The sequence below is a fragment of the Nostoc sp. DedQUE08 genome (assembly GCF_034530895.1).
Lineage (GTDB): Bacteria > Cyanobacteriota > Cyanobacteriia > Cyanobacteriales > Nostocaceae > Nostoc.
This window is the reverse complement of record NZ_JAVRCD010000024.1, coordinates 1-57671: the sequence shown is the minus strand read 5'-3', so window position 1 is coordinate 57671 and position 57671 is coordinate 1. Positions and strand designations below refer to the sequence as shown.

At 41.6% G+C, this 57671-nt stretch carries 49 protein-coding genes (1 of these 49 running past the window's edge); 31 read left to right on the top strand and 18 right to left on the bottom strand.

Annotated features, from left to right (window positions below):
• From RMY64_RS17520 to RMY64_RS17510, 3 genes are all read left to right on the top strand, one after another.
• On the top strand, positions 1-239 hold the final stretch of the coding sequence (locus RMY64_RS17520; protein WP_322691712.1) for a retropepsin-like aspartic protease. It extends 325 nt beyond the left edge of the window; 239 of the gene's 564 nt are visible here — the last part of the coding sequence; its start codon lies off the left edge, out of view; it ends in the stop codon at positions 237-239.
• A gap of 137 nt (positions 240-376) precedes the next feature.
• Positions 377-1741 (top strand): tRNA (N6-isopentenyl adenosine(37)-C2)-methylthiotransferase MiaB, encoded by a 1365-nt coding sequence (gene miaB / locus RMY64_RS17515; RefSeq protein ID WP_322700718.1) that lies wholly within the window; start codon positions 377-379, stop codon positions 1739-1741.
• Between the two features lie 29 nt (positions 1742-1770).
• Positions 1771-2391 carry a hypothetical protein gene (locus RMY64_RS17510; protein ID WP_322700717.1) on the top strand — a complete coding sequence of 207 codons (621 nt, stop codon included), beginning with the start codon at positions 1771-1773 and terminating at the stop codon, positions 2389-2391.
• A gap of 227 nt (positions 2392-2618) precedes the next feature.
• On the opposite strand, the gene RMY64_RS17505 is transcribed toward RMY64_RS17510, so the two are convergent.
• Positions 2619-3596: a bestrophin family protein gene (locus RMY64_RS17505; RefSeq protein ID WP_322673734.1), complete on the bottom strand. Its 978-nt coding sequence runs from the start codon at positions 3594-3596 to the stop codon at positions 2619-2621.
• A 701-nt stretch (positions 3597-4297) separates the two neighbouring features.
• On the opposite strand from RMY64_RS17505, the gene RMY64_RS17500 reads away from it, so the two are divergent.
• Entirely contained in the window at positions 4298-4483 is a 186-nt protein-coding gene (locus RMY64_RS17500) for a hypothetical protein (protein WP_322673735.1), read from the top strand.
• A 32-nt stretch (positions 4484-4515) separates the two neighbouring features.
• Here RMY64_RS17500 and RMY64_RS17495 read toward each other — a convergent pair whose 3' ends face one another.
• The 3 genes from RMY64_RS17495 to mnmG form a co-directional block, all read right to left on the bottom strand.
• Positions 4516-5865 (bottom strand): hypothetical protein, encoded by a 1350-nt coding sequence (locus tag RMY64_RS17495; RefSeq protein ID WP_322673736.1) that lies wholly within the window; start codon positions 5863-5865, stop codon positions 4516-4518.
• Entirely contained in the window at positions 5835-6017 is a 183-nt protein-coding gene (locus RMY64_RS17490) for a hypothetical protein (RefSeq protein WP_322673737.1), read from the bottom strand. The genes RMY64_RS17495 and RMY64_RS17490 overlap by 31 nt, the downstream gene beginning before the upstream one ends.
• 421 nt (positions 6018-6438) lie before the next feature.
• A complete protein-coding gene (mnmG, locus tag RMY64_RS17485; RefSeq protein ID WP_322700738.1) occupies positions 6439-8361 on the bottom strand; it encodes a tRNA uridine-5-carboxymethylaminomethyl(34) synthesis enzyme MnmG in 1923 nt (640 codons plus the stop codon).
• Between the two features lie 383 nt (positions 8362-8744).
• On the opposite strand from mnmG, the gene RMY64_RS17480 reads away from it, so the two are divergent.
• Positions 8745-9617: a D-alanyl-D-alanine carboxypeptidase family protein gene (locus RMY64_RS17480; RefSeq protein WP_322700716.1), complete on the top strand. Its 873-nt coding sequence runs from the start codon at positions 8745-8747 to the stop codon at positions 9615-9617.
• Positions 9618-9680: 63 nt separating this feature from the next.
• Complete coding sequence (locus tag RMY64_RS17475; RefSeq protein WP_322700715.1) at positions 9681-11201, top strand: NYN domain-containing protein; 1521 nt, start codon at positions 9681-9683, stop codon at positions 11199-11201.
• Between the two features lie 96 nt (positions 11202-11297).
• Here RMY64_RS17475 and RMY64_RS17470 read toward each other — a convergent pair whose 3' ends face one another.
• Both RMY64_RS17470 and RMY64_RS17465 read right to left on the bottom strand, forming a co-directional pair.
• Positions 11298-12287: a water stress protein WSP1 gene (locus RMY64_RS17470; RefSeq protein ID WP_322700714.1), complete on the bottom strand. Its 990-nt coding sequence runs from the start codon at positions 12285-12287 to the stop codon at positions 11298-11300.
• Between the two features lie 867 nt (positions 12288-13154).
• Positions 13155-13517: a hypothetical protein gene (locus tag RMY64_RS17465; RefSeq protein ID WP_322685097.1), complete on the bottom strand. Its 363-nt coding sequence runs from the start codon at positions 13515-13517 to the stop codon at positions 13155-13157.
• Positions 13518-13773: 256 nt separating this feature from the next.
• On the opposite strand from RMY64_RS17465, the gene RMY64_RS17460 reads away from it, so the two are divergent.
• Both RMY64_RS17460 and RMY64_RS17455 read left to right on the top strand, forming a co-directional pair.
• Positions 13774-14820, top strand: a complete 1047-nt coding sequence (locus tag RMY64_RS17460) for a DMT family transporter (protein WP_322700713.1) — start codon at positions 13774-13776, stop codon at positions 14818-14820.
• 312 nt (positions 14821-15132) lie between these two features.
• Positions 15133-15825 (top strand): DUF2996 domain-containing protein, encoded by a 693-nt coding sequence (locus tag RMY64_RS17455; RefSeq protein WP_322673742.1) that lies wholly within the window; start codon positions 15133-15135, stop codon positions 15823-15825.
• Positions 15826-15933: 108 nt separating this feature from the next.
• Here RMY64_RS17455 and RMY64_RS17450 read toward each other — a convergent pair whose 3' ends face one another.
• On the bottom strand, positions 15934-16431 hold the full coding sequence (locus RMY64_RS17450; protein ID WP_322700712.1) for a TM2 domain-containing protein: 498 nt from the start codon (positions 16429-16431) through the stop codon (positions 15934-15936).
• A gap of 696 nt (positions 16432-17127) precedes the next feature.
• Between RMY64_RS17450 and acsF the strand changes: the two genes are divergently transcribed.
• A complete protein-coding gene (gene acsF / locus RMY64_RS17445) occupies positions 17128-18204 on the top strand; it encodes a magnesium-protoporphyrin IX monomethyl ester (oxidative) cyclase (protein ID WP_322700711.1) in 1077 nt (358 codons plus the stop codon).
• 79 nt (positions 18205-18283) lie between these two features.
• On the opposite strand, the gene RMY64_RS17440 is transcribed toward acsF, so the two are convergent.
• Positions 18284-18730, bottom strand: coding sequence for a hypothetical protein (locus tag RMY64_RS17440; protein WP_322700710.1), 447 nt, complete (start codon positions 18728-18730; stop codon positions 18284-18286).
• A gap of 181 nt (positions 18731-18911) precedes the next feature.
• Between RMY64_RS17440 and RMY64_RS17435 the strand changes: the two genes are divergently transcribed.
• Both RMY64_RS17435 and RMY64_RS17430 read left to right on the top strand, forming a co-directional pair.
• Complete coding sequence (locus tag RMY64_RS17435) at positions 18912-19154, top strand: hypothetical protein (RefSeq protein ID WP_322700709.1); 243 nt, start codon at positions 18912-18914, stop codon at positions 19152-19154.
• Positions 19155-19975: 821 nt separating this feature from the next.
• Positions 19976-20488 (top strand): hypothetical protein, encoded by a 513-nt coding sequence (locus RMY64_RS17430; RefSeq protein ID WP_322685102.1) that lies wholly within the window; start codon positions 19976-19978, stop codon positions 20486-20488.
• A 115-nt stretch (positions 20489-20603) separates the two neighbouring features.
• Here RMY64_RS17430 and RMY64_RS17425 read toward each other — a convergent pair whose 3' ends face one another.
• On the bottom strand, positions 20604-21185 hold the full coding sequence (locus RMY64_RS17425) for a thioredoxin family protein (protein WP_322700708.1): 582 nt from the start codon (positions 21183-21185) through the stop codon (positions 20604-20606).
• Positions 21186-21330: 145 nt separating this feature from the next.
• The gene (locus RMY64_RS17420; RefSeq protein ID WP_094348273.1) at positions 21331-21546 is read right to left on the bottom strand and encodes a chlorophyll a/b-binding protein; all 216 of its coding nucleotides are present in this window, start codon (positions 21544-21546) and stop codon (positions 21331-21333) included.
• A gap of 186 nt (positions 21547-21732) precedes the next feature.
• Here RMY64_RS17420 and thyX point away from each other — a divergent pair, with 186 nt between their 5' ends.
• From thyX to RMY64_RS17400, 4 genes are all read left to right on the top strand, one after another.
• A complete protein-coding gene (gene thyX, locus RMY64_RS17415) occupies positions 21733-22455 on the top strand; it encodes an FAD-dependent thymidylate synthase (protein ID WP_322685104.1) in 723 nt (240 codons plus the stop codon).
• Between the two features lie 34 nt (positions 22456-22489).
• On the top strand, positions 22490-23395 hold the full coding sequence (locus tag RMY64_RS17410) for an Rpn family recombination-promoting nuclease/putative transposase (protein WP_322700707.1): 906 nt from the start codon (positions 22490-22492) through the stop codon (positions 23393-23395).
• A 101-nt stretch (positions 23396-23496) separates the two neighbouring features.
• Positions 23497-23901, top strand: a complete 405-nt coding sequence (locus RMY64_RS17405) for a XisH family protein (protein WP_322700706.1) — start codon at positions 23497-23499, stop codon at positions 23899-23901.
• Positions 23889-24224, top strand: a complete 336-nt coding sequence (locus RMY64_RS17400) for a XisI protein (protein WP_289798521.1) — start codon at positions 23889-23891, stop codon at positions 24222-24224. The genes RMY64_RS17405 and RMY64_RS17400 overlap by 13 nt, the downstream gene beginning before the upstream one ends.
• Positions 24225-24323: 99 nt before the next feature.
• Here RMY64_RS17400 and dcd read toward each other — a convergent pair whose 3' ends face one another.
• The gene (gene dcd / locus RMY64_RS17395) at positions 24324-24893 is read right to left on the bottom strand and encodes a dCTP deaminase (protein ID WP_322689834.1); all 570 of its coding nucleotides are present in this window, start codon (positions 24891-24893) and stop codon (positions 24324-24326) included.
• A gap of 86 nt (positions 24894-24979) precedes the next feature.
• Positions 24980-25516, bottom strand: a complete 537-nt coding sequence (locus tag RMY64_RS17390; protein ID WP_322700705.1) for a P-loop NTPase family protein — start codon at positions 25514-25516, stop codon at positions 24980-24982.
• 344 nt (positions 25517-25860) lie between these two features.
• Between RMY64_RS17390 and RMY64_RS17385 the strand changes: the two genes are divergently transcribed.
• The 8 genes from RMY64_RS17385 to rnhA all read left to right on the top strand — a co-directional run bounded on the left by RMY64_RS17385 (position 25861) and on the right by rnhA (position 32160).
• Complete coding sequence (locus tag RMY64_RS17385; RefSeq protein ID WP_289798524.1) at positions 25861-26484, top strand: adenylate kinase family protein; 624 nt, start codon at positions 25861-25863, stop codon at positions 26482-26484.
• A 210-nt stretch (positions 26485-26694) separates the two neighbouring features.
• Positions 26695-27438, top strand: a complete 744-nt coding sequence (gene rph, locus RMY64_RS17380) for a ribonuclease PH (RefSeq protein WP_322700704.1) — start codon at positions 26695-26697, stop codon at positions 27436-27438.
• 273 nt (positions 27439-27711) lie between these two features.
• Entirely contained in the window at positions 27712-28434 is a 723-nt protein-coding gene (pgl, locus tag RMY64_RS17375) for a 6-phosphogluconolactonase (protein WP_322673751.1), read from the top strand.
• Between the two features lie 285 nt (positions 28435-28719).
• Positions 28720-29601 carry an FHA domain-containing protein gene (locus RMY64_RS17370; protein ID WP_322700703.1) on the top strand — a complete coding sequence of 294 codons (882 nt, stop codon included), beginning with the start codon at positions 28720-28722 and terminating at the stop codon, positions 29599-29601.
• A gap of 78 nt (positions 29602-29679) precedes the next feature.
• Entirely contained in the window at positions 29680-29811 is a 132-nt protein-coding gene (locus RMY64_RS17365) for a hypothetical protein (protein WP_322673753.1), read from the top strand.
• Between the two features lie 133 nt (positions 29812-29944).
• Entirely contained in the window at positions 29945-30688 is a 744-nt protein-coding gene (locus RMY64_RS17360) for a M50 family metallopeptidase (protein ID WP_322685113.1), read from the top strand.
• A gap of 192 nt (positions 30689-30880) precedes the next feature.
• A complete protein-coding gene (locus RMY64_RS17355; protein ID WP_322673755.1) occupies positions 30881-31135 on the top strand; it encodes a hypothetical protein in 255 nt (84 codons plus the stop codon).
• Between the two features lie 116 nt (positions 31136-31251).
• Positions 31252-32160 (top strand): ribonuclease HI, encoded by a 909-nt coding sequence (gene rnhA, locus RMY64_RS17350; protein ID WP_322700702.1) that lies wholly within the window; start codon positions 31252-31254, stop codon positions 32158-32160.
• A 166-nt stretch (positions 32161-32326) separates the two neighbouring features.
• Here the strand turns inward: rnhA and cruG are convergent, their stop codons facing one another.
• Both cruG and cruF read right to left on the bottom strand, forming a co-directional pair.
• On the bottom strand, positions 32327-33523 hold the full coding sequence (cruG, locus tag RMY64_RS17345) for a 2'-O-glycosyltransferase CruG (RefSeq protein WP_322700701.1): 1197 nt from the start codon (positions 33521-33523) through the stop codon (positions 32327-32329).
• 307 nt (positions 33524-33830) lie between these two features.
• Complete coding sequence (cruF, locus tag RMY64_RS17340) at positions 33831-34739, bottom strand: gamma-carotene 1'-hydroxylase CruF (protein WP_322700700.1); 909 nt, start codon at positions 34737-34739, stop codon at positions 33831-33833.
• 384 nt (positions 34740-35123) lie between these two features.
• Here cruF and RMY64_RS17335 point away from each other — a divergent pair, with 384 nt between their 5' ends.
• Complete coding sequence (locus RMY64_RS17335) at positions 35124-35570, top strand: hypothetical protein (RefSeq protein ID WP_322673759.1); 447 nt, start codon at positions 35124-35126, stop codon at positions 35568-35570.
• Positions 35571-35720: 150 nt separating this feature from the next.
• Here RMY64_RS17335 and RMY64_RS17330 read toward each other — a convergent pair whose 3' ends face one another.
• Positions 35721-36494 (bottom strand): MlaE family lipid ABC transporter permease subunit, encoded by a 774-nt coding sequence (locus RMY64_RS17330; protein ID WP_322682612.1) that lies wholly within the window; start codon positions 36492-36494, stop codon positions 35721-35723.
• A gap of 241 nt (positions 36495-36735) precedes the next feature.
• Here RMY64_RS17330 and RMY64_RS17325 point away from each other — a divergent pair, with 241 nt between their 5' ends.
• On the top strand, positions 36736-37059 hold the full coding sequence (locus RMY64_RS17325; RefSeq protein ID WP_322700699.1) for a hypothetical protein: 324 nt from the start codon (positions 36736-36738) through the stop codon (positions 37057-37059).
• A 648-nt stretch (positions 37060-37707) separates the two neighbouring features.
• The gene (locus RMY64_RS17320) at positions 37708-39135 is read left to right on the top strand and encodes a hypothetical protein (protein WP_322700698.1); all 1428 of its coding nucleotides are present in this window, start codon (positions 37708-37710) and stop codon (positions 39133-39135) included.
• A gap of 429 nt (positions 39136-39564) precedes the next feature.
• Here RMY64_RS17320 and RMY64_RS17315 read toward each other — a convergent pair whose 3' ends face one another.
• On the bottom strand, positions 39565-40713 hold the full coding sequence (locus RMY64_RS17315; RefSeq protein ID WP_322673762.1) for an alanine--glyoxylate aminotransferase family protein: 1149 nt from the start codon (positions 40711-40713) through the stop codon (positions 39565-39567).
• A 402-nt stretch (positions 40714-41115) separates the two neighbouring features.
• On the opposite strand from RMY64_RS17315, the gene RMY64_RS17310 reads away from it, so the two are divergent.
• The 5 genes from RMY64_RS17310 to RMY64_RS17290 all read left to right on the top strand — a co-directional run bounded on the left by RMY64_RS17310 (position 41116) and on the right by RMY64_RS17290 (position 51244).
• Complete coding sequence (locus tag RMY64_RS17310; protein ID WP_322700697.1) at positions 41116-48363, top strand: putative Ig domain-containing protein; 7248 nt, start codon at positions 41116-41118, stop codon at positions 48361-48363.
• A 293-nt stretch (positions 48364-48656) separates the two neighbouring features.
• Entirely contained in the window at positions 48657-49046 is a 390-nt protein-coding gene (locus tag RMY64_RS17305) for a DUF1499 domain-containing protein (protein ID WP_322682617.1), read from the top strand.
• A gap of 270 nt (positions 49047-49316) precedes the next feature.
• Positions 49317-49982 (top strand): DUF1345 domain-containing protein, encoded by a 666-nt coding sequence (locus tag RMY64_RS17300; RefSeq protein ID WP_322700696.1) that lies wholly within the window; start codon positions 49317-49319, stop codon positions 49980-49982.
• A gap of 115 nt (positions 49983-50097) precedes the next feature.
• On the top strand, positions 50098-50343 hold the full coding sequence (locus RMY64_RS17295) for a ChaB family protein (RefSeq protein WP_322700695.1): 246 nt from the start codon (positions 50098-50100) through the stop codon (positions 50341-50343).
• A gap of 334 nt (positions 50344-50677) precedes the next feature.
• Positions 50678-51244, top strand: a complete 567-nt coding sequence (locus RMY64_RS17290) for a GNAT family N-acetyltransferase (protein WP_322700694.1) — start codon at positions 50678-50680, stop codon at positions 51242-51244.
• Positions 51245-51262: 18 nt separating this feature from the next.
• Here the strand turns inward: RMY64_RS17290 and RMY64_RS17285 are convergent, their stop codons facing one another.
• Both RMY64_RS17285 and RMY64_RS17280 read right to left on the bottom strand, forming a co-directional pair.
• Positions 51263-51745 carry a cupin domain-containing protein gene (locus RMY64_RS17285; RefSeq protein WP_322700693.1) on the bottom strand — a complete coding sequence of 161 codons (483 nt, stop codon included), beginning with the start codon at positions 51743-51745 and terminating at the stop codon, positions 51263-51265.
• Between the two features lie 561 nt (positions 51746-52306).
• Positions 52307-57349: a PAS domain S-box protein gene (locus RMY64_RS17280; RefSeq protein WP_322700692.1), complete on the bottom strand. Its 5043-nt coding sequence runs from the start codon at positions 57347-57349 to the stop codon at positions 52307-52309.
• Positions 57350-57671: the final 322 nt, after the last annotated feature.

Sequence of the window (57671 nt, the reverse complement as noted above, 5' to 3'; positions counted from 1 at the left end):
ATATGGCGAATACACTTAACCTCCAGGCTACAGGTACAATGCAAGCCCAAATTGCTGATGGTAGTGAAGTAAAATTCTCAACCAGTAAGGTAAAATCTATTGCAGTAGGTGGAGTTACAGCCAATAATCTTCAAGTAGCGATCGCACCAAAAGCAAGCATCGGGCTACTAGGGCACGATTTCTTTGGCAACTATGATATTAAAATTCTGGAAACAGAAGTTGAATTTCATCACCGCTAATGCTTGCAGCTTGTAACTTTTTGAGGTTTTTGTATTTAAATTTAAGTCAAGGTACTCAGCATTCCTGAAGCCGGTTAAGAGCGTTATAGAATAGAAATAAACCTGACATACATTACGCTGATTCAGCATAATTGCCCATGACCACTTCTAAACGCCAATACCACATTACTACTTTCGGTTGTCAGATGAATAAAGCTGACTCAGAGCGCATGGCTGGCGTTTTGGAAGACATGGGCTTTGAATGGTGTGAAGATCCGAATCATGCAGATGTGATTCTCTATAATACCTGCACTATTCGCGATAATGCTGAACAAAAGGTATATTCCTACCTCGGCAGACAAGCAAAGCGTAAACACGAGCAACCTGATTTAACCCTCATTGTCGCTGGTTGTGTTGCCCAGCAAGAAGGAGAAGCGCTGTTGCGGCGAGTCCCAGAATTAGACTTGGTAATGGGGCCACAACACGCCAACCGCCTGAAAGATTTGCTGGAGTCAGTATTTGAAGGCAACCAAGTTGTCGCAACCGAAGCAGTTCACATTATTGAAGATATCACCCAGCCGCGACGAGATAGTACAGTGACCGCTTGGGTAAATGTGATTTACGGCTGTAACGAACGCTGCACTTATTGCGTAGTTCCCAATGTGCGCGGTGTCGAACAATCTCGCACGCCGTCAGCTATCCGGTCTGAAATGGCAGAATTAGGACGGCAAGGTTACAAAGAAATTACTCTACTCGGTCAAAATATTGATGCTTACGGCAGAGATTTACCTGGAGTCACACCAGAAGGTCGGCATCTGCACAACTTTACAGATTTGCTTTATTACGTACATGATGTGCCGGGAATTGAAAGGTTAAGATTTGCTACTAGCCATCCCCGTTATTTTACTGAGAGATTAATTCAGGCTTGTGCTGAGTTACCCAAGGTGTGCGAACACTTCCACATTCCCTTTCAATCTGGGGATAACGAACTTTTAAAGGCGATGGCGCGGGGTTATACCCATGAGAAATATCGCCGGATTATCGATACCATTCGGCGGTATATGCCAGATGCCTCGATTAGTGCCGATGTAATTGTCGGTTTTCCTGGGGAAACAGAAGCACAGTTTGAAAATACCCTGAAACTGGTGGAAGATATTGGCTTTGATATGTTGAATACAGCAGCATATTCGCCGCGTCCGGGGACACCAGCCGCTTTGTGGGACAATCAACTGAGTGAAGAAATTAAAAGCGATCGCCTGCAACGGCTCAATCATCTGGGAAACTTAAAAGTAGCAGAGCGATCGCAACGTTACTTTGGACGCATTGAAGAAGTTTTAGTAGAAGACCAAAATCCTAAAGATCCAACCCAGGTAATGGGACGCACTGGCGGTAATCGTTTGACCTTTTTTAGCGGCAACATCAAAGAACTCAAAGGGCAGTTAGTAAAGGTAAAAATTACCGAAGTTCGACCTTTTAGCTTAACCGGCGAACCAGTTGAAGTGAGGCAAACTGTTTTGCACTAAGAAGTATTTGAAGATTATACCCCTGACTTATGATGAAGTTACCGCAAACGATTCCAGTTCTTCTTTTTGGGGCTAGCTTGGCTGTAATTTCCCCTCAACATTGTGCTGCTTTCACCGTTCAAGAAATAGCTATTCTTGCTCAAGCATCAAGGGATTTGCCAATGGTCAAATCGGCTGGACTGTCCCCCGATATGGATGTGCCTTGGTCGAAAGCCGTAAGAATTGTTGACCCTTTTGAAGGGGAGTTGGTTGGAGTTTTCGACCGCAATTCTTTAGGTGGCTATTTGTACCGTGGGGGTTCAACGCAAGTTATTAGTTTGTGGACACCTTCCAGCATTCGAGTACTCGTAACAGTAAATTCGGGTCAAGCAATGTCTTCTTTCTACACCGCAGGTCGTGTGTATCCCAGACCTGACTATCTTAGATTTGTCACGACTAAAAAAGTCGATAAGCTTTTGCTTAAGGTCAGAGAAAAAGTTTTTCAATTAGACGGTTCAAATGGCACATTTGCTATCAGTCAAGAACTAGCCACTGCTTTGAAAAATGCTCCAGATGAGAATTTAGATATCAGACTAGTCTTGGAAGGAGGTCAAACTGTTGATAGCGAAATTGGTAAAGGGACGGTAAAAGCTTGGCGAAGCATTTATTAAACTATTATGAACCTATCCCACTATTCTAAAAATCCCTACTTCTTTTCGTAAAATGTGCTTGAAAACCTTGATTTTTCGTTTTCAGTTCTCAATTAACTTAAGCTTTGTAGCACAAATATTATTAGTGGGATAGGTTCATATTTTTCAACCAAGTATTTTCTATGTTTAATAAAGGAAAAACCTCTCCGTTCTCATCAAAACTTGACTGATAAAACTTATTTATGGATTTAATAAGAACGAACATTGTTAGAAGTAAGCCTGATTAATTCTTCAACATTGTTTGAGATTGTATTGCAAATAGTATTTAAAGGTAAGTCATTAGGATCAAAGCCAAAAGGTTCTTCAATTTCTGAACCAATTTGTTCAATACTTAATAATGTAAAACTGACAAAAGCCATTACTATCCCAGTCCACCAATTTAAAAAGCTCACAATTTCCAAAGGTAATATAAGACAAAAAATTAATAACAGTTGTCTTAATTTAATAGTATATATCAAAGGCAATGGCGTTTTTAAAATACGTTCGCAACCGCCTAAAATATCTACTAACTCATTTACACAATTATGTAAAGTAGTTAGTTGATAGACATTTAGGCAATTTCGGTCATGCTGATACTGCAAGTAATCTCCTATCCAATAAGCAATTTGTAGTGGAGGATGATCGCTATCTTGGAGGTATAAATATTGTTTTTCAGACATTAATGATGCCAACTGAGTGTCTAAAGGCCCCGATCTAAGATGTAACTTCATTGCAACTGCAAAAGCAGTCACTAACCGAAGCATTGCTTCTTTTTCTAATTTATCTTGTGGTGTCTTCTCTTTAACTATTATCGCAATTCCACGAGTTAAGTTACGCGATGTATTAACTAAAGCTCCCCATAGTTGACGACCTTCCCAAAATCTATCATGGGCTGTATTCGTCCGAAAGACTAATAGTAATGTAAAGCCAATATTAAAGCTTAAAACAGCATTGGTAAGAATATTGCTAGAATCTGAAAATGCTATTGGTAATCCTAAATGAGCTAAAAATGATATGAAAGTACCATATATAGTACAAAAAATTACCCAAGGAAGAATAATAGAGATAATTGACCTTTCAAGGCGAAGAGTTACTTGAAGCCAGTTCAGCTTTTCGCCTTTGTAAAGATGATACTTTTCTCTTAAAGAGTTTTTAGAATTATTTTGAAAATAGTTAGGTTGTTTCATGTTGTTAAGGTTTGAGGATTACATCAATTAGCAAACTAACTTTTTTAGCTAAATATATCTTGCTTAAGGAAGATGTATACACGATGTAGGTTTTCATATAGTCACCGTAATGGAACTATAATAAACATAAATTATAGTAGTTTTAACATTGAAATTTATTTCTGTGAACTATCTTTAGGTAGGGAAATTCAATACTGTCTTCCAATTTTTCACCACAAACCTGATTTTCTGCTTATATTGATTAAAGGTTGTGGTATTTCGCTGCTTTATGAGATAATTAGACAAAATTTTCAGCTATTTATAATAAATATTTAATTTTTCTTACCGACAGAGCGATGTCTACGACAGACTACGCCTAAACATCTTGGGTTAATAGCAGTGTAGCGAATGTGTAACTCTTAAGCTATCAAAGGAAATAAACCCAATTAAATTTGATATTAAGCCAGGAAGTTACCCAATTTTAGATGTCCATTTTGAGGAAAACCATTATTGGGTGAAGAGTTATGCAAATCCTTTTTAAAAGGACAAAACTATATGATTACTAGATGATTTAGTTGAAACTTATTTTAATAAAGATTTATCAACAGTATTTACACAACTTGGCATTGAAAGTATCAAAGTTACTGAAATCAATCGGCAAATTCTCAAAAAATTAATCTTCGCTCAATAGTTACTAGAGTCTGTTGGAGGTAAAAGCGATCTTGCTATCAATAAAGCTGATAATATTAAAACTATTAAGGCGCGATCGCATTAGTCAGGCTACATATCAGCAGGCAATCCTAACAGTGCAGATAGAGACAGAGGAATATTTGACGCGATCGAATTATTTCAATCAATTATTGCAGGTCGCAGTACTGTTAATGGTAATAGATGAGTTTAATCTTTAAACTCCCCTCAATCAGATAGTGAGTTAAAAAATTTATAGTTTCTGTCCTGCATAAATCGATCGTACTTCGCCGTTACGTCGGACGACTGCTTCGCCATTACTGACATCTACTAGTGTCCAACCGCTGGAGCCGATACTTTCACCCATATTGATGCGGCGAGTCACGCCATCAATTTTAAACAAAGCGGCAGATTTGTTGCCCAACTCTAGCAATCCCTCTAAGGTATTACTCGGAGCAACTGCGATCGCCGTTGCCGGATATACTTGTTCTTGGGTAATAGTTGGTTCTGACTCTGGTGCCAGTGCAGCACGCAATGGAACTACTGGTAATGCAGGCAGAGGTTTGGGTGTTTGGCGCACGGTAATGGGTGCAGTTTTGGCTGCCACCGGTTTTAGTTCGGCTCGTACAGCCGCAGCTAACATATTGACAGTTACAGGCTTGGCAGCTTGTCGCACTGTATTCAGGGCAGTTTTGACAACATTAGGTTGAGATACCCGTAACGCGCTGGCAACTTGTGGTAAAAGTGTGGGAGTCCCCGGAATGGCTGGAAGGGCGTAGCGCATTGGTGACGGCGCTTGATAAACGGGGACATAGATGCGCTCAACAACGCTTCCAGAACGATTAGGGGCTGGTGGTGTATTATTAGCTAGAAGTGGAAGTGCTGGTAGATTACCAGTTGCTTGCTGGCGACCAAAGGCTATTTGGTTAGTATTTGCCTGACTGGAGAATCCTGGATTGAAAGATTTTTGATTGCTTTTTGCTCCTTGCTTATCTATAACAGCCAGCGATTGGAGCATATAGTCAACTAACTCTGCCTCAATTTCTGTTTTTACGGGCAACCGTGACTGCGATTGCGGCAATAGAAGCGCTGACTCAGGCAATTTGTTATTTAAAAGATATACGACTCCAGACTGCACCAAGTAGATCGTACTAGCGATCGCCACGCCTAAAGTTGTTCCGACAATCAGCAGTTTGCCCAAAACCGAACTAGTTTTTTGACGCTTTCTACTAACTGGTTTAACAGTAGAGGTGTCAAATACAACGGTACTCAATTGCTTGTGCCGATCTTGAGCAACTGACTGTACTCCTTGGTTCAGAGTAATCTGTGGTATCATAACTGTTTGCAGAGGCACGTATTCTGGAGGCGATTGGCGTTGAGCTTGGGCGGAAACTCCAGCAACAGAGTGGCTCGATCTGTTCTGACTACTGTGCCTAACAGTTTGAGAAGGCAGATTACCACTAGCATCCAGAATGTAGTCGATATCGGCAAAGAGTTCATCCATTAAGCCATCAGCATAGTTTTCTATCGACCAAGGCTCGTTGGTGATTAAGTCTTCTGATGGTTCTGGTACTATGAGACGGGTGCTGGCTTCTTGTAACATAGACGTTCTGGGTTGTTGCTTGGACGAGGAAACGCCACTTCTACTGACTTGAAAGTGCTGAGTGCTGAGTGCTGAGTGCTGAGTAAAAATACCAGTTCCCAGTTTCCAGTCCCCAGTCCCTCTTTCATACTTGGTGGTGAAACTTGTTTCATTGAGACTGCCTGAAAATTATGATTATCAGAGGAGGCAGTAGGTTGAGGGCAGTTATTACTGAAGTAAATAAGTATGAATAAAAACTTCAGATTTGGGTAATTACCCTGTTTAAAAAGAAGAATTGTATTGAGATGTATCGGGCGATAAACAAACAGAGGAGCCGCTTTGCCTCCGGTCTTTCGCCAATCCTATGCAGTTGTGCGTGGGTTACTCCTGCGTGGTTGTTGAGCGTAGTCGAAACACTGCCTCCTGAATAATGAAACATCCAATCCCCCATCTAATTGAGATAAGTTGATTGAGTGTTGGTATTAAACTCAACTTGCATCTGGGGATTGTTGATGATGCCACTACTAATCTTTATGTCATCTATCATACCAATCTCTCTCCCTACTACTATACTCAGTCTTTATCAAGCTTGTGTTAAGCTAACGCTGGAAACTCTGACTGGCTCTTGCTTCTACGCAATTCTAGATATAATAATAAGGCGTTAATATCCGCTGGGTTTACACCACCTATACGTGCAGCTTGACCAAGGGTAAGTGGTTTTATGTGAGTCAGCTTTTCCCGTGCCTCTTTAGAAAGAGTATCAATTGTTGTGTAGTCTAAATCCCCAGGTAACTGGCGGTGCGCTTGGCGGGCAATTTGGTCAATTTGATTTTGTTGCCTTGCGAGATAGCCAGAATACTTGATGTCAATTTCTGCGCCTTCTTTCTCGGCCCGGTTGAGGTTGGGGTTTCCCAGTCCGAACCTGTCGAGATCGACGTAATGTAATCCTGGACGCCGCAACAAGTCGTTGAGGGTAATCGAACCTTTAATTGCTTGTTGGGTATCAGATGCGATCGCTATTCCAATTTCATCATGTTCTTTAACTCGTGTGGCTTGCAGTCTTTGTTTTTCTGTGGTGATATTACCCTGTTTTTGGGTAAACATATCCCAGCGGCGATCGTCAATTAAACCAATCTCCCTTCCCAAGGGTGTCAGACGTTGGTCGGCATTGTCAGAACGCAATAGCAATCGGTACTCTGACCTACTTGTAAGCATCCGGTAAGGTTCCCGTAGGTCTTTTGTACACAGGTCATCAACTAGCGTCCCAATGTAACTTTGCTCGCGGGCAAAGACAATCATTTCTTGAGAGCGAACGAATCGAGCGGCATTAATTCCCGCCACCAGCCCTTGAGCAGCAGCTTCTTCATAACCTGTGGTGCCGTTAATTTGCCCAGCACAAAACAGTCCGGCAATCTTTTTGGTCATTAGTGTGGGGTAACACTGAGTTGCTGGTAAATAGTCATATTCCACTGCATAAGCGGGACGCAGCATCACACATTTTTCCAAACCGGGGAGAGTCCGCAACATTTGCAGTTGCAAATTTTCTGGCAACCCTGTAGAAAACCCTTGGATATACAGTTCGGGTATATCCCTTCCTTCTGGTTCAATAAAGATTTGGTGGCTTTCTTTATCGGCAAACCGGACAATCTTATCTTCGATACTGGGACAATAGCGCGGCCCTTTGGCTTCCACCCAACCACCATAAACTGGCGACAGGTGCAAATTTTCTTGAATCAGGCGATGGGTTTCGGCGGTTGTGCGGGTGATGTAGCAAGGCATCTGTTCTCGTTCTATCCACACATCTGGGTCAAAGCTAAACCAGCGCACATCTTCATCTCCTGGCTGGATGAGCATTTTACTATAATCTACCGATCGCTTATCTACCCGCGCCGGAGTTCCAGTTTTAAGTCTGCCGGTTTCAAATCCCAGGCGATTTAGGGTTTGTGTCAATCCTTCAGCCGCAAATTCCCCAGCACGTCCGGCTGGCATTGATTTGTTACCAACCCAAATTTTGCCTCCCAGGAAGGTGCCGGTTGTCAAGATGACTGCTTTACATTGGAACCCGACACCAAAATATGTTTCAACGCCGATGACTTCATCATTAGCGCCCAGCACCAAATCTGTTGCCATACTTTCGCGGATTGTCAAGTTTTCTTGATTCTCAACAACATTTTTCATCACTGCTGCATATTCGCGCTTGTCTGTCTGGGCGCGTAATGCCCAAACAGCAGGCCCCCGTGAAGAGTTGAGGATACGTTTTTGCAAGTAGGTGCGGTCTGCTACTTTACCAATTTCCCCGCCGAGTGCATCTACCTCATGAGTCAACTGAGATTTAGCCGGGCCACCTACTGCTGGGTTACAAGGTTGCCAAGCGATTTTATCCAAGTTGAGCGTCAATAGCAGGGTACGACAACCGAGGCGTGCAGAGGCGAGAGCTGCTTCGCAACCGGAGTGACCTGCACCGACGACTATGACATCAAAAGCGTCTTGGAATTCAACGGAATTGTGCATGGTCATACTTACAGGATCGGCAAGCTTAGAGTTCTTTTCAATTTTAACTGTTCCAGTGGTTTCATGGATGTAACTTTCTGATAAAAAAGTTATCAAACTTACTAGTACTCAATTAAAAGCAAGGTTCCATTTTTTAAGTTTAGTAATAAGTGAAAAATCTCATCTTTTTAAAATTTGTGACAATATTCCGGTTTTTCGTTCGCAGTTATTGTTCAGAGCGTTAACCCAGCACAAATTAATTTACAACTGGTATATATTAGATGTTTTATCGAATTTGAATTTAACGATAGTTCAGTGTCGATAAACTATCTGCGACTTTAATTCATCAATAATCAATATCGCCAAAAAAAGTATTAACTTTATTCTCGATCGCTAATTAATTATTTAGAATGAAACTTACACTCAGAAATCAAAGGAATATTACTAGATTTATTAGAAAGACAAGTTTCATCAGTATCGTTATATTGATGATTTTTGTATTAGTCGCTAGCAATGAGATTACCCACCACAAAGTTGCTATAACTGCTCAACCATTACAAGAATGCTTGATTAATAATTCGTTACCTTGTATAGACACCTCTAAAAATACAAGCTCGCAACCATTTACTCCCGATCCCAAATTAGATGATAAACAGCGTTTTTTATCTGCGATCGCTAGAAAATTACCTACAATTCCTCAGCTTGGTACTTATGAATATACTTTGCTACGAAGCTATGGTGCAGTATTCGTAAATCCCGATATTGGAATTAAACTACCGCCAAAAAATATCTTTGTTAATGAACAAGAAACCCAAGAGTTTCAAGCTACTTTAACAATGGGTCATGTTGATGGCACTAACGACTGTTATTTACAAAAATCGGCGGCTGATGCTTTAAATAAAGCGCGAGTACAACAACAAATTCCGCTAAAATCTGGTTATGGCTCTGGTGATTGCACTCGCACTTTCAACACGAATTTAAGATTTTGGCACAAGTATGCTAACGATCGAGTTTTAGCAAAAGTTCAACAAGGTAAAGAAACAAAAATTCTCGGTTTAGTTGCACCTCCGGGAACTTCACAACATCTCTGGGGATTAGCCATTGATTTACGCGTAGGTAGTAAAGAGCAAAGAAAAGCTCTTAATCAAAATGGTTGGTTTCAAACTGTAGAAAACGATGTTCCACATTGGACTTATGTGGGTTTATCTGAAGATAATTTATCTTTGTATGGTTTTAAAAAACAAGCTATTAGAGGCATTACTTATTGGATTACGCCGCTTTAATTGTTCAATAGCATGAAAACTTGGGAATACTAAACTTAAATGTGTATTGTCAGGGATTTAGCTATGCCAAATGAAGCTGCTAACCAGGAGCAAGACTTTCTAATTGATTTATTGAGAGCAACTTATCAAAATCAGGAAGTATATCCAATTCTGCAACATAACTTAAGTAAACTCAACGAGGATTTAGCTTTAAAGTTGCGAAAATGGGTAAGCGATCGCTTTGCTAAAGAACCTGCCATTGCTATTAATTTAGCTAGAGTCATTATCAAACTGAGTACCATTATTCAAGAGTTTGAACAAGGGAACATTGCTAGTAATTTAGAAATTGCGATCGCAGGTTATGAAACAGTTTTACAAGTGTGTAGCCGTGAAGCTTTTCCCAAAGAATGTGATATCGTTCAACAAGCTTTAGTAATAGCTTATCAGCAACGCCAGTATATTCTCTCCAGAACCATTGGGGAACTTCGGGAGCAGACTGTCCAAACCCAGAGTCAGATTAATACATTAACTGAGCAGTTACAAGAAGAATTACAACAAGCAAAATTACAAGTTAATGACTTAACAACAACAATTACGGAGTTAAAACAGGAAACGAGTAGTTCAGAGTCAGCGCCAGAAATAACATCTTTAATTGCTGAGTTAAAAGAGTTAAAGCAGCGTCAGATTCGTGTAGAGCAGTTTACTTCCACGGCTCATACTTCACCTAATATTGGGCAGTTCAATACAGCTATTTTTTATGATATTGAAAATTTAACAATGGGTAGAAGCAACCCTAATCTAAATTTTTCTCTGAAACAAATTCAAACAAATCTAGAAAATACTAACTTAGTTAATAAAATTGCTATCCAATGTGCTTATGCCGACTGGAGTGATTCTCGATTAAGACTACTCAAGAATGAAATTCAAGAACTTGGTATCGAAGCAATTCAAATTTTTGATTACAGCCATAAACGGAATGCAGCAGATATGCAACTAGCCATTGATGTTATGGAATTAGCCCAGAGTCGTCCTACGTTGCAAGTTTTCGTTATTGTATCAGGCGATGGTGCATTTGCCGCTTTAGCTAAAAAGCTCCATGAGTATGGAAAAACTGTAATTGGATGTGCTTACGAAGGACAAATTAATCGTATTCTCAAGTCTGTTTGCGATCGCTTTATACCTATACCTGCTCCCCAGGTAAAAATAGAGGATATTCCAACTAATGAAGTAATTAGCGAGAGTTCATTAAATGATGATGATATTTTAGTAGTAACGAAGAAAGCTTTAGAGGAATTGAAGCAGAATATTGAGCAATTAAGTCAGTTGAAACAAGGTGGTATTCCTATATCTCAAATTCACAAAATATTGAGAGAGAAAATTCCAGCCTTTGACCAAAAAAGAGAAAAGCATGTTGAAAAACTGACAACTTTTTTGAAAAAAATTATTGAAGGAACAAATATTTGTTTATCGATTGAGAACAATAAATTAATTTTGAGAGAAACGTTAACTATAGGCTCTAATGGCTCATCAAATAAAACTTTGAATAGTGATAGCTCTTATTTAATGACTAAAGTGCTTACTACAAACTCAGTTAATCAGTCATAATCCCGCTTGGCACTTTTTTATCCTTAGCTCCGTTCTTCAACTCTTGCAAAAGTACTTTTTACAAGAGTTGAAGAAAGAGTATGCTATTGACGACTGTTATTCATTAACAATCGTAAAGCCTTCATAATCAACGACTCCGCTCACAGCATTTGGTAAATTAACGTTACCAAGTAAGGTGGCGGTTGCAAAGCCAGCGCCATTAGTACCTGTGGCACTACCTAAACCTAGACCTGATGCAGCAAGTTCATCTTGGTAGCCTGTGATCTCATAGACAGCGCCAGTTTCCAGCCAACCCAGCAATCTTTGAGAACCGAAGTTAGTAAATGACAACCCAGAATCTGCGTTGACATTCAGAGCTTGTCCTGAAGGAGTTCTTAGAGTAATCGGTGCAGATAGTTCACCAGTGAGTAGATCGACTTTGTAAAGCTGGTTTCCATCTCCATCATTAGTCCTGAAATCGCTAGCAAGAGCGCGAGTTCTACCAGGATTGAGATTGTCGATAGCTAATCCATCGGCAAATTTTCCAGGATTGGTAGGTTGAGTTCCTTGTCTTTGTGCAGTAGTAGTAGGTGCGCCAAAGCCGTCTACAAGGCTAACAGTTCCAGGGGTAGCTGTAGTAATTTTATAAAGAGAGCTTCCTACTGGCCCATTTGCGGGATTCGGATTCCCTGAAATGTTGTACAGAACAATTGGTTGAGCAGCTACTGAATAGTCACGTCCAAAGTCAGCACCTGACTCAAATCCAAAACGACGTAGGTCAGATGGTGTACGGGTTGCTGAGGTCGTGGCTGGAGCAAAAGGCTGATCTACATTATTAACGACAGTAACAGTTGGATCGATTGGTGTTGTAGCACCAGTAACGCGTGCTTCGTTAACCGCACCTACCCTTCCGGTACGAGGGTTAGTTCCCAAACCTTCTAAATCGGCGGTAGTAGCAGTAGCTGGAAGATTGACTGTACCTACTCTTGTAGGAGTAATAGAACCTCCAGGCCCAGAAGGGATCGAAAAGCGGTAAACGTCAAGCTGCTTGCCATTACTAGCGTTGCCGTCGCGGTCTTCTCCAATGGTATAGCCGTAAAGAGCCATGAGAATTTTCCCCTTATTCAAACTGTAAAACGTTTGGGAACACTCCAAATATGCAAACTGCTATCTGACTAAAAGCCAGTACGATACAAACAAAGCTAACTTTCCCAGGCTGAAAATTTAGATTAGTCTGCGTTATCTTACTTTGCTTATATAGCCGAGAAGTTTGCAAAACTGAAATAATACTAAATTTTTGACTGTAAACAGGTTAGGACAACTTAACTCAAGATTGTTGTAATTACTATTTGCTCAATCTGTAAAAGTAGGAAGTGTGAGAACTTTATGTCGGAGGTATAAATCTCAAAACTACATTTATTTACACACACTTACACACATTTTTTTGGAACACATTATTTCCAAATTTAATTACAATTAATCAAAAGTTAAGTATCTTTAATTTGCGATTTAAAGTCAAAAACTTAGGTTATAACCTTTATTTGAAGTTCTCTTAGTAACAGTATATTTGACTAATGTTAAGAAAATTTTTTCTAATCATTAAGGTTTAATAGCACCTTGGTTAAGATTTAGTAGTTGCTGAGTAGTTTCACTCGACAATCTGCTTTTTAGATGGGAGCATCTCAAATGCGCAAGTTTATTTTTATACGGAATTTTGGCTGAGAACAATAATAAATAATAGTTTAAAGGCAATACAAAAAATAAAGTTTCATGTTTTACCTTTTCCCTTTATCCTGATTATTCCAAAAACCTCATATTTTTTTGCCAGAACTAAATCAAACTTTTGCTAAAGCGCGAACGCATAGCATAAAGCCGGAGACGTTTCCACTACTCCGGACTTTTCTTCATATATTGCAACCTAGATACAATTCAATTGCTGCTCTAGTTTCAGTTACCCTGAAAGTGGATTTATTATTATTTCACTTCGCTGGGTTCAAATTTAGTTACCTTACCTTTCTTAATCGCTACAATCACATCGTAATGCGAACAGTAAGCGAATGTGACATCATTAGCTTTGTTATAAAGGTTAACTACATGACCTGCACCACCTACCTGGATACCGATTGGTTCCAAGTCACCAAAAAAGAAACGACGTAGTTGATCGCCACTACCAATTTGACCCTTACTTTTAGTAAGCAAATCTAATTTTTGTGCTACAGACATTTCTTCGGCTGCTGATGCTTGCACTAATGACGGATCGATCGCCTTTAATGGTACGTCCCAAACTGTGAAAAAACCAACCAAGGCTACACTTGTAAGTAAGGGTGCGAGTTTCATTTATTACTTCTCTTCTTTGTTTTATCCTGAACATCCCAAGCATCTCAGGTGGCAGTGAGAGCTTATTGAAACTAAGCCACTATTTTCATGAATTTATCCTTTGAGAAAATTTAGTCAATTCTCAGCATTTTCTCAGCTAATCATGGCTGCTCAAAGTCACAGGAGAATTTAAGTATTTTCTCAACAAAACCTCATTTTGAAGTGCGTAAGGATAACTTAATATGATGAGCAATGCTTTCATTGCAGTGATGTTATTGTGACTAGAGCCAAAAGACTACATCGCCAAATCCATAGAATTTCGGGACAAACATATCTCTGGCTAGCAATGCTAATTTTTGGAGCATCTAGTGCTGTTACTCGGAAGCTAACAGAAATTGGCGTTCAACATTTGATCGGCAACCGCAATCCGATTTCTTTATGTAATGTTTTATTCGTGGGAAACCTTTGCGCTTTGATACTTCTGATCCTAATCTATGGGCGGCAGTGGAACAAAGCTAATTTGAAACAACTCTCAAGGAAAGATTGGGTCAGTCTAACAGCAGTAGCTATTTTATCAGGAGCGTTAGCCCCTGGCTTAATTTTCCAGGCATTGGCACTCACAGGGGTGAACAATGTCATCTTGGTGGGACGTTTGGAACCGCCTCTAACTTTGGCTTTATCAGTCTGGTTATTGAAAGAACGAGTAAATATTTGGGAATTTATTGGTGCGATCGCAGCTTTTGTTGGCGTTATCCTAACTATTATCCTTCAACCTCCAACAGAAACCATGATAAACATGGGAGGTTTCAGTTTAGGTATAGGGGAACTTTTAGCCGCAGCTGCATCTGTGGCCATAGCCGCTTCTACGATTATTAGCAAGAAACACCTTTCGCAGATTCCTTTGGGAATCTATAGCATCTTTCGGACTGCACTAGGAACTGTAATCTTTTTCTTTATTGCTTTAGTCCTCTATGGCAAGGATCATTTCGCTGATGTTCTCTCACCATTCTTGTGGCAGTGGATGTTTCTCTATGGCGGGTTGATTGTGGTGGTAGGCCAGTCTTTTTGGGTTAAAGGCTTGAAAACTTCCACTGTATCTACAGCTTCCTTAATTAGCTCATTTGGCCCAATCGTAGGAATTATAGCAGCCTATTTAATTTTGGGTGAAGTCCCTACCCGACCTCAATATATTGGCGGTAGCTTGATTTTAGGAGGTATATTCTTGAGCCAAGTTGGCACTAGGCGTCAGACTGCTAGCGGCAAGGTAAATTCTACTCCAGCAAAGCAACAGGTAGAAACTGGTATGGGATTCAAAGGGATTTGAAGGATGAAAATTCTAGATCGCTAAAGACGTGATTTATCGCCGTCAAGACAAAAGACTGAATATTGTCTTGACGGCGATTCATCGCGTCTGAATATTGTAGAGACGGCGCATCGCGTCTCTTACCTTAACCGAACAGTATTGCAAGTAAACCACCCATCCCAAATAAATGAAACTCTGGCGGTATATAAATTACAAATTACAAATACAAATTACGAATTCTGCACAGAGGTACTAGTATGTCAAAATAAAAATACCCGATACATCAAGGTGAGCGATCGCTCCCAAAGCTAGATTAAAGGATTGACCTGAGCAATGGCAGACCCAACCAATCACAATCAAGCGGGAGAAGTAGCTCCCAGCACTGTTGACAAGCAAGCTCCCAGTGTAGCTGAAGAACACGCTCCTAGTACAGATTCACCCGAAGCCACAGATATTCCTACTGCCAACGCGCCAGATCCTAAAGCCGCAAACCCCGAAGATAATCCCAATGCTGCCAAACCAGCTGCTGCATCGCCCAAGCGAGAAAAACCCGCCGCCGCAGCTAAAGCCGCAAAAGCAGAAAAACCCGCCGACGACGACGCAACAGAAGAAAAACCCGCCGCTAAAGCCCCTAAAAAGGAAAAAGCCCCAGCTGTTGAAAATAAGCCATTTGTAGAGTTCATTGAGCAAGACTACTTGCCAGCTTTACAAAAAGCGATCGCTCAAAAAGGTGTGAAAGATTTACAGGTGTCTTTTGCCAAGCAGAAGATGCCAATCACTGGCTTTGAATCCGCCGAAGAATGCTGGCAAATTATTGGCAGTTGGTCAGAAATCGGTAAGCGTCAGTTTAACCTGTACTTCCCCGATGAAGATATTCAAGGCAAAAAAGGATTTTCTTGTAATGAAGGCAAAAAACCTAGCACTCTTGAGTCATTCTTAATCGATGAGCGCAAAATTACCCTCGATTTGTTGGTATATGGCTTAGTTCAGCGCTTGGACGGTCAAAAGTGGTTAGGTAGAAATTAGTCATTGGTCATTGGTCATTAGTTGTTGGTCATTGGTCATTGGTCATTGGTTTTTAACAAATGACAAATAACAAAGGACAAATGACAAATGACAAATGACTAATAACAATTAAAGCTCGTGGAAATGGTAGGTAACGGCTCCAGTATTGGGGTCGTTATCAATTTTTACATAACCTGATTTGTACATCTCTTTGAGAGTAGCTTCCACTTCAGCAAAGCTGGCTCCTGTAAACTTTACGCCTTGAGTGACAGTTAAAATACCACCTTTGTTTTCCGCCGCTTCAATCAGTTTCATCATGAGTTGGTTGCCTGTTGGTTGGTGGACTTGAGAAGCAACTACTACTTGATTCAACGGCACACCAAAGGGAGATACACCCGCTTTTAATCTCAAGTTATGTTCGTATTCGTCAACTATGTTGGGGATAAAGAACAAATCCACGAACTGCCCTATACCAAACACACCACCAGTCAACAGCCATAACAAACCAGTTCCGATCTTGCCATTGTAGAAACGCTGCAATCCTCCTACCCCAATAAATCCGACTGCACACAAGATATAAGAGACAAGAAGTCGGTCTTTATGCTGCTGATTGTTTTCAAGATTCATCTTGTTTTCAACCCTTTGGATTTACTCTATTGTTTAAGATGGTTTTTCGGACTGTTTTTTATACCAAGTGCTAATAGCTAGACTTACATCTTGCACCAGTTGCTTTCTAACAATTTTCATCATAGACACTGCTATTCTGATTTGAAGTTGTGGGCATTGTCTAATCTAGAATTATTGAACAAGGTGCAAAAAATAACTAAAGTACTTAGATTTTTCAGTAATTATACTACTCATGAATTGTTAATTTTAAGCTATCTAATGTATTAATAGAACCCCATAAATTTATTGTAGTAACAACCAGAGAAAATTACTGAGATAGTAGTGCTTTGAAAATCAAGAGGTAAGTGCTACTCCACTTCAACGAGATAATGCTGCTTGCTGAAGTATATTTATTTGACTACCAATCCGCGATTTTTGATTCCGCAAATATGGAATGATTGTTGCAACTCTTAATGTTTTGCTTAGAAATTTCTCACCCGCACCTTGGTAGACTGAACTTTATACAATTGGATTATTGTGGGCTGTTACGGTTTGCCAGAGGATTTCTGGTGAGGCAGTCCGGTCTTCTCCCAAAGGGAGAGGCTAGCGCCAACGGGGTTTCCCCATGAGGAACTGCCGTTACCGTGGCGGTAGAGACGTAGGAACGTCACCCGAAAGGTCTACTTAAGATAATAAAGACGAAAGAGAAATCAAGACATGGTAGATTCCCTCAAAAAACCAGGCTTTGAAGAAATCCGGCCAGGGATTAAAGTCCCGGCAAAAGAAACCCTGTTAACACCTCGGTTTTATACTACCGATTTTGATGAAATGGCCCGGATGGATATCTCCGTCAATGAAGACGAGTTACAAGCCATTCTCGAAGAGTTCCGCACTGACTACAACCGCCACCACTTTGTTCGGGATGCCGAGTTTGAACAATCCTGGGATCATATTGACGGGGAAACTCGCAAGTTGTTCGTTGAATTTCTAGAACGTTCTTGTACGGCAGAGTTTTCTGGCTTTTTGCTGTATAAAGAACTTGGTCGTCGCTTGAAAGGAAAAAGCCCTGTTTTGGCAGAGTGTTTTAACCTGATGTCACGGGATGAAGCGCGTCACGCTGGCTTTTTGAACAAAGCTTTGTCGGACTTTAATCTGTCCCTAGATTTAGGGTTTTTGACTAAGAGTCGCAGTTATACCTTCTTTAAACCGAAATTCATCTTCTACGCTACTTATCTTTCTGAGAAGATCGGTTATTGGCGCTACATCACCATTTATCGCCATTTAGAAGCACATCCTGAAGATCGGGTTTATCCAATCTTCCGGTTTTTTGAAAACTGGTGTCAAGATGAAAACCGTCACGGTGATTTCTTTGATGCGGTGATGAAATCTCAGCCGCAAATGTTGAATGATTGGAAAGCACGGCTGTGGAGTCGGTTCTTCCTGTTGTCGGTATTTGCGACAATGTATCTCAATGACATCCAACGTAAGGACTTTTATGCCACCCTGGGATTGGATGCACGAGAATACGATATCCATGTAATTAAGAAGACCAACGAAAACGCAGGTAGGGTATTCCCACTGATGCTGGATGTAGAGAATCCAGAGTTTTACGATCGCTTGGATGTTTGTATAAGCAATAATGAGAAGTTGGGTGCGATCGCTAACTCCAGCACTCCCAAATTCCTGCAATTCTTCCAAAAACTGCCGCTTTACATCTCCAACGGCTGGCAGTTATTGCGGCTGTACCTGATGAAACCGATTGATACTGTTTCTGCTCAAGGGGCAGTTCGTTAATTTATAAAAGGTTTGTGAAAACTTTGGTGGTTCTGCTGGTTGCAGAGCCACTTTTTTTGTCGTTGCTAGCGAATACAAGTTAACTTGCTGTTGTTGCTTTGTTTCCATTCTGGTTGCCATTTTTGCTGCCGTTGCCGTTCACACCAGCAATAAATGACGGTTGCTCTAAATTAGAAACTGGTGACTCCCCTCGCAGTCCCTTGCGGCGCTGGTTTTTCGGAACACCTCCTGCCATACCGTACTCCACACTACTTTTACCATACTGAGTAGCAACTCCTAAGAGCATATGCTCTGCCATATCTGCCAACTCGCGCTCTGTTTGGAGCATTTCATGGTACAACTTATCCAGGTTGGAAAGAGCAGTGTTGTATAAATTTTCTCTAGTTCGCATCGTCTCAATTAGGGTTGAGAAGGACGGTAGGGTAAGTCCATTGCCTAGATTTAAATTCGGATCGATTGAGTTGATGCTAGCAGCACGACGCACTGCTTTTTCTAACACCTGAGAGGTTCTTTTTCTCCGAGCCATGATATGAACCTTGTAATACAGTACGGTTAATATTCTTTACTTTAAAAAACTTCCGTATCGATCGGCTTGAGAGAACTCCGGCAATTCTCTAATGCTTTTTGTTACATAGCGATGTCGTAATCAATGCGCGATATACCGAAATGAGAAAGCAATCAAGCTTTTGAGAAAGCAATATGTCTTTTTGCTTGCTAAATCTACCGAAATGAGAAAGCAATCAAGCATTTTGAGAAAGCAATATGTCTTTTTGCTTGCTGAATCTACCGAAATGAATGCGCGATATACCGAAATGAGAAAGCAATCAAGCATTTTGAGAAAGCAATATGCCTTTTTGCTTGCTGAATCTACTGAAATGAGAAAGCAATATGCCTTTTTGCTTATTGAAATCGACTCGATCGGATATTCAAAATTTGACCAGTTGAAGTAAGATATTTCACAAATAAAGGCAGGGGGCGGTGTTTCGACTACGCTCAACAACCAGGCAGGAGGCAGAAGTCAAAACTTTACTTCTGAGTCATTGCCCAATCAAAAAAAGAATTGTATCAAGACGCATAGCGCGAGAGACAAAGTGTCATTGCCACAATCCCATGTTGTAAATGTGGGTTCCTTCTGCCTCCTACCTCCTGAAGTGAAACCGTAGATGCAACTTTCACTTCACACGGTTACTCATATTTTGCTGCTTTGAAATGGAAATCTTTGCTTTTTCTTCTCTGCCAGACGCGCAATGGGCAGACCAAAGTATTGCTGACTCAATGAATTTTACTTTTTACTCAGCAATATTTTGGTGAGAAAGGTTTTCGTGAGTTTTTACGGATATAACAGAAGCCGACATTAGGATACACTGGCATTTGAATACACTGGAAGTTCATCAGCGACTTAGTTTGTCGCTTCTGGTGACTTCCTTCCTAGTATCCTATTGCTTTTGGCTGTATGAAACTTACTCCAATCTACGGTAAGTCTCCCTGAAGAAGGTTTTTAGCATCTAAACGACTGCCACTGTTTTGAGGCTATAGCCTTAGAATATTTACAAGCTTTACTTACGAATTAGCTCTCTCTAGATAAAAGTACCATTTTTACTGTGTAAGCTGACATTCTACCTGTTTCATCCAGATTTGTGTAGCTTATTAACAAATCAACGGATTCATTAATATTTAGCCTGCTTTACTATTTAGTTTCTTAGCCCGACCTATTAGACAGCTAGAGTGTTCATTTCACTTTGTTCAATAGCTTTTAGCCCTTATCGCTCCCATGCTGACCCATCACCGCAAGCCCGTGTGCTTATCACTTATTTCCACTGACCTACCGATCTGGTCTGTTGTCGAAACTGCCGCAACATTGTATCAAAAGGATACCGATCGGTTTCATTTACTGATGACCGCACCGCCTTTAATTAGCTGCGAAGTAGAGAGTGTCATAAGTCCAGAAGACACACTTCCTCAAAGCAAGAGCAAAGCTTACGCCCCTAACAGTCCCAGAATTTTGTGGCTGGAGATTTCCCCTTACCGAGTCATCATGACTATGCAAGGTAACGCTCAAGTGAGTTATCGTCACTTTTGGGAACAAGGTGTTTATGGCATTAGTCGCTATTGGTTGCCAACTGAGTCATTGCAACCTAACGATCCGATTCGTTTACGAAATTTTACTCGTAGCCTAACTCTCAACGGACATCCTTTGCCAGAAAATTTGCGGCTGGAATATGAATTGTGGGCAGAAAAAGTCCAATTAGGATACTACATATTAAATTTAGAAATTAAACATTAATAGGTGTGGGCACTAGGGAGTAGGGAGTAGGGAAAAGTTTTTACAATGCCCAATCCCCAATCCCCAATCCCCAATGCCCCATGCCCAATCCCCAATCCCCAATCCCCAATCCCTCTTAACCAAAATAACTGGGTTGGTTTCCTGGTTTCCATTTAATATTGCAACCAACACTCGGCTTTTGCTCGCTCGTAACAGGTTTACCCGCTAGCACTGCTTCAATGGCTGCGCGTAAATCTGCACCTGTTACAGGTTTACCATTACTGGGGCGGCTATCATCTAATTGTCCCCGATACACAAGTTGGCGTTGCTCATCAAATACAAAAAAATCTGGCGTGCAAGCTGCTGTGTAAGCTTTCGCCGTTTCCTGACTCTCGTCGTAGCATAAGGTAAAATTAAACCCTTGTTCTGTTGCAAATGCTTGTAACGACTCTGGCGCATCATCTGGGTAATTCTTTGCATCGTTAGCACTAATAGCAACGATCGCTAAATCACTTGTAAAATAATCTCTGCCTAACTGCACTAATTGTTGTTGGACGTGTTTTACAAACGGGCAATGCCGACAAATAAACATTACCAACAATGCTTTTTTATCTGCAAAGGTAGAAAGTGAAGTTGCCTTTCCAGATACTACTTCCGGTAGATTAAAATCTGGCGCTTTAGTGCCTAGCGGCAACATAGTTGAAGTAACTAAAGCCATAGTTCACCCAATATTTTTACGCTGATAATTAACGGTTTTTGTTATCAGTATATTTTCAATCTAGCACTAAGTTTTCCATAAAATAAGAGACGGTAAATTTACCGTCTCTTGCATTTTTTGAGAGTTATGTTAAATAAATTAGTTTTTACAGACTTGCCAAAACACCAACAATACCGTGTCCTGTGAATACTTCTAATGCTATCAGAGAGACAAAACCAATCATTGCTAAACGACCGTTGAGCATTTCTGCATAAGGAGTGAAACCAGTGCGATCGCCTTGTTCATCTATATATACTTTTGGCTCGATCGCAAAGTTGTTCAGTTTGCCTTGGTCGTCAATTATAGCAGTGCTTGTACGCATGGGTTTTTCCCTGTCTTCTGTTTATGTAAATAACTGTAACAAAGTTATTAACATTTGTAAAGTATCTTCATCTAATCGAGTAGAAGTCCAAGCCAGAGAAGAGATATGATGATGAATCGAGTTCAAAGCCATGTCTAAGTACTCTATCTAAGCAATCCCAGTCACCAATCCATTCCCCAACAGCTAATGCATCGATTTCGAGTAGAAGTTATTGCCAAAACACCAAACCCGCAGCAGGTGATTTATGCTGCAATGCACCAGGATTATACTGATGGGTTTGTGTTTGATGAGCGCGACTCCTGGCCCTCGGAGTCACAAAGCGGCGAAGTAATTGTTAAGCGTCTTTTAGCAGGAGAGAGGGGACATTATGGGCCTTTAGAGCATCCCCAGATTGTTTTCAACTGTGGCTACTTTCCCCACAGTGTGATGCAGCAGGCGCGGACTCATCGCGTTTCTGTATCATTTGATGTACAATCTTTTAGGTACACAGGCAACCAATTTATTGACGTAGTAGAAGGCAAGAAAGACATAGAAGATGTTTTTTATCTACGACCCGTTGGTTATTACACTGATAGACAAGGTAAAAAGTATCACTATTCGCCAGAACAACGAACAGCAGATTTAGAGTGGTGTAAAGACGCAGCTAAACGATATAAAGCTGATTTTGAAGCGGGAATGTCTGAAGAACACGCTAGAGGCAAAGTGCCTTTTGATTATCGCCAGCATTTTGTAGTTAGTTTTAATTTAAGGTCTTTCTTGCATTTTTGTGACCTGAGAAATAAGAAAGATGCTCAACTAGAAATTCAAAAGTTGTGTGAAATGATGTGGCCTCATTTTGAAGATTGGGCACCTGCGATCGCACAATGGTATGAAAAACAGCGTCTAGGTAAAGCCAGGTTAGCACCTTAGATAATGGCTGAAAGTTGACACAATTTATTTTTTGATGAACAAAGCTGTCGATATTAGCACTAAAAAATTAATCAGCCTTGCACCAAATAATTGGGCAAAATGGGTAACAGGAATTCCCGACATTGTTACAGGCGAAATCTTAAATACAGAATTCCAATGGATTAGCCGACAAAGCGATGTTGTAATTCCGGCTGAAAGTCCCCAATACGGGAAATTTCTCATCCTCAATGAGTTACAATTACGCCACACATCAGAAATGCCGCGTCGGATGCGTGCTTATGCGGCTCTTGCGGAAGAGAAATATAAACTACAAACCTACCCTGTACTGATTAACATTCTCAAAATCAGCAACAGTGAAATACCTACAAGCTTTGCATCAAATTTTATCGGGTTAAGAGCAATTCAAGATTACCGTGTAATCAACCTTTGGGAAGTTGATGTAAATATTGCTTTTGAGACACCGTTACCGTCGTTGCTTCCCTTTGTACCAATTCTCAAAGGCGGAGAAAACGAGTCTACAATTAGGGAAGCATTGCGAATGTTGCGTGCTGACGAGCAATTAAATCAACTTGAGACAGTTCTGGCATTTTTTGCAACCTTTGTATTAGAAAGTACTTTAGTTCAGGAAATCATGAGGTGGGATATGACAGTCTTAAGAGAGTCACCTTGGTATCAAGAAATTTTACGTGAGGGACTAGCACGAGGACAAGCAGAAGGAGAAGCCAGAGGAGAAGCAAGAGGAGAAGCAAGAGGAGAAGCAAGAGGAGAAGTACGTGGAATAATCTCTAGCATCGAAACAAGTTTAGAGGCGAAATTTGGCAGCGATGGTTTGGAGTTGATGTCGCAGATTTCGCAAATTTCTGACTTAGGGCAATTGAAAGAGATTTTACGCAGAATTGTTGTAGCAAATACAATTCAAGAGTTACGGAATGTTTTGTAGGATAAAGCAAGCGATCGCACCAACTCCTGCCTGAGAGCTAGAATTATGATGAAAGTTTAAACTATAAAATTTTCGAGTTATTACACTTAAAATTTTCATGAATGTCTGCAAGAGATATTTTCCATAATTTAGTTAGATTGGCTTTGCAAAAAGATGGCTGGACAATTACACACGATTCACTGTCTATTGATTTAGCAGATGGACAATTGCAAATTGATCTGGGTGCAGAACGGTTAATCGCCGCCCAAAAACAAGACGAAAGAATTGCTGTAGAAATCAAGAGTTTTGTTGCTCCTTCTGCAATTTCCGAATTTCATACAGCTTTAGGACAATGTTTAAATTATCGACTAAAAGAACCAGAGCGAGTTCTCTATTTAGCAGTTCCGCTAGCAACTTATGAAAATTTTTTCTCACGGCAATTGCCACAACTGAGTATTCATGAATATCAATTGAAATTGCTAGTATTTGACCCGGAAAATGAGGTAATTGTACAATGGATAAACTAGCAAAGTATAGACAAATCATCCAGCAAGTTTTGACAATTCATGCTCAGATTAAACCTGCCTATGGTGAAATCGAACGACAAACTATTTTTGATGTGCAACAAAATCATTATCAAGTTGTGAATACGGGGTGGGAAAATCGTCGTCGAGTTTATGGCTGTTTAATTCATCTAGATATTCGAGATGGTAAGATTTGGATTCAGTATGATGGGACTGAGATTGGCGTGGCTAATGAATTAATAGAGTATGGTATTCCTAAGCAAGATATAGTGCTGGCTTATCAGCCTCCTTATATGCGAAAGCTGACAGAATTTGCAGTGGGATAAAGCAAGCGATCGCACTTTGATTTTTGGGTATGATTTAGAGCGATCGCACAATAGTAAGCAAAACAGGATCTAAGTAAGGCAAGATTAGTTCCTTGTTACTTAAACTTTAGCTAGAGTTACAATCTCTAACTGATCTTGATATTTACCCTGTCTAGCTTCATAACTAATAGCGCAGGGTTCGCCTTCTAAAAATAGCAATTGCACCACTCCTTCATGAGCGTAAATGCGACAGTCAGCGCTGGAAGAGTTGGAAAATTCTAAAGTTAAATGACCTCGCCATGCAGCTTCAGCAGGCGTTAGGTTCGCTATTATGCCACAACGTGCATACGTAGATTTTCCAATACAAATTACAGTAATATTCTCAGGAACCTCCAGTTTTTCTAGAGCAACCCCAAGTCCATAGGAATGAGCAGGTAAAATAAAATAACTGCCATTAGCATCGGTATGCAGTGCTGTTGGCTCCAGATTTTGAGGATTAAAGTTTTTGGGATCGACTACAGTTCCGGGAATGTGACGAAAAATACGGAACTCGGCCGAAGAAAGGCGTATATCGTAGCCATAAGAAGATAAACCGTAGCTGATTACATGTTTAACTACTACTGATTCATCTTTTTGCACTTTTCGGATTAAACTTGGCTCAAAGGGGGAAATTAGACCCTGTTGAGCCATTTCAGTAATCCAGATATCGTTTTTAATCACAACTTCACAGCTAATTCAAACGGAATTACTAGGATATCCTGAATTGAGTATTTTGTTTAAGGTCGATAACTCTGACGGATTTCTGTAATTTGATCTGCCACATCGAGAAGGGATTTCGGCATCTCTGGCCCTGTGAGAATAATATCGACGTGGGGAGGGCGTTTTGCCAAAAACGCTAAAACTTCTGTTTCAGAAATTAAACCAAAGTTAATCGCTAAACTTAACTCATCTAACACCACGAGAGAATACTTACTCTCACACACAACTTGTTGTGTATACTGCCACAGCTTTTGTAAGGCTTGATTTTCTGTATCGTCTAAATGTGGTGTATCGATACAACGAGGCAAATCACACCGAATCCAATCTAAATTTTGTCCTAATTGTATAGGTCGATCTTGTCCTTGGCGGATACCTCCTTTGAGAAACTGCACTATTAATACTGGCGTTCCTTGTCCAGCTATTCTCAGTGATTGAGCCATCACGCTCGTAAAAAAGTTGCGATGAGAGCTAGTGAAAACTTGCACTAGTCCTTCTACTGGATATGGTAAGGTAAGGGGTGAATTTATACTTGGAGTTTCTAGCTGGGCAACCATAGGGTAAAGTTCAAAAAATTACAATAAATTAAATGTTTGTGCTGGCGGTACTTATTACAACTCTGCCTGTATAATCTATCTGTTTTTCACAGGTATGGTGAATTTGGCAAATTGCATTCTTAGTCAAACACTACGTTTGTATTGAAGTCAAGAGTTATTTTGATTTAAATTTTCGTTTTTTCTCGGAAATGAGTTGTAAAAATGAAAACATAAAATTTTTAGTTCCAATTATTTAAAAAAGCTAGGCACAACGCCTAAAAATCGCTAAATGTTAAATTTGTCGGTTGTTTGGGCAAAACAGACTTAGCTAGTAGGGAATTTGACAGGATGAGGAGTAAATCGTTGTGAGATTGGTGATTCTGGGAGGTTCAGGATCGGGGAAAAGCACTCAAGCACAGAGGCTTTGCAGATACTTTGATATTCCTCTGATTTCCACAGGTGAGATTTTACGAGAAGCAATATCTGGCAATCAGCCCCTGCCGGAATTTCGATGGTTGGAAGCCGATCCCCGGACTTCTCTTTCGGTTTACGCTAGCTTGAGCGAACTTGGCTACCACGCACGGCCCTACATGCAAAAAGGGGAGTTAGTTCCAGACGAAACGATCGTTGAATTGATCCGAATTCGCCTCAGACAACCGGATATTAATTGCGATTGGGTGTTAGAAGGCTATCCCCGTACTGCCTTCCAAGCTGAAGAATTAGATTTTTTATTGGATGATTTAGGGCAAAAGCTAGATTGGGCAATTTATCTCCAAGTCCCGGAAGCAGTTATGGTTAGTCGATCCTTGGGGCGATCGCTACCAGATGACCAACCAGAAATCGTGCAGCGCCGTGTAGAATTATTCTACGATCGCACCATTCCCATCCTAGAATATTACGACCGTCGTCGTTGCCTGTTGACCATCAACGGCGACCAGTCACCAGAGATGGTACAGCAAAATATTTTAACTCTGCTTTCAGTTCCTTAGAAGAGGAAGGGGGCAGGGGGCAGGCAGGGGAGCAGGGGAAGCAAGGGGACAAGGGGACAAGGGGACAAGGGGACAAGGTGACAAAAGTTTAGAACTTACAACAAGTCTTTCCCCTTGTCCCCAATTCTCCTTGTCTCCAAGTCCTCTTTCCAATGCCCAATGACACTAAGGTAATCTTAAGGCAGTATTGTAAAACTTGAGGCAACTCCAATGGCTTGGCAGCGTCCTGACGGTCGTCTTGCTTACGAACTACGTCCGATTAGCTTTCACCCCAGTTTCACCCGCTTTGCCCCCGGTTCTGTTCTCGCAAGATGCGGTGATACTCAGGTACTTTGTACCGTTAGCGTTAATAAGGGAGTTCCGAAGTTTCTTGAAGGAACTGGTAAAGGCTGGTTAACTGCTGAGTACCGAATGTTACCATCTGCTACCCAAAAACGCCAAGAAAGGGAATTATTGAAATTATCTGGACGGACGCAAGAAATTCAACGTTTAATTGGACGTAGCTTACGCGCAGCAGTAGATTTTGAGGCACTGGGAGAACGCACGCTAACTGTAGATGCTGATGTGTTGCAAGCAGATGCCGGAACTCGAACAACAGCTATTACAGGCTCGTTTGTGGCGTTGGCTCATGCAATTTCTAAATTGTTGCAAGAAGGCGTGTTGGAGCGATCGCCTTTGTGTGGACAGGTAGCGGCAGTTTCCGTAGGATTACTGGATAAAGAGCCATTTTTGGATCTAAATTATATCGAAGATGTGGCTGCAACAGTAGATTTTAATGTGGTGATGAATCAACATCTGGGAATTATTGAAGTCCAAGGAACAGCCGAAGAAGGCAGCTTTAGCCGTACTCAGTTGAACCAACTGCTAGATGCTGCCCAAAAAGGAATTCAGGAATTGTTAATTGCCCAACGTGAAGCGATCGCTGATTGGGAAACATTGTTTAAGATTAATTAGTTTTATTAATTTTTAATAAGAATTAATAAACGTATCCTTTGTGGCGTAAATCAACAAAGTATCAAGTAACTGGATGTAAATAAAAATAATCATGAGAGTGGTTAGTAGTTAGTACGACTCACTACTGACGACTTACCGTTGAAGCTGATAAGGAGGGTCTAAATTTTTCAAGCTTACTCAATCCATGATGTTAAATGTTTCAAAAGTTAAAAAGGGGGATTGTAATAAGTTCGGTATTGTATTGCCAGAAGCCAGCAATATGATGATGAAGCCATGAACAAAACTGTTGAAGTTCTACCGGATCAGCCGGCGCTGGTTACACGAGCGCTAGAATTAATTCTGTCCAAGTTAGAAACTGCCATTGAGCAACGGGGGCAGTTTACTATCGCCTTATCTGGCGGCAGTACACCTAAACCGTTATACGAAGCGATCGCTACTCAAAAACTGCCTTGGGATAAAATTCATATATTCTGGGGAGATGAGCGTTACGTACCACCAGATCACCCCGATAGCAATGAACTGATGACGCGTCGTGCGTGGCTAGATCGTGTTGACATCCCAGCGGCTAACATTCACCCCGTACCAACTTTAGAAGCCAATCCAGAACTGGCTGCTGCCAAGTATGAACAACATCTCAAAAAATTTTTCGATTCTTCTGGGGTCGAGTTTCCCCCCTTGGATGTAGTATTACTAGGAATGGGTGATGATGCACATACTGCGTCTTTGTTTCCCCATACCGAGGCTCTTAAAGTACGCGATCGCCTTGTGACTGTGGGTAACAAAGACGGAAACCCCAGGATAAGTTTCACATACCCCTTCATTAACTCTGCTCGTAGCGTGATTTTTCTGGTTGCTGGTGCTAATAAACGACCAGCTTTAGCGCAAGTCTTTGCACCTGTAGCCGATGACTTCACTTACCCATCCCGTTTAATTCAGCCCCAAGGAGAACTTTGGTGGCTGCTGGATGCGGCAGCAGGTTTGGAACTTCAACACTAAACTTGGGAATTGGGCATGGGGCATTGGGCATTGGAAAGAGGACTTGGAGACAAGGAGAATTGGGGACAAGGGGAAAGACTTGTTGTAAGTTCTAAACTTTTGTCACCTTGTCACCTTGTCCCCTTGTCCCCTTGTCCCCTTGCTTCCCCTGCTCCCCTTCCCCGTGTAAGAGTGTCCAATTTATTGTTCAATAAGCAGTAATTGCTAGAATCTAAAGCTAGGGCCGCCCTCTGCTTGCCAGTCCTAACTATATTTATGATGATCTTGAACAAAGGCTAAATATCGATGATCGTCTGCCCTAATTGCAATCATCCCAACCCTGATGGCGCTGTCCAATGTGAAGCTTGTTATACACCATTACCTGCGACTACTAATTGTCCCAGTTGTGGGGCAACTGTGCAGGCAGATGCTGCATTCTGTGGTCAATGTGGCTATAACCTTCACTCCACAGGTGTTCCACACGTTCATCCCGCAGTAGCTACAACAGTTACTCCCGATATTCCCGTGGAAGTACCACCGTTAGTTCCACCCGATCCACTGTTAGAACTTTTACAACCAGATGCCTTGGGAGTGGGTGGTTCGACTAACTCTCATCCTCCCGAATCATCTTTACCACCAACAGAGATGGCAGTTCCCCCAGAACCTGTGCCACAGATACCTGTTGCAAAAAGCAGTCCTCCAGAGCCAGCGTCATCCGTTGTAGCTCAACCCGTAGTCTCTGGACAAAGTAGTATTCCGACTCCACCACCAGTGGAACCAGTACCAGCCTCCCAAGCCGAAGTACCCCCGCCAGCAGCACCAGCACCAACTGCAACTGCTGCCAGAACGCAATTGCAGCAGGTTACAGCGCGGTTACTCCACGTTCAAAGCGATCGCTTAATTGAATTGCCGCAAAATTTCTCTGTGATTCATATCGGCAAGCCTAATGACCGGATTCCTCCAGATATAGATGTTTCAGGATTTCCTAATTCCGAAATTGTCTCGCGGATTCATGCAGATATTCGTGTCGAAGGAGATGCCCATTATGTAGAGGATGTGGGAAGTTCTAATGGCACTTACATTAATAATTTGCCACTTTTACCAGGGAACCGTCATCGCTTGCGACCAGGCGATCGCATCAGCTTGGGTAAAGGAGACTTAATGACATTCCTGTTTCAACTTGCTTAACTGATTAGCACTCAATTGTGACATCCGGTCTAAGTATTTTCTGCCCATCCTCCGATATCTATTTTGGAGGATAAACACTTGAACCGTATCATACAAGCGACGGATGGCTATGTTGTTCTTGATAGCGCCATAGTTTACAGCCGTCGCTTTGAAGTGCGAATTGTTGCATTCCTCAGTAACCCTAATACCTCAATAATTACATTAGGATAGATGAAAATATACTGTCAATATTAAATTGAAGGAATAATCTATAATCTAAAACCCCAAATTGAATGCCCCATGAATTAATCGGGATAATCTTAATTCCAAAATCTAAAATCTAAAATCTAAAATTGAGTAACTTATGAGCAAATCAAATAAAAATTTTGAACCCTTGCTGACTAAAGAAGCCCCGTTAGTTGTTGAGCGTATGGGGCTAACCTGGCTAGTTGCAGCAGCGATCGCAACTGCTTTGTTGTGGCAAGTACCAGGAGGAGATTATATCTTATACCCATTTACAATTTTGGCAACTTGGTTTCATGAAATGGGTCACGGCTTAATGGCACTGCTATTAGGGGGACAGTTTCAGAAGTTGCAGATTTTTAGCAATGGTTCTGGTGTCGCAACTTATGGTCTCCGGTCGTCATTGGGGCCAATTGGCCCAGCAATCATCGCCGCAGCTGGGCCAATGGGGCCGCCTCTTGCCGGTGCAGCTTTGATTCTGGCTTCCCGCAGTTTTACAGCAGCAACCCTGTGTTTAAAAATTTTAGGCAGTTTTTTGCTGTTGTCCACATTAATTTGGGTGCGTTCCTGGTTTGGATTGGTTGCAATTCCCTTACTAGGTTTAATAATCTTGGGTATTTCCCTGAAAGCACCTCGCTGGGCGCAAGGGTTTGTCATTCAATTTCTGGGCGTACAAGCTTGTGTAAGTACGTACCATCAACTTGATTATCTATTTAGTAGTTCTGCTGGCCCCCTTGGAATTTCTGATACAGGGCAAATGCAGCGATATTTGCTTTTACCTTACTGGTTTTGGGGCGGGTTAATGGCGATCGCATCTCTGGTGATTTTAATCCAAAGTCTCCGCGTTGCTTATCGTTCGGAGTAACGAGTTAGAAGCACCATCAAAAGGCGATTGAATCTTTAACTCAAAGAATTACCGAACATCAAGAACATATTAGACTGGAATCAGAAAAGAGTTTTGCTGACGAAGGTCTAATTAAGCATTTGGAAAAAGAGATTCGTGCTTTTGACAAGGCAATCCAACAAGCACGTAAAAGATTGGGACAATAACTAAAATATGCAGATTAGCGATCGCCCTCTTGCAGTCACCAATTCAACCTTCAGTACCTTAATTGCTGAATTAGGTACAGAATGCCTAAAAGTACAAGCCTTGATTAACCAGTTACAGTTAACTAGTTTAACTGCTAACCAACAAGCTGAAATTCTAGCAGAACTCCTAGCTGCTGCGGTTCATCTGTATAATCATTGTGACGAAGATTTTCAGACGCTAATTACTGAAGAAATGGAAAATTTGCCTGATGATGAGGATTAAAGAAGAATTCCGAAGTTAGGAGTCAGAATTAAGAGTTTTTATCAGTATAATAGCCTGGATATTGTTAAAAAATTCGCCGCTAATAACTTTTGCCTTCGCGGTTCGAGACTCTAAACATGTCCACCCAACCCATAATTCAAAGTATATACACTGATGGTGCTTGCACCGGTAATCCTGGCCCTGGCGGTTGGGGTGTTGTCGTCTACTTCAGCGATGGCTCAATCCACGAAATGGGCGATGCATCCCCTCATACCACTAATAATAAAATGGAGATGCAAGCTGCGATCGCCGCCCTTCAATTTCTGCAAACATCTCAACAAGCCCAACCCATCACCCTTCATACCGATAGCGAATACCTGATTAACTGTGTTACCAAGTGGGTGAAAGGCTGGAAAAACAAAGGCTGGAAAAAGTCAGATGGTAAACCCGTCCAAAACCAAGACCTTTTAGAAACCTTAGATGAACTCAATACCCAACAAGTAAAATGGCAATACGTTCGGGGACATTCTGGTAACATAGGTAACGAACGTTGTGATGCGATCGCTCGCAGTTATGCCAGTGGCAAAATCCCTTCGCTACAACAATTATCTTTCACAAATTTTCATAAATCTTTACCTTCCCAAAATCAACTAAATGTAGCAAAAGTAGCTGATTATGAAAAAAACTCTCGAATAATTAACCAAAATCCCCAACAAATCAGTACTTTTGCACCAGAAATAACCTTTATGGAACCATTAACTGGGCCAACTGCGGCCGTGACCAATGAAAAACCGCCAGAAATGAGGGTTTCGCAACTCCGCAGCTTGGTCGAAACTCTGCGTATAGCTGACGAAATTTCTGAAAAAGGCTACTTAATCACCAGTTCTGAGTTAGCAGACTTGATGGATGTCCACGCCAGCGCTGTCACCAGTCGTGGAGATCAATGGCGCTGGCGAAATTGGATAGTGTCACGGGTACGCCGTGAAGGAAATCAAATTCTTTGGGAATTGGAACGCGGGGATCAAGTAGGAGGTGAAGAGGAGTAGGGAGTGAGCAGGGGAAGCAGGGGAAGCAAGGGGACAAGGGGACAAGGGGACAAGGTGACAAGGTGACAAAAGTTTAGAACTTACAACAAGTCTTTCCCCTTGTCCCCAATTCTCCTTGTCTCCAAGTCCTCTTTCCAATGCCCAACGCCCAATGCCCAATGCCCCACTATATATACTTGCGTCCTCGCCACTCGCGCGGGGTATGGAATGCAGATAAAAAGATTCGTAGCACAGCTAAGGGATCGGCCAAAGGGGAAAGCCAGAATAACCAGCTACCTTTAGCGTTGGTGCGATCGTAAGAAGGTGCGATCGCTATTAGCATCGCAAAGCGAATCACCAACAGGAATGAATTCAGTCCCAGCAGTAGGAATGGGGGGATGGGCGAATATGAGACTGTGGGAGAAATCAACAAAAAAGTCAGGACAATTAAAAAGGGTAGACCTTGAACAGATGCGAGTAGCCATAAATCTCCCCACAACTGAGAGCGAGAAGTTGCATCTTTGAGATCGAGACTCCGCCCCCATTCTTTCCACGTCTCCATCGCCCCTTCATACATACGTACCTTTAATACCTTTGCGCCATCTAAAAAGCCGACCTTATAACCTTGGATAGCAATATTGCGTGCCAACGTGACATCATCACAAAAAGAACTCTTCGCACTGCTATAACCACCTACAGCAGCTAAAACGGAACGACGACACAAAAAACACTGCCCATTTGCCATTACCCGTTCTGGTTGGTCTGTATTGATCCCCGCTGGATCAAATCGGTAAAGCAAAGTCATCAACAAAGCCGGTTGTAGCCAGCACTCCCCAGGATATTTGAGGATGAATTGGGGTGAAAGAGAAACCAAATCGTAGCCCTGTGCTTCGGCCGTCTTTAACAACCCAGCAACTAAACCAGGATGCGGTTGGATATCAGCATCCAGCCCCAAGAACCACTGACTAGCCTCTGAACTATATAGAAAACCGTTATGTAACGCCCAAGGACGCCCCACCCAACCAGAGGGTAAGGGATCATCTGTCATCAGGCGAAAGCGCGGATCTTTCTGCTGTGAGGCTTTAACTAAATCGGGGGTGCCATCACTGGATTTACTGTCTACAACCATAATTTCCCGAACTTCATAGCTTTGCTGACTTAAACCAGCCAACAGAGGGCTAATGCGAAGCGCCTCGTTCAGTGTGGGAACAACGACGCTAACCTTACCCAAAAGCTCAGGTGTCGGTTGTTGGGGTTTTATTGGAGGATGGCGTCTTGGCCCTTTTAATAGGCGCGAAAACAGAATCGCCGTTGCTGGTACTTGGATAAGTAGCAATAAAAGAGAGATAGCGCTTTCTGCTATCAAAGCGTTGTCATTAGTCATTAGTCATTAGTCATTAGTCATTAGTCATTAGTCATTGGGCATTGGAAAGAGGACTTGGAGACAAGGAGAATTGGGGACAAGGGGAAAGACTTGTTGTAAGTTCTAAACTTTTGTCACCTTGTCACCAGTCATTAGTCATTGGGCATTGGAAAGAGGACTTGGAGACAAGGAGAATTGGGGACAAGGGGAAAGACTTGTTGTAAGTTCTAAACTTTTGTCACCTTGTCACCTTGTCCCCTTGTCCCCTTGCTTCCCCTGCTTCCCCTGCCCCCCTGCCCCTCTACTCCCCACTCCCTAACTTCTAGACTTATTTCAAGGCAACTTCAACCTTTGCTACTGATACTTCTTTGGTTACTGGTTCAACAGTAACTTGAGCAGGTGTGGTTGAACTCCTTGACCACAGCACCATAGCCGGAATTATACCTAGCAATAAGCCAAGTAACACAGGGATAAAGAATCCAGCGGCCAAACTGAGTCCAGCGGCGAATGCAAAGTTAGTTAAATAAACGACTAAAGGCAGATTTAGTTGCGATCGCTCTAATTTAATCGAGGTATTTCGCCACAATAATCCTGCCACACTCATAAACAGGGCGCTAGTACCAAACCAACCTACATAGTTCTGGTAAGGTGTTCCAAAGAAAGCTCCTGGTTGTTCCCAATACCAGAAAGGCAGAGAAGTTTGACTCATAGCCGGTTCAAGGGCAAAGTCCCAGCAAGTGAAGAGCAAAGCACCAACGGCTATCGCAGCAATATGGCGACCCCAACTGGGTTTTTGAGCCACTTTCAAACCAGTTCTCGCAATTAAGTAAGACGACAGCCCAACATAAAACCAAGATAAAGGAATTGTGAAAGGAACTAGCCCCGCAATCTTATAACCCAAACCACTCAAGTAGCTATAATCACCAAATGGAAACCCTGTACTAGTTCCCAGTAGTTCACTCCCCAAAGAGATAAACATAGCTGGTAGCATAAATGCTAGCCAAGTTCCTAATCCCAAAGTCCGGTAGGCATAAATAGAGACAGCTACTGTCCCTAAGATGATATCAACTACACCGCCGCCAGCCATACTTAACTGTACGGCAGTTTCTCCTACCTGTGATAAGTTGAAAATTATCTCAGCATTAGGTACTACCAGTAGCATCCCTACCAGTCCAAAGGCTTTTGACGCGATATGACCAATGAGGCATACGCGTTCAGCAATAATAAGTTGTTTCATGATAATTCCTTAACAAGATGTGACACGCGGCTACTCGGCTGCTAACAGTTTACAAATCTTTAACTACTTTGTACCGCAATTCTCGACAAACTTGTTTAGCTTTCTTGTGAATAGCATAAAAGTCTATTGATTGAAGTTATAAAATATGATGCTAAACCTACTAGTTTAAGCCATATATTCAAAATCTACATAATTTTATCTGTAAGAACTTCTGGTTTCTTATCTCACTAATACCCGTATCGGAAAAAACTCCTTTGATACTGGGATATGCTTAAGGAAGGACAATTATCATAAACTAAGCAAATCCTCAAGCAAAATAAAGTCTTGAGTTAGTAAACTTATTTATGCGATAAGACCTTAACCCTGTACTAAAAATATAAACCCATGTCAATTTTGAAAAGAGTTCCTTGGGTGTCCCTAGCACTAGTACTGCTGAGTTACAGTACTTTGGGCTGGGTAATATCAGAAACACGTGCTCCTATATTTGTGTGGGTGGCAACTGTAATTGCTATCTTGCTTTTAATCATAACGTTGACCGCTCCTTGGCCAAGGATGACATATTACTACAGTATTTTCCTGCAATCAAATACCAGGGCTTTTGCTGTTGCCGTCTTAGCAGCGTTCTTATTCTTTATTATGATTGCCTGGTTTCGGATATTTCTTGATACTTTACTCATCATTTCAGCGACTATATTAGTCAGGATAGACTTTCAAAGAGCTGGTCTTAAGGAAGGGTTAGCTTTTTCGACTGCCTCGATCTTTTCATTGGGAGGTTTAGCTTTGGGTGCGCTAATTTACAAGTTCATATATTCCCAAATTCTGTTAACGTGATGAAGTATACCCGAAAAAGCAAGCTATGCCTGGGTTGGGTTACGCCAATCCTTTAGAAGCAGTATTATTTCCCTACAATTTCCTTTGTAGCTCAAATTCCCGACTTTTTAATAAGTTGGGAATTTTGTTTTGTTCAATACTTAGTTGGGTTCAAAATGCAGGCTGTTCAAACAGCAGTAGAGATAGGAAAAAATCCATAATAAAAATGGATACCCAACTAGTAACAACTGCTTTTGTTGCCGATTCCCCTACTTCCTTTGCTCCCCCTTTCGTAGTTAAACCCCAACTACAGCCAATGACAGCAACCAGCACTCCAAAAATAAACCCTTTTAGCAAAATAATAAACAAATCTGACGGTTCTAAAAAATTTCTGACTGATTCTAAAAATGTTTCGGGAATAATTTGGTAAAACTTTGATGCGGCAAAAACTCCACCAGTGATGCCTGTAACTAAAGCCAAAATCGTCATCAAAGGCACCATCAAACAACAAGCAATTACTCTAGGAAGTACTAAATAATCAATTGGATCGGTTTTGAGCATATAAAGTGCATCAATTTGTTCGGTGACTCGCATTGCACCTATTTCCGCTGCAAAAGCAGAACCTACTTGTCCCGCCATAATACTAGCGGTCAAAATTGGAGCTAATTCTCTACAAAAAGCTAAGGCAAAAGCACCTCCCACTGCATCAACAGCGCCAAATCGCACTAATTCTCTCGCTGTTTGAATAGTAAAAATCATTCCGGCAAAACCGCTGACAAGGAGAACTGGAGAGATAGAACCTGGCCCAGCGGTAACAAGATGTTGCAAAATCTTGCGATAGTAGGTTTTCCCTTGGAGTAAATGTAGCCACACTTGACCAAAGAGCAGTATTGCTGCAAAACAGCGTGTAATCCCAGATTGCTCAAATTTTGTTTTTGGTTGCAATTTTATCGTCCTTACGACTGACTTTTTTTGCACATTTGTTGTTATATCAATTTTCCAAAATCAGACTACAGATACAAATGGTGGGAACCCAGCCAGATGTAATCTGACTTTCTCAATTAACTCATGCTTTGTGTGCTATGGAGTTGTAATCTCTGGTCTGTCAAACTAGGAAAAGTAATTGAATCAACTCAAAGGGTCGAAAAATTTAATAATATTTCCAAATAATGTTAAACAATTTTTTATGAGCAGGATTAAATACATAATATTTATATTGCTATTAATACTACCTTTCTCCGTGGTATATCCAGCTTTTGCATCTGTATGCCGTAATTACGCTGTCTACGACGGTCTACGCCACCAGATTTGCATTCTCAGTATCAGCCGAAGTGCCAAAAATTATTGGGAATACAAGGCAATTGTTAGCGTAGATGGCATAAAAAGACCTACAGAGGTTTACAATTGTCGCGAACGAGTCAAGGTTCAACAAGCTGGGACTATTTTGCCCTTTGAGCAAAAAGGCCCTGGTGAGATGATATGCAGCTTTTTTAATTCTTCTCGGCGGTAAACACTCGCCAGATAATGAAGACGGTAAAACCTAGATAGGTGAATACTGTTAACCATTCTTGCCAGCTACCAAATGCATTGTTCATTAGCAAAAGCCGGAAAATTAATATTTATCAATCCTACACGCTGATGCTACCAGTAGGTTGCTGTATGTTAGGAGATCAAAGAAGACTAGTCAAAAATTCTTAGCTAATTTTCCGGAATGGGTAACAATGGCGTGGTAGTAAATATCAGAGCATCGATATTATACTGAACCTCTATAACTAACCTTCGGGGAATATATCCCCATTGTTTTCCCTCAAGAACCCGGTCTTAACGATCGGGTTTTTGGTGTTTATACCAAGTTAACGTGAGTTCGACAAGCCCTTTTTTAACCTCTCTCCCAACCTCTCTTGGACACGGAGAGGGGAGCCAAAACCCTAATTTCTCGTTGCTCCTCCCTTTCCCCGTGGGAGAGGTAGGTTGTTCGGGAAAGATTCATCGAACTCACGTTAAGTTACAGTCGAGCAAGTTAGGGACACGATGCCTACAGCTGGCTACGCCAACGCAGCACTTCTCTCAATTGCCTGGGTATCAAATAAAACTATTGTCAAGAAACTTTTAAGAGATTTTATTGGTCTGGTTCTCCAAATTCTGCAAAAATCAACCAATGTCATCTTCTGCTCAAGGTATTCCCGGATTACCCGATTTGACGCATCCAGTTGAGCTTGTTCAATTTGGAACCCAGGCGCTCAAAGCTTCACTGTTATTAGTATTTTTGATTGTAGCTTTGGGAGTTGCGATCGCACTCATCAGTTTTTCTCTGCGTCGCAGCCAGCCGGAACAATTTATATTCATTGGCGAATGGGCTGTGCGTTATTCCCAACTACTGCGAGGATTACAGCATTTAACTCTAGTATTAGTCTTGTTAGTACCGGGATTTTTTCTCTGTTCGACTTTGAGCAATCGCTATCACTACTGGGAACAAACAAAGGTGGCTCAAGTGGCCCAAAGTGTCGCAGGTGAAAAGCTCGAACAATTTGCACCTCAAGTTCGCTACTCTATCCAGGAGCCATACTCCTATAACACTCAAGTTAATGGCAAAATTGTCAAGGTAAATGAGACACGACAAATCAACCGCTTCTTAACGTTGGCTGGTTCGCAAATACAAGTCAAGCTTGACCAAAGTGTAGATGTTCCAGGCCGCAGTTCAATTTATCAGGTAAATTACACTGCTGATTATAAAGTAGTTAACCAACTCAAGGATATTAATAATTTTTTCTTTGAAACACCGCCACCTAACGGCTACACACTGCTTGCTAGCTACAAAGTTGAGCGTGACGGTACTAGGTTACAACAAACCAATCCGGGAGACTATGGCTTTCCCTTCCAGCTGCAACCGGAAGAAGAAACCACCTTTCGAGTTACTTATCAGGCTCAAGGCGGGCCGCGTTGGGTTTATAGTGCAACGGGACAGTTGCTTTCTAATTTTCGCCTCACAGCAATTGCCAACTTTGCTCCGGCTGATTTTGCTAGTGGTGTTGTACCGAATGAGATTAAAGTTAACGGACGCAGTACTCAGTTTACTTGGATATTTGACGATAATGTTTCAGTCAAAAATCCCTTTGGAGTCTTTACCAACACCGAACCCATTCGTCATACTGGCATCATTCCCCGGCTTTTATTGCTAGCCCCGGCAATATTTTTGTGGTGGATATTATTGTTATATTTGTCACTGCCAATGAGTTTTAGAAATATTGCGATCGCTGCTAGTATTTTCTTTGCTTGTCTGTTAACTTTGACCTATCTAGCTCGCATTATCAATGCTCAGTTGGCTTGGACTTTAATTTCCATCATTTTACTAATTTTAACATGGGGATTGGGAGCTAGCCGCAGTGCTTCCCTGGCTGCGATCGTCGCCACTATTGCTGGAGCAGTGCTACCGATTTTTGGATTATTAATACCGTTTAGCGGACTAACCCTTAGTTTGGCGGGTTTGCTTTCAGCGATTTGGCTAGCAGTTCGTCACTGGTATGGCTGGTACAGTTTGCACCCAGAAGATCAAAGATTGCAGACTCAGAAAAATGCTAAAGATTAGATAATTCCGCTATGATTAGCGAAGTTTTAGCGTCGGGCATTTATGGATAACGATTTACTCGCTTTCTTTGCGGCGGCTGGGTTACTCATTGTATATCTTATCTTCTCAGCTTTAACTGAAATGGGGACTAAATTGCCTTGGAAGAAATAAGCTGATGGGCTAAAAAGTTTACACTTTTAAACCTTATTGGGCTTGGAAAAAAAAGTAACCATCATTTAGGCTTAGGTAATATATTGATTGTTCGAGGAGTGCCAAATGCGCGATCCAGAGAAGAACCAGATTAAAGTCGAGCCGGCAACTCTGGTTTTGATTGTATCTGTTTTAATACTTTTGCCTCTGCTGGTTGTTGGTTTTTTCTCGCAGTGAAGTTAGCCCGATGCTCTTTTTCTCAGGTGCGTTAAGCTACTGTTAACGCACCATATATCAAAACTACTTAGGCAAAACCTGCCGCAGTGCGGCTAAAAGTTGGTCAACACTTTCCTTTCGACTATTAAAGCCCATCAATCCCACGCGCCAAACTTTACCTGCGAGTTCGCCAAGACCACCGCCAATTTCAATATTATGTTCATTGAGTAACTGCTGTGCGATCGCTTTACCATCTACCCCGGCTGGAATGCGGACAGTGGTAAGCGTTGGTAATCTATACTCTTGCTCAACGTGCATACTCAGTCCTAAATTCTCTAAACCTTCCCAGAGATATTCTACGTTCTTTTGATGCCGCTGCCAGGAATTTGCTAATCCCTCTTCTGCAAGCAAACGTAGTGCTTCCCGTAATGCATAGTATAAATTAATCGGTGCTGTGTGGTGATAGGTGCGTTCAGCACCCCAATACTTACCCAGCAACAACATATCTAAATACCAGTTTGCAACTTTCGTTTGCCGCTGTTGCAATTTCTCAACTGCACGCGCACTCATTGTAAAAGGAGAAGCACCAGGCGGGCAACCTAACCCTTTTTGGCTACAACTATAGGCTAAGTCAACTCCCCAAGCATCCAAAAACAAGGGGACGCCGCCCAAACTTGTCACCGTATCCACTAATAATAAAGTGCCAAATTCACGACACAAATCAGCGACCCCTTCCAAGGGTTGACGTGCGCCGGTGGAAGTTTCAGCATGAACTAAAGCTAAGATAGTTGGACGATGAGTTTTTAAGGCAGTTTGAAGTTCCTCCAAGTTGAAGACTTGTCCCCAAGGTTTGGTAATGGTTCGCACATCAGCGCCATAACGTCCAGCCATATCCACAAGGCGATTACCAAAGTAACCAGCTACACCGATTAAAACTACATCACCGGGTTCTACAGCATTGGCAATGGTTGCTTCCATTGCAGCTGTTCCCGTACCGCTGACTGCAATGGTAAGTGAGTTTTCTGTTTGCCATACGTAGCGTAGCAACGACTGAATTTCATCCATGAGTGCGAGAAAAGTTGGGTCAAGATGCCCAACGGGTGAAGTATTCATCGCTTGGAGAACTGTGGGATGGGCATTAGATGGCCCTGGCCCCAACAGCAGACGGGATGGGATTTCTAGCGGCGTGAGTTGCAAGCGCCCAGAGTCGTTAATTGAAATTGTTTGCGTCATAAATCTCTTTTCATTTAGACGATACTTACCGGATCATATAGGAATCCGATTTGATTCCTGAACTTACTTGTGTAGGGAGGGAACAGGAAATCTGGGAATAGGGCATTGCAGAACAGTGGTATGAATTGAGGCAAGCAGGGGAAACTAAGGGAAAATTTGGACGTTGCTAAATCATCTCGCAAATATGCAACGTCGGTATATAGATGTTTACTGAGTTTTTTTATCAAAAGTTTCAGCTACTTTCTATGCCCAAAATTTCTAAATCTTCATTAATTAAACTAGTGGATTTACCGAGGGAAAGGATTTATTTTATTCCTAAATTGAAAGTGAAAGCAACTACAAGAAACGATCTGCAAAAAGTTTCATTTTAGCTGAATATCAGGGATTTACTCTTGGAAAATTATGATAAAGCATAGTAGCAATAAAAATTTTACTATACACAAAATATCTAACAGCATTAATATTAAACCAACTTTAGACTTGTATCCTACTCGCCTAGTTTTTATTGACCCACAGGTTGATGACTACCAAAGTCTGGTGATGGGTGTATTACCAGATACCTCAGTTGTAGTCTTAGATGCCAACCAAGATGGCATTGAGCAAATTAGTCAAGTGCTAGAGTCTCATCAGAAAGTCAATAGTCTGCACATTGTTTCCCACGGCGCACCTGGGTACATCTATTTGGGCAACAGTCAACTCAACAACGAAACACTCAATCGTTACGCAGCCCAACTTATGGGTTGGGCAAATGCTTTGGGTGAAGACGCACAACTACTGCTATATGGTTGCAAAGTCGCTCAAACCGAGCCAGGTGTATTGTTTATACGCTGTCTGAGCGAATTGACAGGTGCAGTAGTAGCTGCCTCTGATGACTTGACAGGGAGTGCTGCATTAGGTGGTGATTGGGAACTGGAGGTTTCTACAGCACCTATTGTTCCTCGTTTAGCGTTTCGGCATGAAGTAATAACAGCGTACGCTTCAATTCTATCTGTAGTTCTCGATCCCAGCTTTGATAGTGATGGCAAGGTCACTACTGATATTGGTACTAATACCAGTGACATTGCTAGAAGCATTGTCATACAAGACGATGGCAAGATTCTGGTAGCGGGAGTGAGTAATAATAACTTTGCTGTAGTACGTTACAACAGCAATGGTAGTCTCGACACTAACTTTGATAGTGATGGCAAAGTCACTACTGACTTCGGCAATACTGACATAGCCTACAGCATTGCCCTGCAAGACGATGGCAAGATTCTGGTAGCGGGAGCGAGTAGTAGTAACTTTGCTGTGGTACGTTACAACAGCAATGGTAGTCTCGACACCAGCTTTGGTACTGCTGGCAAGGTAATTACTAACTTGGGCGGTACTGACATAGCCTACAGCATTGCCCTGCAAGACGATGGCAAGATTCTGGTAGCGGGAGCGAGTAGTAGTAACTTTGCTGTGGTACGTTACAACAGCAATGGTAGTCTCGACACCAGCTTTGGTACTGCTGGCAAGGTAATTACTAACTTGGGCGGTACTGACATAGCCTACAGCATTGCCCTGCAAGACGATGGCAAGATTCTGTTAGCGGGAGTGAGTAGTAGTAACTTTGCTGTAGTACGTTACGACAGCAATGGAAGTCTTGACACCAGCTTTGGTACTGCTGGCAAGGTCATTACTGATATTGGTACTAATACCACAGACACCGCCTACAGCATTGCCCTGCAAGATGATGGCAAGATTCTGTTAGCGGGAGTGAGTACTAATAACTTTGCTGTAGTACGTTACGACAGCAATGGAAGTCTCGACACCAGCTTTGGTACTGCTGGCAAGGTCATTACTAACTTGGGCGGTACTGACATAGCTTACAGCGTTAGCGTGCAAGCTAATGGCAAAATTATTGTGGCGGGTTCGAGTAACAATAACTTTGCTTTAGTACGTTACAACAGCAATGGTACTCTTGACACTGATTTCAACACTACTGGCATTATCACTACTGATATCGGCACAAAGACTACTGATAATGCCTATGCTCTCACCCAACACGATGGTACGATAATAGTCGCGGGAATAAGCGCCAATAACTTTGCTGTGGCACGTTACAGGGTTAACCAAAATCCAGTACTAGTGAAGGAAATCGCAGACAAAGAGACTCCAGAAGACATAAATTTCAACTTCACAATCTCAGATAGCTTCCAAGATCAAGATCCTGAAGACACTCTCGCTTACACTGCCACTCTCGAAAATGGTGACTCTCTACCGAGTTGGTTGAGTTTTAATGCTGCAACCAAAACCTTCAGTGGCACTCCCTTAAATGCAAACGTGGGTAGCTTAAACATTAAAGTTACTGCCACAGATACTTATCTTGCTCAAATCAGTGATGTGTTTACACTCACTGTTAACAACACCAACGATGCGCCAGAGGTGGCGAATGAAATTGCTAACCAACAAGCAACAGAAGATACAGTTTTCACCTTCATTATCCCAGACAACACCTTTAAGGATGTTGATGCTGGCGACACTCTCACCTACACTGCCACTCTCGAAAATGGTGACTCTCTACCGAGTTGGTTGAGTTTTAATGCTGCAACCAAAACCTTCAGTGGCACTCCCTTAAATGCAAACGTGGGTAGCTTAAACATTAAAGTTACTGCCACAGATACTTATCTTGCTCAAATCAGTGATGTGTTTACACTCACTGTTAACAACACCAACGATGCGCCAGAGGTGGCGAATGAAATTGCTAACCAACAAGCAACAGAAGATACAGTTTTCACCTTCATTATCCCAGACAACACCTTTAAGGATGTTGATGCTGGCGACACTCTCACCTACACTGCCACTCTCGAAAACGGCGACTCTCTACCGAGTTGGTTAACCTTCAATGCTGCTACCAAAACCTTTAATGGCACTCCCTTAAATGCAAACGTGGGTAGCTTAAACATTAAAGTTACTGCCACAGATACTTATCTTGCTCAAATCAGTGATGTGTTTACACTCACTGTTAACAACACCAACGATGCGCCAGAGGTGGCGAATGAAATTGCTAACCAACAAGCAACAGAAGATACAGTTTTCACCTTCATTATCCCAGACAACACCTTTAAGGATGTTGATGCTGGCGACACTCTCACCTACACTGCCACTCTCGAAAACGGCGACTCTCTACCGAGTTGGTTAACCTTCAATGCTGCAACCAAAACCTTCAGTGGCACTCCCTTAAATGCAAACGTGGGTAGCTTAAACATTAAAGTTACTGCCACAGATACTTATCTTGCTCAAATCAGTGATGTGTTTACACTCACTGTTAACAACACCAACGATGCGCCAGAGGTGGCGAATGAAATTGCTAACCAACAAGCAACAGAAGATACAGTTTTCACCTTCATTATCCCAGACAACACCTTTAAGGATGTTGATGCTGGCGACACTCTCACCTACACTGCCACTCTCGAAAACGGCGACTCTCTACCGAGTTGGTTAACCTTCAATGCTGCAACCAAAACCTTCAGTGGCACTCCCTTAAATGCAAACGTGGGTAGCTTAAACATTAAAGTTACTGCCACAGATACTTATCTTGCTCAAATCAGTGATGTGTTTACACTCACTGTTAACAACACCAACGATGCGCCAGAGGTGGCGAATGAAATTGCTAACCAACAAGCAACAGAAGATACAGTTTTCACCTTCATTATCCCAGACAACACCTTTAAGGATGTTGATGCTGGCGACACTCTCACCTACACTGCCACTCTCGAAAACGGCGACTCTCTACCGAGTTGGTTAACCTTCAATGCTGCAACCAAAACCTTCAGTGGCACTCCCTTAAATGCAAACGTGGGTAGCTTAAACATTAAAGTTACTGCCACAGATACTTATCTTGCTCAAATCAGTGATGTGTTTACACTCACTGTTAACAACACCAACGATGCGCCAGAGGTGGCGAATGAAATTGCTAACCAACAAGCAACAGAAGATACAGTTTTCACCTTCATTATCCCAGACAACACCTTTAAGGATGTTGATGCTGGCGACACTCTCACCTACACTGCCACTCTCGAAAACGGCGACTCTCTACCGAGTTGGTTAACCTTCAATGCTGCTACCAAAACCTTTAATGGCACTCCCTTAAATGCAAACGTGGGTAGCTTAAACATTAAAGTTACTGCCACAGATACTTATCTTGCTCAAATCAGTGATGTGTTTACACTCACTGTTAACAACACCAACGATGCGCCAGAGGTGGCGAATGAAATTGCTAACCAACAAGCAACAGAAGATACAGTTTTCACCTTCATTATCCCAGACAACACCTTTAAGGATGTTGATGCTGGCGACACTCTCACCTACACTGCCACTCTCGAAAATGGTGACTCTCTACCGAGTTGGTTGAGTTTTAATGCTGCAACCAAAACCTTCAGTGGCACTCCCTTAAATGCAAACGTGGGTAGCTTAAACATTAAAGTTACTGCCACAGATACTTATCTTGCTCAAATCAGTGATGTGTTTACACTCACTGTTAACAACACCAACGATGCGCCAGAGGTGGCGAATGAAATTGCTAACCAACAAGCAACAGAAGATACAGTTTTCACCTTCATTATCCCAGACAACACCTTTAAGGATGTTGATGCTGGCGACACTCTCACCTACACTGCCACTCTCGAAAACGGCGACTCTCTACCGAGTTGGTTAACCTTCAATGCTGCAACCAAAACCTTCAGTGGCACTCCCTTAAATGCAAACGTGGGTAGCTTAAACATTAAAGTTACTGCCACAGATACTTATCTTGCTCAAATCAGTGATGTGTTTACACTCACTGTTAACAACACCAACGATGCGCCAGAGGTGGCGAATGAAATTGCTAACCAACAAGCAACAGAAGATACAGTTTTCACCTTCATTATCCCAGACAACACCTTTAAGGATGTTGATGCTGGCGACACTCTCACCTACACTGCCACTCTCGAAAACGGCGACTCTCTACCGAGTTGGTTAACCTTCAATGCTGCAACCAAAACCTTCAGTGGCACTCCCTTAAATGCAAACGTGGGTAGCTTAAACATTAAAGTTACTGCCACAGATACTTATCTTGCTCAAATCAGTGATGTGTTTACACTCACTGTTAACAACACCAACGATGCGCCAGAGGTGGCGAATGAAATTGCTAACCAACAAGCAACAGAAGATACAGTTTTCACCTTCATTATCCCAGACAACACCTTTAAGGATGTTGATGCTGGCGACACTCTCACCTACACTGCCACTCTCGAAAACGGCGACTCTCTACCGAGTTGGTTAACCTTCAATGCTGCAACCAAAACCTTCAGTGGCACTCCCTTAAATGCAAACGTGGGTAGCTTAAACATTAAAGTTACTGCCACAGATACTTATCTTGCTCAAATCAGTGATGTGTTTACACTCACTGTTAACAACACCAACGATGCGCCAGAGGTGGCGAATGAAATTGCTAACCAACAAGCAACAGAAGATACAGTTTTCACCTTCATTATCCCAGACAACACCTTTAAGGATGTTGATGCTGGCGACACTCTCACCTACACTGCCACTCTCGAAAACGGCGACTCTCTACCGAGTTGGTTAACCTTCAATGCTGCTACCAAAACCTTTAATGGCACTCCCTTAAATGCAGATGTGAGTAACTTCAACATTAAAGTTACTGCTAGGGATATTTTTGGGGTTGAAGTCAGTGATGATTTTGCACTTACTGTTAAGAACGTTAACGATGCACCAGAGTTAGTTAAGGCGATCGCTAATCGAAAGGTACTCATAAATACGCAGTTCAATTTTACGATCCCAGAAAATACCTTCATTGATATTGATGCTGGCGATAGCCTCACCTACACTGCTACTCTCGAAAACGGCGATTTACTGCCCAGTTGGCTAACTTTTAATTCTGCTACCCGGAACTTTAGTGGTACTCCAACGATGGAGAATTTGGGTAATCAGAATATCAAAGTCACTGTCAAGGATATTTCTGGGGATGAAGTCAGTGATGTGTTTGTATTGACAGTTGCTAAGTTCAATAGTGCGCCAATTGTAGATCGGGCGATCGCTGACCAAAAGGCCACAGCAAAAACTACTTTTAACTTCACCATTCCTGAAAACACTTTTAGCGATGTGGATCTTGAAGATACCCTAACCTACACTGCTACCTTAGACAATGGCGATCCACTACCTAGTTGGTTAAGCTTCAATGCTAACGAGCTTACCTTCAGCGGCACTCCTACGAATGATAATGTGGGTAGCTTAAACATTAAAGTCACCGCCACAGATCCAGCTCTTGCTGAAATTAGTGATGTATTTGCACTCACAATTGCTAAAGCTAACAATCCACCAATTGTAGAGCAGGCGATCGCTGACCAAAAAGTTACGGCAGAAACTACCTTTAACTTCACCATCCCTGAAAACACCTTTAGCGATGTAGATATTGAAGATACGCTAACCTATACTGCTACCTTAGACAACGGCGACCCACTACCCAGTTGGTTAAGCTTCAATCCTAATAAGCATACTTTCAGCGGCGTCCCTACGAATAATAACTTGGGTAGCTTAAACATCAAAGTTACCGCCAAGGATTCGGTTGGGGCTGAAATTAGTGATGTGTTTGCACTTACCGTTGCTCAAGGGATTACTGCTGAGACTGAATCAACCAGCCTACTTACAAGAATTACAGGTGATATCTTTACTATAAGAAATCAAGTTAACGGTGAAAAAGCCAAACTCTCAGTCAAGATAAAAAGCAACACCTCTGAAGAAGTCAATGAACTGGGTGTATTTGTCGTTGACGATGCAGAAGGTAGGATTAATGGCGTAGCCCCTGGTGCTGCAAATTACACCGAACTAGCTCTCCAACGGGCAACAGTGCTTCTTTCATCTCTTGCCAAACTACCGAATGGTTTTAATCCCACTGACCTCAGCAGGCTACTGGAATTCAATTCTGAGAGCAACCTAAGATTTTATTTAATCCGTAGCAGCACTACTCAGGCGGTGCTATCTGGACAAACCCCGTTTTCTCAGGTGCTTTTTTCCTCAGATACGAATGTGGACGATACAGGGTTCTCTCTCAACTTCCAGAATTTGGTTGTCAAGATTGCAGCAACAGAGCAAGATCCACCTCTAGGTACTGGTCTTCAAGGAAAATATGAACCCGAACTAATTGATTTACGGGATGTGAAACAATTGGTGAAAGCCGAATTTGTAGTTCATAGAGAAGCAGCTTTTAACAACTTTGTCGGCTTTTATCAGATAACTGATGAGAATGGTGGCATCGATACCAATGGCGATGGTACAGCAGATGTGCTGGTTGGACAGGCGGGTTATACTCAGGCAGCTATTAGTCACCGTGTCGCTGGTATTGATTTGAGTGTAGCTAACGAAGGTACAGCAACTTTCACAGGTAATTTCCAACCTGGTGCTATTTTCGTCCCATTTATCATCGTTAATGCCGGGACTGATGCAATTCTTGATAGCAATACCAATAACGATCCGGCAGTTTACTTCTCCTTCTTGGGTGCTAACACTGACAAAGCAGATCATATTCGCCTATTAGGGAATAACGCTTTTGGCTTTGAGGATTTGGCTAATGGCGGCGATCGAGATTACAACGATTTGATTGTCCGAGTTAATTTGAGTATCGCCTAGTCTGAAGTAACTTGGTATAGGTGTAATATAGCCTGTAAGCTTTATTGAGCAAAGAATACAGGTTTTTTTTATGAAAAATTGTAGGTTGGGTAAAGCAAGGCGCAACCTAACAAAGTTATGAAAATGTTGGGTTTTTGGCGCTAACCCAAGCGTATTGAATCATAAAGAGCGATCGCATCACCGATGTTTTAGTGAATCTGTCATTTGCTAGAAGATGCGATTACGCCAAAATATTACAGTGATTCAAACAAATGTGTGAGAGTATATTTATTCACTCACCCGGAGACATAATTATGGTTTTTGCTGGCAAACGACCAAATAATTTAGGTATTAGCAACGGGAAATTAACACCCTGTCCTAATTCCCCCAATTGCGTTTCTAGTCAGAGTACAGATGCATCTCATCAAATTGCACCACTGACTTTTACATCTACTCCAGAACAAGCGATTACTAATCTTAAACAGATTATTGAGTCTTTACCAAGAACCAAAATCATTACTGAAAGTAAAGATTATTTATATGCAGAATTTAAAAGTGCTTTACTGGGATTTGTCGATGATGTAGAATTCTATCTAGACCGGACTGCAAATCTTATCCATGTGCGTTCAGCTTCACGTTTAGGTCAAAGCGATTTGGGTGTTAATCGTAAACGCATAGAGACGATTAGAGCCAAGTTCCAATAATTTTTAATTGAACTAAGGGCTGGAGATTAAAGACTGGGAAGATAAAAAAGTAGTTGGACAAAATTAATTACACAATGTCATTGCAAGTGAGACATTTGCAGAGTATTGGATTGATTCACTGAGTTTGCAATGGTTGTAAATATTTTTGTCCATCTACTTATGTGGATTCAAACCCTAGTAAAATCTGGAATGACGATTGTGTAATGTGGTGTAGTGTTTCACCACAAGTTATGAATTACGAATTAGTTAAACTCTGCGATCGCAATATTTGTGAAACTTAATTTATTTAAAAACTTTGATTCTCGACCCCGATTAATTATTGCTACCGGACTCGCTGTATTAGTTTCAGTAATCTTGCCGCATTCTCTGCACTTACCTACTCGCATTCTCTGTGCTTGGAACTCCGGTATTGACTTTTTCTTAGCAATAACGTGGTGGAAAATGATTAAGGCTAACCCAGAAAAAATTCGCCGTTATGCTGAGAGTGAATATGAAGGACATTTGGCTATATTTATGCTGGTAATTGCTGCGGCTTGTGCGAGTGTTTTAGCTATTGGGTTTTTACTTGATAAAAAAGGATTGTCAATAATTCAGCTTACCCTACACGTTGTACTTTCAATTATGACCATTATCGGTTCCTGGTTATTAGTGCATACGATGTTTGCAGTGCAATATGCGCACAGTTATTATAAATATATTAATCATAATCATAGTGAAGAAATCACTAGAGGTTTAGATTTTCCTCATAACGACTATCCAGACTACTGGGAATTTTTATATTATTCATTTGTAGTCGGCATGACCAGTCAAGTTTCAGATGTGCAGACAACATCACCCGGTATGAGACGCTTGACTCTGTTACATGGCATATTATCTTTCTTTTTCAATACCACAATTTTAGCTATGAGTATTAACATTATTGCATCGCTGATTTAAAAATTGTTTGACTCAGCCAAAAGTATGATTATTTGCTTCTCTACTTAGAGAAGGAGGAAATTAGATTACCTGTTCTTTAGCATGGACTCAAGTTGAGATAATTCGGAGTAAGTTCATGCCTTATAACAAAATAGATGAATTAACGGAAGAAATCAAAGGACAACTGCCTGAACACGCACAACAGATTTTTATTGCGGCATTTAATGCTGCTGAAAGTGATGGTTCGAGTGAAGAGGGTGCGCGTGATATTGCCTGGAATAGTGTAAAAAATGAATACGAACCAGGCAATGATGGTAAATGGCAGAGAAAGCCTGAAGACACTGCGATACATAATAAAGCTGTTGTATCTGGTGGGAACTAAATAAATCTCACCTGTGGATAACTATCTAATCTCAAGGGTCTTATAAGGGTTTAAGGGGAATTTTATTCTTAGAAAACAGAGATAAAATTCCTCTTTTTTTCAAAACTTATGTCAAAATATAGATATTTTTAATGACTTATAGGACTCATATTTGATTTCTGAAAAAACTCAGTACACCTTTATTCCTATCTTCCCAGTCCCCATTACCCCTTATCCCCAGAGGGGGCCCCACCATCCCCAGTCCCTAGTCCCCGATCCTTACGAGTAATCAGGAATCAAATAGGATTGCTATATATTAATAGGTGCTATAAAAAATATTCTATTTATACAAGATATGCTGATTCAAAAAGACGAAATATCTATTCGTCTCATGCAAGATGAAATGTATGATTATGAGTTGATGGCAAAATGGTTAACTAATGCAAAAGTTTTAGAATTTTATGAAGGAAGAGATAATTTTTTCCCTTTAGAAAGAATTATAGAAACGTACAAACCGATGGTTAGGGGAGATGAGGCGGTTATTGCTTGCCTCCTCTACTATCAAAATATTCCCATTGGTTATTTGCAGTATTGTACACTCAATGATTTATCGGAAACTGATAGACAATTGTATCATCTTGATCAAACCGATCGTGTCTATGCGATTGACTTGTTCATCGGCGAAACCGACTATTGGAACAAGGGAATTGGTACAAAAATGCTATCAGTATTTATCAACTATCTTTTTGAACAGTGTCAAGCTCAGAAAATTGTCATAGATCCGCACGTTGACAATTATCGTGCTATTCGCTGTTATGAAAAATGTGGTTTTGTGAAAGTAAAGCTATTGCCAACACATGAACTGCATGAAGGAGAATACTCAGATTGTTGGCTCATGGCAATAGAGCCAAAGAAATCATGAGGAAATGCATTCTACCTGTTATGCCTTCTTACCTGCTACTGGTTCAGCTATATTTTCCATATCGACCAGATTCCACTTTAAACCTTTGCTCCTATATATACGCTTCTGCAAATTTGGATAATCACCGATATCATGCTCTAGCCTTTGACCAACTACTATGCATTTGAATATAGAATTGCCCGTGTTTTTCAGCTTGTGCGGCTTACCACCAGCACGATATCCAATAAAATCTCCTGCTTTAACTGGATAAACACTTTCTCCAATTGTTGCCTCAGCTTTTCCCTCAAGAATGTATACGCACTCTTCTTCGTGATAGTGCATATGAAGTTCCGTTGATTCACGTCCAGGCTCTACTTCAATGATGTGGAAACCGATATTTTTTAAACCTGTCAAATCCCCTAAAGACTTATTTAGTCTGCGAGCATTGGAGTTGAGAAAATGTGTTTTTTCTAGTCCTTCATAAGACTCAATCTCTTCTTTGGTGACTAAATACTTTTCCATTTCTTGATACCAAGGTGTTAAGAAAATTTGATGGTGAATAAACGAGGGGCCTAAAGATGAATTAAGACGGAAGTTAAAACAGGTTCAAGGGTTCCATCTCAGCAAAAGCGATGCCTACGGTGGTAAACTACGCTTCTATTTGTGGATGGGATTATATCATCACCTCGTTATTAAGTGCAACTTCACAGAAATTGGTATCATTTAATGTCTGACTGGATACCGAGAGTAGTACATGAATTTAGATCGTAAGTACGTTACTCAATTAACTCGCGTGTTCCCAGTCACTAAGTAACTCATGTTGTTGGACTATTTTATAGGATTTACGAAATGGTACTTTGGGAGTACCAATACTCCTACCAGGAAAAGACTGCTTTTTCGTCTTGGTAGGTCTATTTTCTAGGGTTGTTGAACTGAACTGTTGGGTTTTCATTGGTAAATAAATCTCTGATTAAAACCTGAGCATTAATTTATAACATCAATTTGCAAATGGCAAATTTCTAAAGAAAAATAAAAAATATATATTTAATTTCTAAAGGAAAGAAGAGAAATTGAAGAGTTTATTTACTCTGAAGGTGAAGTGCGCCCAATGAGACTAACGATCGCTGCGGCTAAATCTGCTGGATCGACGGGTTTAGGTAGATGTTTTTGAAATCCTGCTGCCATTGCTTGGTTGTAGTTAATTTCTCCTGCATAAGCAGTCAAAGCGATCGCCGGAATTTGTCCGCCTTGCTCTGGTGGTAATTTTCTCACTTCGCCCAGCAACATATAGCCATCCATGAAGGGCATTCCAATATCGCTTAAGAGGATATCTGGCTGGGATTGCACTAATGTTTGCAGCGCTTCATCTGCTGATTCAACTGCTGTCACTGTCGCGCCATATTGTTCCAGCACAAAGCTAAAAAACTCTCGCACATCGGCTTGATCGTCCACAAGCAGGATTTGTACTCCAGCCAGTAATGTCTCGTCAGTACTGAGTTCTGTTTGAGAAGCCTCACTATTTCTAACTCGCAACTGAGAATTTTTGAGCAAAGGTAGTTTAACTGTGAAGGTAGCTCCTTGTCCTTCTCCTGGACTCTCTGCCTGAACTGTGCCACCGTGAAGTTCTACCAGATGACGCACAATTGCCAGTCCCAATCCCAATCCGCCAAATACTCTGGTTGTCTTAGCATCTGCTTGCCGGAAGTAATCAAAGACGTAGGGCAAAAATTCTGGGTTAATTCCTTTACCTGTATCAATTACCTGGATTTGGGCATCTAAACCAACTTGCTCTAGACGCACTTCTACAAGTCCATTCGTAGGTGTGAATTTAACGGCATTGGAGAGGAGATTCCAGATCACTTGTTGCAAGCGATCGCCATCGCCGAGAACTTTGCCGATATCATTACTTAAGATGATTTGAATTTGAATCGATTTGGCTTCTGCTGCTAAACGCACTGTTTCTAATGCAGATGCGATCGCTATTTTCAAATCCACTGCATGGAGATTTAACCTAACCTTACCTTGCAAAATCCGGGAAACATCAAGTAAATCTCCAATCAATTGGGTTTGTAACTTGGCATTCCGCTCGATTGTTTCCAATGCCCGGATTTTAGTAGCTTCGTCGAACTTGCGGGTTCTGAGTAACTTTGCCCACCCTAAAATTGGATTCAAGGGAGTTCGGAGTTCGTGGGAAAGCACAGCGAGAAATTCATCCTTAATCCGGTTGGCTGTCTCGGCTTCTGCCCTGGCAGTCTTTTCAGCTTCGTAAAGTTGAGCGCGGGCGATCGCTTGCGCACACTGTTGTCCCAGTGTCAACATAAATCCCCGGTCTTCTTCATTAAATATTTGTCCAGTAGTAAAGCTTAATCCCAGTGCGCCAATTACTTTTCCTTCTACTACCAAGGGAATGGAAGCCCAGGCATTATTCGCCATAACAGTCACAACATCTGCTAAGTTGGGATATCTAGCAATCATGGCTGCTAAATTTTCTAAAAAAATCGGCTGCCCAGTTCTGACTGTTTCTGCTATTTGGTTAGGTGCTGTAATCGGAAAAGTTGTCAAAGTATTTATCAGCGTTTGCGGATAGCCAATTGCTTGCACAACATTTAGGGTAGTATTTGCCTCAGTAAGTAAGACAACGGAACCACCAGTAGCTTTCAAGGCGGCAATGCCTTGGTTTACCACTACATCAGCTACCTGTTGGGGAGTTAAGGCTTCTGAGAAGGCAGCAGTTATTCTTTGTAAAAGTATGGTGCGATTGACAGACCGTTGAGTTTCCTGGTAGAGTCTGGCGTTGTCGATGGCTGTCGCCGCCCGCCGAGCGATATCTTCTGCTAAAGCCAAGTCTGTTTGTTGGTAGTATCTACCTGACTCGGCGGTAAAAAAAGAGATTGCTCCAAATAATTGCCCGCGGGAACGAACTGGAATCACCATTAGAGAACGAATACCCAAACTTTGCAGTAATTGCAGATGTTCGTTGTCTTCAGACATCTGTAAAAGATGTGAGTCAGATAATTCGGGATAAAAGACAGATATACCTAAGTGTAGCTGCCGTACAAGCTGTTTGGCTTTGGTTCTGGGTCGATAACGCCGACGGATTTGGTCTAAAATGTTTAGTTTTGTGGAATCGGCAATTGCGATCGCAATTTGTTTACTTGACCAATCTTCCTGGAAGACATCTACAATACACAAGTCGGCTAAAGTTGGAACTGCTAGATTTGCCACATTTTCTAAAGTTACTTCATAATCCAATGAGGCAGCTAGTAAGGTGCTGGCTTCGACTAAAAAGTTTTGTGTGGCTTCAATTCGTTTGCGGTGGCTAATATCCTCAATAATCCCTAATGCATACATTGGTTGTCCCTTCGCATTCCAAACTGCTGATGAAGTTAAGTTTGCCCAAACGATAGAACCATCTTTGCGGATGTAGCGCTTCTCTAAGGAATATCCACTAATTTCTTTTGCTAAAACTCGCCGAGCATTTTCCAAATCAACTTCTAAGTCGTCAGGGTGGGTAATTTCCTGAAAGTTCATTTGCATTAACTCTTCATGGCTATACCCAGTAATTTCGCATAGGGCAGGATTAACTTGCAGAAATCGTCCATCCAACCCTACTAGAGTAATACCGACAGCTGCTTGATTGAACATTGCCCGAAACCTTTCTTCGCTTTCTCGCAAAGCAACTTCTGTTTGCTTGGCTGCTGTCACCTCTGCCAAAATAATGCCAATTCCTACCGTTTCACCCATTGCGTTATCAACTGGGTAATAGTTGCCGAGCCAGTAACCGTAACGTCCTAGTTGTCCTCTTGTCTCACCACTGATTTCCATATTCAGTAGGGGTTCTCCAGTATCTAACACGCGCTGTAACTGTGGCTCTAACTCAGCCGCCATCGCTGGCAAAACTTCCCTAAATTTGCATCCTAGATGTTCTTCTATAGTTAAACCGTTAATGTCAGCGAAAACTTGATTAATGCGGATATATCGCAGTTCTCGATCCAAAAAGCATACAGCAATAGGAGCTGCTTCTAGCAGCGCATCTAGAAGAGATAGAGATTCGGCATAATGGACTAAAGCTTGGTGGATGTCTCGATAAAGTTGGGCATTTTCCACTGCTAAGGCAGCACGATGAGTAATCTCTGTTGCTAAAGTTAGGTCAGTGCGATCGTAGCGACGATCCGATCGGGTGTTGATAAAGGTAATACAGCCGAGTATCCGCCCTTTTGCGATTAACGGCACAATCATTACAGACTTCATCCCCAATTGCCGAACAAGTTCTAAGTGTTCCTGATTCTGAGTAGTTGCTACTAATAGCGAGTCAGATACCTCTGAGATCAATTCGCTTTGTCCAGTTTGCAGTACTCTAGTAATTGCACTTGCACCCTTGTAATCTGTCACATACTCCTGAAGTTTACGCGCCAACTCCGCTTTCGATGGGTCTGCATGGGCAATGGGTAGGCGGCGAATGGAACCATCTTCATTTAAAATATCAACGCTACACCAATCAGCTAGCTGAGGAACTGAGATTTTAGCGATTTGTTGTAAGGTTTGTTCATAATCTAACGAAGTAGAGAGTACACTACTAATTTGGGCGATATAGCGCAGCCTTTCCTCAGCTTGCTTGCGCTCTGTAATATCGAGAACAAAAAAAGCTCCTCGATCTACAGTCCCTTCAAAATGGCTACCACCTGCCAAAATCGGCAAGCGTGAGCCGTCTTTACGGATATATTCTTTTTGATATGGTGTGCAAAAGGGGCTGTCTTGAAATTGAGCTAGTGCTTGCTTATCGAGTGGCAGGTATTCTGTAGGAGTCAAGTTTTGCCAGTTAAGTTTTCCAGAAAGTAATTCTTCACGGGTATAACCCACCATATTCAGCAAGGCATCGTTAGCATCTGTAATCCTGCCGTCTCTATGCCAGAAGCCAATACCAATCATGTTTGACTCAACTACGCTGCGAAACTTCGCTTCGCTTTCTTGCAATGCTTGTTCAGTTTGTTTGAGTTGAGTAATATCAATTGAACTAATGCCTACTCCTAATAATTGCCCATCCGGCAAACACACCGGATAATAGCTGACAAGACCATAACGATATACCCCCGGAGGATAGGTTTCACCGCTTACTTCTTGGTTGAGTAAGGGCTGCCTAGTTTTCATCACTTGCTGAAAAATAGGCTCAATTTGCGCTGCCCATTCTGGTAGTACTTCCCTAAAGGTGCGACCAATATGTTGAGTTTGTGGTACACCGTTAATAGCAGCTAGCGCTTCATTCGCATGAATGTAGCGCAGTTCGGGATCGAGAAAAGCCAGCGCCACTGGCGAACTAGTAAGCCAAGCATTGAGTAAAGCCAGAGATTCATCTTTTTGCCCAATAGCTTGTTGAAGTTCCTGGTGCAACCTGACTTTTTCTAGTTCTGCCTGCTTGCGCTCAGTAATATTCACACCTGCACAGGTAAGACCCTGAATGCTATTGTCTACATCCCTTAATGGTTCAACGAGCAAATCGTAGTAAAGGTTTTTTTCACCAATTGTCAGATAAATCTCTTCACGGGTTGAAACACCAGTTTTTAGTACCTTCTGCTTAATTGCCGTTAATTGCGCTGCTACTGAGGCGGTAAATAATTCATCATCAGACTTACCCAGCATTTCTTCAGCAGTTTCTAGACCTTGAGGATTATGAATCCACTGATATCGCAAATTGCGATCCTGCTGAAAGACGACGATATCTGAACTACTTAACGCTAATCGAAATCTTTCTTCACTAACTCTTAGCTTTTGGAGATTTTCATCCGCCCCTGTTTTAGCATTTTTTAATGCCTCACATAAGATACTAAAGAGCAATCCTTGCAATGCAAATAACCCAATTCGCACAGAATTAGATAAATCAAAACTCAGCTCATAAGCTGGAGGTAGAAAGAAGTAATTGCTCAGTAATGCAGACAATAAAGTTGCTAACAACCCTGATTTCAAACCCCCATACCAAGCACTCAACATTACAGCGCTAAAAAATAGTAGAAAAGGAGTATTATTCATGCTTAACCAAGGGTCTAGCATCAACATTAGCACTAATGCTAGTGCGACAATTAATACAACAAGACCATAACGTAGTAACTGAGAATAATGAATATGGGGCATGAAAAGTTTTTGGAAAAACCAATACTCATTGCAGAGGCTGTACATACCCTAAGCTAGTTTTTGATTTTTAGTAACTTATCTACAGATAGATTTTTGTTGAGTTCTAAAAGTTTCTTTTGCTAGAGGTCAATGTTTTAGTTGTCTGATATGCGGGGTGAAAATTTAGCTCGAACCATCAAGATAAATAACACTATTTGGCTAATTTAAAATACTAAATCCAAATACTAGCTAATTTATAACAAAAATTATCGAATAATATAGGACTCCTATTTGATTTTTGAAAAAAACTCAGTACAGCTTTATTCCTTCTTCCCAGTCCCCA

Coding starts and splice junctions, on each gene's coding strand:
- miaB (WP_322700718.1), top strand. CDS start 377: ATGACCACTTCTAAACGCCAATACCACATTACTACTTTCGGTTGTCAG.
- RMY64_RS17510 (WP_322700717.1), top strand. CDS start 1,771: ATGATGAAGTTACCGCAAACGATTCCAGTTCTTCTTTTTGGGGCTAGC.
- RMY64_RS17505 (WP_322673734.1), bottom strand. CDS start 3,596: ATGAAACAACCTAACTATTTTCAAAATAATTCTAAAAACTCTTTAAGA.
- RMY64_RS17495 (WP_322673736.1), bottom strand. CDS start 5,865: ATGTTACAAGAAGCCAGCACCCGTCTCATAGTACCAGAACCATCAGAA.
- RMY64_RS17490 (WP_322673737.1), bottom strand. CDS start 6,017: ATGAAACAAGTTTCACCACCAAGTATGAAAGAGGGACTGGGGACTGGA.
- mnmG (WP_322700738.1), bottom strand. CDS start 8,361: ATGACCATGCACAATTCCGTTGAATTCCAAGACGCTTTTGATGTCATA.
- RMY64_RS17480 (WP_322700716.1), top strand. CDS start 8,745: ATGAAACTTACACTCAGAAATCAAAGGAATATTACTAGATTTATTAGA.
- RMY64_RS17475 (WP_322700715.1), top strand. CDS start 9,681: ATGCCAAATGAAGCTGCTAACCAGGAGCAAGACTTTCTAATTGATTTA.
- RMY64_RS17470 (WP_322700714.1), bottom strand. CDS start 12,287: ATGGCTCTTTACGGCTATACCATTGGAGAAGACCGCGACGGCAACGCT.
- RMY64_RS17465 (WP_322685097.1), bottom strand. CDS start 13,517: ATGAAACTCGCACCCTTACTTACAAGTGTAGCCTTGGTTGGTTTTTTC.
- RMY64_RS17455 (WP_322673742.1), top strand. CDS start 15,133: ATGGCAGACCCAACCAATCACAATCAAGCGGGAGAAGTAGCTCCCAGC.
- RMY64_RS17450 (WP_322700712.1), bottom strand. CDS start 16,431: ATGAATCTTGAAAACAATCAGCAGCATAAAGACCGACTTCTTGTCTCT.
- acsF (WP_322700711.1), top strand. CDS start 17,128: ATGGTAGATTCCCTCAAAAAACCAGGCTTTGAAGAAATCCGGCCAGGG.
- RMY64_RS17440 (WP_322700710.1), bottom strand. CDS start 18,730: ATGGCTCGGAGAAAAAGAACCTCTCAGGTGTTAGAAAAAGCAGTGCGT.
- RMY64_RS17430 (WP_322685102.1), top strand. CDS start 19,976: ATGCTGACCCATCACCGCAAGCCCGTGTGCTTATCACTTATTTCCACT.
- RMY64_RS17425 (WP_322700708.1), bottom strand. CDS start 21,185: ATGGCTTTAGTTACTTCAACTATGTTGCCGCTAGGCACTAAAGCGCCA.
- RMY64_RS17420 (WP_094348273.1), bottom strand. CDS start 21,546: ATGCGTACAAGCACTGCTATAATTGACGACCAAGGCAAACTGAACAAC.
- thyX (WP_322685104.1), top strand. CDS start 21,733: ATGCATCGATTTCGAGTAGAAGTTATTGCCAAAACACCAAACCCGCAG.
- RMY64_RS17410 (WP_322700707.1), top strand. CDS start 22,490: ATGAACAAAGCTGTCGATATTAGCACTAAAAAATTAATCAGCCTTGCA.
- RMY64_RS17405 (WP_322700706.1), top strand. CDS start 23,497: ATGTCTGCAAGAGATATTTTCCATAATTTAGTTAGATTGGCTTTGCAA.
- RMY64_RS17400 (WP_289798521.1), top strand. CDS start 23,889: ATGGATAAACTAGCAAAGTATAGACAAATCATCCAGCAAGTTTTGACA.
- dcd (WP_322689834.1), bottom strand. CDS start 24,893: ATGGCTCAACAGGGTCTAATTTCCCCCTTTGAGCCAAGTTTAATCCGA.
- RMY64_RS17390 (WP_322700705.1), bottom strand. CDS start 25,516: ATGGTTGCCCAGCTAGAAACTCCAAGTATAAATTCACCCCTTACCTTA.
- rph (WP_322700704.1), top strand. CDS start 26,695: ATGGCTTGGCAGCGTCCTGACGGTCGTCTTGCTTACGAACTACGTCCG.
- pgl (WP_322673751.1), top strand. CDS start 27,712: ATGAACAAAACTGTTGAAGTTCTACCGGATCAGCCGGCGCTGGTTACA.
- RMY64_RS17370 (WP_322700703.1), top strand. CDS start 28,720: ATGATCGTCTGCCCTAATTGCAATCATCCCAACCCTGATGGCGCTGTC.
- RMY64_RS17360 (WP_322685113.1), top strand. CDS start 29,945: ATGAGCAAATCAAATAAAAATTTTGAACCCTTGCTGACTAAAGAAGCC.
- RMY64_RS17355 (WP_322673755.1), top strand. CDS start 30,881: ATGCAGATTAGCGATCGCCCTCTTGCAGTCACCAATTCAACCTTCAGT.
- rnhA (WP_322700702.1), top strand. CDS start 31,252: ATGTCCACCCAACCCATAATTCAAAGTATATACACTGATGGTGCTTGC.
- cruG (WP_322700701.1), bottom strand. CDS start 33,523: ATGACTAATGACAACGCTTTGATAGCAGAAAGCGCTATCTCTCTTTTA.
- cruF (WP_322700700.1), bottom strand. CDS start 34,739: ATGAAACAACTTATTATTGCTGAACGCGTATGCCTCATTGGTCATATC.
- RMY64_RS17335 (WP_322673759.1), top strand. CDS start 35,124: ATGTCAATTTTGAAAAGAGTTCCTTGGGTGTCCCTAGCACTAGTACTG.
- RMY64_RS17325 (WP_322700699.1), top strand. CDS start 36,736: ATGAGCAGGATTAAATACATAATATTTATATTGCTATTAATACTACCT.
- RMY64_RS17320 (WP_322700698.1), top strand. CDS start 37,708: ATGTCATCTTCTGCTCAAGGTATTCCCGGATTACCCGATTTGACGCAT.
- RMY64_RS17315 (WP_322673762.1), bottom strand. CDS start 40,713: ATGACGCAAACAATTTCAATTAACGACTCTGGGCGCTTGCAACTCACG.
- RMY64_RS17310 (WP_322700697.1), top strand. CDS start 41,116: ATGATAAAGCATAGTAGCAATAAAAATTTTACTATACACAAAATATCT.
- RMY64_RS17305 (WP_322682617.1), top strand. CDS start 48,657: ATGGTTTTTGCTGGCAAACGACCAAATAATTTAGGTATTAGCAACGGG.
- RMY64_RS17295 (WP_322700695.1), top strand. CDS start 50,098: ATGCCTTATAACAAAATAGATGAATTAACGGAAGAAATCAAAGGACAA.
- RMY64_RS17290 (WP_322700694.1), top strand. CDS start 50,678: ATGCTGATTCAAAAAGACGAAATATCTATTCGTCTCATGCAAGATGAA.
- RMY64_RS17285 (WP_322700693.1), bottom strand. CDS start 51,745: ATGGAAAAGTATTTAGTCACCAAAGAAGAGATTGAGTCTTATGAAGGA.
- RMY64_RS17280 (WP_322700692.1), bottom strand. CDS start 57,349: ATGCCCCATATTCATTATTCTCAGTTACTACGTTATGGTCTTGTTGTA.